Origin of the sequence: Streptomyces sp. NPDC059875, from assembly GCF_042731085.1 — a bacterium.
Classification (GTDB): domain Bacteria; phylum Actinomycetota; class Actinomycetes; order Streptomycetales; family Streptomycetaceae; genus Streptomyces.
This window is the reverse complement of sequence record NZ_JBHWJZ010000007.1, coordinates 227506-283650: the sequence shown is the minus strand read 5'-3', so window position 1 is coordinate 283650 and position 56145 is coordinate 227506. Positions and strand designations below refer to the sequence as shown.

At 72.4% G+C, this 56145-nt stretch carries 48 protein-coding genes and 5 pseudogenes (1 of these 53 only partly in view); 28 read left to right on the top strand and 25 right to left on the bottom strand.

Going from position 1 to position 56145, the window contains the following annotated elements; genetic code table 11:
• Nucleotides 1-48: 48 nt before the first annotated feature.
• Nucleotides 49-144, top strand: a pseudogene (locus ACFV9D_RS11855) (IS5/IS1182 family transposase); the annotation flags it as partial.
• 1 nt (nt 145) lies between these two features.
• Here the strand turns inward: ACFV9D_RS11855 and ACFV9D_RS11850 are convergent.
• The 6 genes and pseudogenes from ACFV9D_RS11850 to ACFV9D_RS11825 all read right to left on the bottom strand — a co-directional run.
• Nucleotides 146-424 (bottom strand): annotated as a pseudogene (locus ACFV9D_RS11850) (LysE family translocator); the annotation flags it as partial.
• 133 nt (nt 425-557) lie between these two features.
• A complete protein-coding gene (locus tag ACFV9D_RS11845) occupies nt 558-2822 on the bottom strand; it encodes a tetratricopeptide repeat protein (protein ID WP_385144283.1) in 2265 nt (754 codons plus the stop codon).
• Nucleotides 2804-3700, bottom strand: a complete 897-nt coding sequence (locus ACFV9D_RS11840) for an oxygenase MpaB family protein (protein WP_385144281.1) — start codon at nt 3698-3700, stop codon at nt 2804-2806. Before ACFV9D_RS11840 ends, ACFV9D_RS11845 begins: the two co-directional genes overlap by 19 nt.
• Nucleotides 3701-3740: 40 nt before the next feature.
• Nucleotides 3741-4196 carry a hypothetical protein gene (locus tag ACFV9D_RS11835; RefSeq protein ID WP_385144280.1) on the bottom strand — a complete coding sequence of 152 codons (456 nt, stop codon included), beginning with the start codon at nt 4194-4196 and terminating at the stop codon, nt 3741-3743.
• A 58-nt stretch (nt 4197-4254) separates the two neighbouring features.
• Entirely contained in the window at nt 4255-5517 is a 1263-nt protein-coding gene (locus tag ACFV9D_RS11830) for a hypothetical protein (RefSeq protein ID WP_385144278.1), read from the bottom strand.
• 52 nt (nt 5518-5569) lie between these two features.
• Nucleotides 5570-6700, bottom strand: a complete 1131-nt coding sequence (locus tag ACFV9D_RS11825) for a GNAT family N-acetyltransferase (RefSeq protein WP_385144276.1) — start codon at nt 6698-6700, stop codon at nt 5570-5572.
• 116 nt (nt 6701-6816) lie between these two features.
• Between ACFV9D_RS11825 and ACFV9D_RS11820 the strand changes: the two genes are divergently transcribed.
• Both ACFV9D_RS11820 and ACFV9D_RS11815 read left to right on the top strand, forming a co-directional pair.
• Nucleotides 6817-7494: a dihydrofolate reductase family protein gene (locus ACFV9D_RS11820; protein ID WP_385144274.1), complete on the top strand. Its 678-nt coding sequence runs from the start codon at nt 6817-6819 to the stop codon at nt 7492-7494.
• Nucleotides 7495-7499: 5 nt separating this feature from the next.
• Nucleotides 7500-7709 (top strand): annotated as a pseudogene (locus tag ACFV9D_RS11815) (GNAT family N-acetyltransferase); the annotation flags it as partial.
• On the opposite strand, the gene ACFV9D_RS11810 reads toward ACFV9D_RS11815, so the two are convergent.
• Complete coding sequence (locus tag ACFV9D_RS11810; protein WP_385144272.1) at nt 7699-8877, bottom strand: acyl-CoA dehydrogenase family protein; 1179 nt, start codon at nt 8875-8877, stop codon at nt 7699-7701. The pseudogene ACFV9D_RS11815 and the gene ACFV9D_RS11810 sit on opposite strands and share 11 nt — an antisense overlap.
• A gap of 156 nt (nt 8878-9033) precedes the next feature.
• On the bottom strand, nt 9034-9234 hold the full coding sequence (locus ACFV9D_RS11805) for a hypothetical protein (protein WP_147981931.1): 201 nt from the start codon (nt 9232-9234) through the stop codon (nt 9034-9036).
• 341 nt (nt 9235-9575) lie between these two features.
• Between ACFV9D_RS11805 and ACFV9D_RS11800 the strand changes: the two are divergent.
• Nucleotides 9576-9737 (top strand): annotated as a pseudogene (locus ACFV9D_RS11800) (siderophore-interacting protein); the annotation flags it as partial.
• Between the two features lie 137 nt (nt 9738-9874).
• Here ACFV9D_RS11800 and ACFV9D_RS11795 read toward each other — a convergent pair.
• Nucleotides 9875-13306, bottom strand: coding sequence for a BTAD domain-containing putative transcriptional regulator (locus tag ACFV9D_RS11795; RefSeq protein ID WP_385144270.1), 3432 nt, complete (start codon nt 13304-13306; stop codon nt 9875-9877).
• Between the two features lie 87 nt (nt 13307-13393).
• Here ACFV9D_RS11795 and ACFV9D_RS11790 point away from each other — a divergent pair, with 87 nt between their 5' ends.
• Entirely contained in the window at nt 13394-15484 is a 2091-nt protein-coding gene (locus ACFV9D_RS11790) for a SpoIIE family protein phosphatase (protein ID WP_385144268.1), read from the top strand.
• Nucleotides 15485-15494: 10 nt separating this feature from the next.
• Nucleotides 15495-16517 carry a PHP domain-containing protein gene (locus ACFV9D_RS11785; RefSeq protein ID WP_385144266.1) on the top strand — a complete coding sequence of 341 codons (1023 nt, stop codon included), beginning with the start codon at nt 15495-15497 and terminating at the stop codon, nt 16515-16517.
• A gap of 22 nt (nt 16518-16539) precedes the next feature.
• On the opposite strand, the gene ACFV9D_RS11780 is transcribed toward ACFV9D_RS11785, so the two are convergent.
• Together ACFV9D_RS11780 and ACFV9D_RS11775 are read right to left on the bottom strand one after the other, a co-directional pair.
• Entirely contained in the window at nt 16540-17931 is a 1392-nt protein-coding gene (locus tag ACFV9D_RS11780; protein ID WP_385144264.1) for an NADP-dependent succinic semialdehyde dehydrogenase, read from the bottom strand.
• Nucleotides 17932-18084: 153 nt separating this feature from the next.
• Nucleotides 18085-18765 carry a ThuA domain-containing protein gene (locus tag ACFV9D_RS11775; RefSeq protein ID WP_385144262.1) on the bottom strand — a complete coding sequence of 227 codons (681 nt, stop codon included), beginning with the start codon at nt 18763-18765 and terminating at the stop codon, nt 18085-18087.
• A 177-nt stretch (nt 18766-18942) separates the two neighbouring features.
• Here ACFV9D_RS11775 and ACFV9D_RS11770 point away from each other — a divergent pair, with 177 nt between their 5' ends.
• Complete coding sequence (locus tag ACFV9D_RS11770) at nt 18943-19749, top strand: class II aldolase/adducin family protein (protein ID WP_385144260.1); 807 nt, start codon at nt 18943-18945, stop codon at nt 19747-19749.
• Here the strand turns inward: ACFV9D_RS11770 and ACFV9D_RS11765 are convergent.
• Entirely contained in the window at nt 19718-20371 is a 654-nt protein-coding gene (locus tag ACFV9D_RS11765; RefSeq protein WP_385144258.1) for a TetR/AcrR family transcriptional regulator, read from the bottom strand. The two genes, ACFV9D_RS11770 and ACFV9D_RS11765, sit on opposite strands and share 32 nt — an antisense overlap.
• A 90-nt stretch (nt 20372-20461) precedes the next feature.
• Between ACFV9D_RS11765 and ACFV9D_RS11760 the strand changes: the two genes are divergently transcribed.
• Genes ACFV9D_RS11760 through ACFV9D_RS11750 form a run of 3 tightly spaced genes read left to right on the top strand, consistent with a single transcriptional unit; the run spans nt 20462 to nt 24685 of the window.
• Entirely contained in the window at nt 20462-22924 is a 2463-nt protein-coding gene (locus tag ACFV9D_RS11760; protein ID WP_385144256.1) for an FHA domain-containing protein, read from the top strand.
• A gap of 25 nt (nt 22925-22949) precedes the next feature.
• A complete protein-coding gene (locus ACFV9D_RS11755) occupies nt 22950-23693 on the top strand; it encodes a hypothetical protein (RefSeq protein WP_385144254.1) in 744 nt (247 codons plus the stop codon).
• 11 nt (nt 23694-23704) lie between these two features.
• Nucleotides 23705-24685, top strand: a complete 981-nt coding sequence (locus ACFV9D_RS11750) for a serine/threonine-protein kinase (protein ID WP_385144252.1) — start codon at nt 23705-23707, stop codon at nt 24683-24685.
• 102 nt (nt 24686-24787) lie between these two features.
• On the opposite strand, the gene ACFV9D_RS11745 is transcribed toward ACFV9D_RS11750, so the two are convergent.
• Complete coding sequence (locus ACFV9D_RS11745; protein WP_385144250.1) at nt 24788-26122, bottom strand: streptophobe family protein; 1335 nt, start codon at nt 26120-26122, stop codon at nt 24788-24790.
• A gap of 342 nt (nt 26123-26464) precedes the next feature.
• Between ACFV9D_RS11745 and ACFV9D_RS11740 the strand changes: the two genes are divergently transcribed.
• A complete protein-coding gene (locus tag ACFV9D_RS11740) occupies nt 26465-27427 on the top strand; it encodes a DUF6777 domain-containing protein (protein WP_385144248.1) in 963 nt (320 codons plus the stop codon).
• On the opposite strand, the gene ACFV9D_RS11735 is transcribed toward ACFV9D_RS11740, so the two are convergent.
• Nucleotides 27424-28017 (bottom strand): universal stress protein, encoded by a 594-nt coding sequence (locus ACFV9D_RS11735; protein ID WP_385144246.1) that lies wholly within the window; start codon nt 28015-28017, stop codon nt 27424-27426. The genes ACFV9D_RS11740 and ACFV9D_RS11735 overlap by 4 nt on opposite strands.
• Complete coding sequence (locus ACFV9D_RS11730; protein ID WP_385144244.1) at nt 28014-28277, bottom strand: hypothetical protein; 264 nt, start codon at nt 28275-28277, stop codon at nt 28014-28016. The genes ACFV9D_RS11735 and ACFV9D_RS11730 overlap by 4 nt, the downstream gene beginning before the upstream one ends.
• 125 nt (nt 28278-28402) lie before the next feature.
• Here ACFV9D_RS11730 and ACFV9D_RS11725 point away from each other — a divergent pair, with 125 nt between their 5' ends.
• Both ACFV9D_RS11725 and ACFV9D_RS11720 read left to right on the top strand, forming a co-directional pair.
• On the top strand, nt 28403-29884 hold the full coding sequence (locus ACFV9D_RS11725; protein ID WP_385144242.1) for a PLP-dependent aminotransferase family protein: 1482 nt from the start codon (nt 28403-28405) through the stop codon (nt 29882-29884).
• Between the two features lie 41 nt (nt 29885-29925).
• Nucleotides 29926-30465, top strand: coding sequence for an FBP domain-containing protein (locus ACFV9D_RS11720; RefSeq protein ID WP_385144240.1), 540 nt, complete (start codon nt 29926-29928; stop codon nt 30463-30465).
• Between the two features lie 8 nt (nt 30466-30473).
• Here ACFV9D_RS11720 and ACFV9D_RS11715 read toward each other — a convergent pair whose 3' ends face one another.
• A complete protein-coding gene (locus tag ACFV9D_RS11715) occupies nt 30474-31688 on the bottom strand; it encodes an acyl-CoA dehydrogenase family protein (protein ID WP_385144238.1) in 1215 nt (404 codons plus the stop codon).
• A gap of 148 nt (nt 31689-31836) precedes the next feature.
• Between ACFV9D_RS11715 and ACFV9D_RS11710 the strand changes: the two genes are divergently transcribed.
• The 5 genes and pseudogenes from ACFV9D_RS11710 to ACFV9D_RS11690 form a co-directional block, all read left to right on the top strand.
• The gene (locus ACFV9D_RS11710; RefSeq protein ID WP_385144236.1) at nt 31837-33012 is read left to right on the top strand and encodes a CaiB/BaiF CoA transferase family protein; all 1176 of its coding nucleotides are present in this window, start codon (nt 31837-31839) and stop codon (nt 33010-33012) included.
• A gap of 66 nt (nt 33013-33078) precedes the next feature.
• Nucleotides 33079-33744 carry a GntR family transcriptional regulator gene (locus ACFV9D_RS11705; RefSeq protein ID WP_385144234.1) on the top strand — a complete coding sequence of 222 codons (666 nt, stop codon included), beginning with the start codon at nt 33079-33081 and terminating at the stop codon, nt 33742-33744.
• Nucleotides 33745-33819: 75 nt separating this feature from the next.
• On the top strand, nt 33820-34377 hold the full coding sequence (locus ACFV9D_RS11700) for an exonuclease domain-containing protein (RefSeq protein WP_385144232.1): 558 nt from the start codon (nt 33820-33822) through the stop codon (nt 34375-34377).
• Nucleotides 34378-34470: 93 nt separating this feature from the next.
• Nucleotides 34471-35718, top strand: coding sequence for a glycoside hydrolase family 64 protein (locus tag ACFV9D_RS11695; RefSeq protein ID WP_385144230.1), 1248 nt, complete (start codon nt 34471-34473; stop codon nt 35716-35718).
• Between the two features lie 68 nt (nt 35719-35786).
• Nucleotides 35787-36383 (top strand): annotated as a pseudogene (locus tag ACFV9D_RS11690) (CBS domain-containing protein); the annotation flags it as partial.
• Between the two features lie 192 nt (nt 36384-36575).
• Here the strand turns inward: ACFV9D_RS11690 and ACFV9D_RS11685 are convergent.
• The 3 genes from ACFV9D_RS11685 to ACFV9D_RS11675 form a co-directional block, all read right to left on the bottom strand.
• Nucleotides 36576-36875 (bottom strand): DUF1876 domain-containing protein, encoded by a 300-nt coding sequence (locus ACFV9D_RS11685; RefSeq protein ID WP_362016706.1) that lies wholly within the window; start codon nt 36873-36875, stop codon nt 36576-36578.
• Nucleotides 36876-37076: 201 nt separating this feature from the next.
• Nucleotides 37077-38861 carry a bifunctional metallophosphatase/5'-nucleotidase gene (locus ACFV9D_RS11680; RefSeq protein ID WP_385144228.1) on the bottom strand — a complete coding sequence of 595 codons (1785 nt, stop codon included), beginning with the start codon at nt 38859-38861 and terminating at the stop codon, nt 37077-37079.
• A gap of 128 nt (nt 38862-38989) precedes the next feature.
• Nucleotides 38990-39925 (bottom strand): ion transporter, encoded by a 936-nt coding sequence (locus tag ACFV9D_RS11675; RefSeq protein WP_385144226.1) that lies wholly within the window; start codon nt 39923-39925, stop codon nt 38990-38992.
• Between the two features lie 238 nt (nt 39926-40163).
• On the opposite strand from ACFV9D_RS11675, the gene ACFV9D_RS11670 reads away from it, so the two are divergent.
• Nucleotides 40164-41873 carry a hypothetical protein gene (locus ACFV9D_RS11670; RefSeq protein ID WP_385144224.1) on the top strand — a complete coding sequence of 570 codons (1710 nt, stop codon included), beginning with the start codon at nt 40164-40166 and terminating at the stop codon, nt 41871-41873.
• A gap of 53 nt (nt 41874-41926) precedes the next feature.
• Here the strand turns inward: ACFV9D_RS11670 and ACFV9D_RS11665 are convergent, their stop codons facing one another.
• Genes ACFV9D_RS11665 through ACFV9D_RS11655 form a run of 3 tightly spaced genes read right to left on the bottom strand, consistent with a single transcriptional unit; the run spans nt 41927 to nt 43752 of the window.
• Nucleotides 41927-42748 (bottom strand): maleylpyruvate isomerase family mycothiol-dependent enzyme, encoded by an 822-nt coding sequence (locus tag ACFV9D_RS11665; protein WP_385144222.1) that lies wholly within the window; start codon nt 42746-42748, stop codon nt 41927-41929.
• Nucleotides 42749-42766: 18 nt separating this feature from the next.
• Nucleotides 42767-43339, bottom strand: coding sequence for a hypothetical protein (locus ACFV9D_RS11660; RefSeq protein ID WP_385144220.1), 573 nt, complete (start codon nt 43337-43339; stop codon nt 42767-42769).
• Complete coding sequence (locus ACFV9D_RS11655) at nt 43336-43752, bottom strand: PadR family transcriptional regulator (RefSeq protein WP_385144219.1); 417 nt, start codon at nt 43750-43752, stop codon at nt 43336-43338. The genes ACFV9D_RS11660 and ACFV9D_RS11655 overlap by 4 nt, the downstream gene beginning before the upstream one ends.
• A 134-nt stretch (nt 43753-43886) precedes the next feature.
• On the opposite strand from ACFV9D_RS11655, the gene ACFV9D_RS11650 reads away from it, so the two are divergent.
• The 3 genes from ACFV9D_RS11650 (at nt 43887) to ACFV9D_RS11640 (ending at nt 47830) form a co-directional block, all read left to right on the top strand.
• The gene (locus ACFV9D_RS11650) at nt 43887-44924 is read left to right on the top strand and encodes a permease (RefSeq protein WP_385144217.1); all 1038 of its coding nucleotides are present in this window, start codon (nt 43887-43889) and stop codon (nt 44922-44924) included.
• The gene (locus ACFV9D_RS11645) at nt 44921-45727 is read left to right on the top strand and encodes a TIGR03943 family putative permease subunit (protein WP_385144215.1); all 807 of its coding nucleotides are present in this window, start codon (nt 44921-44923) and stop codon (nt 45725-45727) included. The genes ACFV9D_RS11650 and ACFV9D_RS11645 overlap by 4 nt, the downstream gene beginning before the upstream one ends.
• A gap of 150 nt (nt 45728-45877) precedes the next feature.
• Nucleotides 45878-47830 carry a protein kinase gene (locus tag ACFV9D_RS11640; RefSeq protein WP_385144213.1) on the top strand — a complete coding sequence of 651 codons (1953 nt, stop codon included), beginning with the start codon at nt 45878-45880 and terminating at the stop codon, nt 47828-47830.
• A 12-nt stretch (nt 47831-47842) separates the two neighbouring features.
• Here the strand turns inward: ACFV9D_RS11640 and ACFV9D_RS11635 are convergent, their stop codons facing one another.
• Nucleotides 47843-48499, bottom strand: a complete 657-nt coding sequence (locus tag ACFV9D_RS11635) for a phosphatase PAP2 family protein (protein WP_385144351.1) — start codon at nt 48497-48499, stop codon at nt 47843-47845.
• A 38-nt stretch (nt 48500-48537) separates the two neighbouring features.
• Complete coding sequence (locus ACFV9D_RS11630; RefSeq protein ID WP_385144211.1) at nt 48538-49851, bottom strand: diacylglycerol/lipid kinase family protein; 1314 nt, start codon at nt 49849-49851, stop codon at nt 48538-48540.
• A gap of 174 nt (nt 49852-50025) precedes the next feature.
• On the opposite strand from ACFV9D_RS11630, the gene ACFV9D_RS11625 reads away from it, so the two are divergent.
• Nucleotides 50026-52302 carry an RICIN domain-containing protein gene (locus ACFV9D_RS11625; RefSeq protein WP_385144209.1) on the top strand — a complete coding sequence of 759 codons (2277 nt, stop codon included), beginning with the start codon at nt 50026-50028 and terminating at the stop codon, nt 52300-52302.
• Nucleotides 52303-52347: 45 nt separating this feature from the next.
• Here ACFV9D_RS11625 and ACFV9D_RS11620 read toward each other — a convergent pair whose 3' ends face one another.
• A complete protein-coding gene (locus ACFV9D_RS11620; RefSeq protein ID WP_385144207.1) occupies nt 52348-53241 on the bottom strand; it encodes a hypothetical protein in 894 nt (297 codons plus the stop codon).
• A 230-nt stretch (nt 53242-53471) separates the two neighbouring features.
• Here ACFV9D_RS11620 and ACFV9D_RS11615 point away from each other — a divergent pair, with 230 nt between their 5' ends.
• The 5 genes from ACFV9D_RS11615 to ACFV9D_RS11595 all read left to right on the top strand — a co-directional run.
• Nucleotides 53472-53627 carry a hydrophobic protein gene (locus ACFV9D_RS11615; RefSeq protein WP_385144205.1) on the top strand — a complete coding sequence of 52 codons (156 nt, stop codon included), beginning with the start codon at nt 53472-53474 and terminating at the stop codon, nt 53625-53627.
• A gap of 150 nt (nt 53628-53777) precedes the next feature.
• The gene (locus ACFV9D_RS11610; protein WP_385144203.1) at nt 53778-54677 is read left to right on the top strand and encodes an RNA polymerase sigma-70 factor; all 900 of its coding nucleotides are present in this window, start codon (nt 53778-53780) and stop codon (nt 54675-54677) included.
• Nucleotides 54678-54809: a hypothetical protein gene (locus tag ACFV9D_RS11605; RefSeq protein ID WP_385144201.1), complete on the top strand. Its 132-nt coding sequence runs from the start codon at nt 54678-54680 to the stop codon at nt 54807-54809. It begins immediately after the preceding gene.
• 46 nt (nt 54810-54855) lie between these two features.
• The gene (locus tag ACFV9D_RS11600; protein ID WP_385144349.1) at nt 54856-55518 is read left to right on the top strand and encodes a response regulator transcription factor; all 663 of its coding nucleotides are present in this window, start codon (nt 54856-54858) and stop codon (nt 55516-55518) included.
• 95 nt (nt 55519-55613) lie between these two features.
• A protein-coding gene (locus ACFV9D_RS11595) for an alpha/beta hydrolase (RefSeq protein ID WP_385144199.1) crosses the window boundary here: on the top strand, nt 55614-56145 show its 5' end (the start). The gene runs 1145 nt beyond the window's last position; only the first 532 of its 1677 coding nucleotides appear in the window; the start codon lies at nt 55614-55616; its stop codon lies beyond the right edge, outside the window.

Sequence of the window (56145 nt, the reverse complement as noted above, 5' to 3'; positions counted from 1 at the left end):
GCGGCGACGCCCACCGGGGCCACCAGGATTCAGCCCTGCCCAACTACCCGCGGTCGTTGGAAGAGCCACCGCACGGTGAGCTACGGCATTCTCTTCCGGCAGCGGACCGGCATACCGTGGCGGGATCTGCCGACACGGCCCGGCCCTAATCCTTGCGGCCTGTCGCAGCAACGGTCACGCCGAGGCCGATCATCGTGAGCCCACCAGCCCCACCGACCAAGGCGAGCCGCCGCGGTGAGCCGGCAAACCAGCCCCGCGCGGTGGCCGCGACCAACCCCCATACGCTGTCAGAAGCGACCGCGATGGCATTGAAGACCAGGCCGAGCAAGAGCATTTGAAGCATGACGTGCCCCTGGCCACGGTCGACGAACTGAGGCAGTACAGCAGCGAAGAACCCGATGGTCTTGGGGTTGGCCACACCGACCCATCCAATACGGCGACTCATCACGTCTGCAGCCCCTTCCTTGCATGGGCCCCCTGCCGATCCGAGAAGAAGCCGGCCTGCGACGTGCTCCCCGCCAGACGCAGCGGTCCAGCCATGACTCACCGGACACGCCCTAGGGGGCCGTTCGATCCGCTTCGTTGCGGCGGAGGGCGGCCACGCGGCGGTAGAGCTCGACGGCCTCGGCGTGACGGCCGAGCTGTTCCAGGCAGTGGGCCTCGTCGTGGCGGCTGGCCAGGGTGTCGGGGTGGTCGGCGCCGAGGAGCCGCTCGCGGGCGTCGGCGACCTCCTGGTAGGCCGCGAGCGCGTCCGACCAGCGGGCCAGCCAGCCGAGGCCGACGGCGATCTCGCGGCGGCTGACGAGGGTGTCGGGGTGGTCGGCGCCGAGGACCCGCTCGCGGATCTCGCACACCTCCCTGGCCTCCTCGACGGCCTCCTCCCAGCGGGAGAGCCGGCCGAGGTTGACGCCGAGGCCGTGGCGGGCGCGCAGGGTCTCGGGGTCGTCCGGGCCGTGCACGCGTGCGCGGGCGTCGACCAGGTCGCGGTAGAGCTCCAGGGCCTCGGCGCTCCGGCCGAGCCGACCCAGACAGATGCCGACCTCGTAGCGGGCCGCGAGGGTGTCGGGATGGTCGGGCCCGAAGACGGCTCCGCGCGCGGAGGCGACGTCCCGGTACGTCGCGAGCGCCTCCGCCCAGCGCCCCAACTGACCAAGCGTGTACGCCACTTCGTAGCGCGTCACCAGCGTGTCGGGGTGCTCGTCGCCGAGCAGCCGGGTGCGCGTCTCGGCCACCTCCCTGGCCATCCGGTACGACTCCTCCAGGCGTCCGAGCCGGCCCAGGTTGAACGCCAGGTTGTGGCGGCAGCGCAGGGTGTCGGGGTGGTCGCGGCCCATCGTGCGCTCGCGGGAGGCGAGCACCGCCGCGTACACCTGGTGCGCCTCGAAGTGCCGTCCGAGGCGGCCGAGTACGTACGCCGTCTCCTGGCGCGCGGCCAGGGTGTCGGCGTGGTCGGGTCCGAGCACGCGCTCGCGGGCCTCGGCGACCCGGGCGAACGCGCGCAGGGCGTCCGCCGGGCGGCCCAGTCTGCTGAGCGTGAAGCCGAGTTCGTACCGGCTGGCAAGGGTCTCGGGGTGGTCGGGTCCGAGGACCCGCTCACGATCCTGGGCGACGGAGCGGTGCACGTCCTCCGCCTCGTCCCAGCGGCCGAGGCGCCCCAGGCTGAGGCCGGCCTTGTGCCGACTGGCGAGCACGGCGAGGAGTTCGGGCGGCGGCGTGGCCCGCTCCACGCCCGTCACGCCCTCCGGGCGCTCATGCGACGCGCGCTCCACACGGTCGGCGGACCACGGGGGAACGACTCGGGCCGGGGTCGTCCACTCCCCCGTCAGCCCGGCGGCCGGGTCGTGCGCCGCGGTCCGCAGCGCGAGGGATCCCGCGGTGGCCCGGTGGCCGTGGGTCATCCGCCTGGCCCAGGAGGGGAGCCGGGGCAGGGTCGTGTCCGGCACCCGTACCGCCGCGGAGACCCGCTCCGGGGACGTACGGGCCGAGACGATCCGACGGCGCAGGTCGGTCGCGTCGGTGGGCCGTTCGTCCGGGGTCTTCGCGAGCAGATCGAGGACGATTCGCTCCAGGTAGGCGGGGAGTTCGGCGCGGTGCGTCCGCAGCGGCTCGGGCGGGGTGTCGCGATGGCCGACGAGGACGGCCCACGAGTCGTCGAGGTCGAAGGGCGGGGCTCCGGTGGCGATCTCGTACAGCACGCAGCCCAGCGAGTACAGGTCGCTGCGGTGGTCGATCTCGCCGCCGCTGATCTGCTCGGGGGACATGTAGTGCGGGGTGCCCATGGCGATGCCGGTGCCGGTGAGCTTGGAGGTGAAGCCGATGTCGGCGCCGAGGCGCGCTATCCCGAAGTCGCAGATCTTCACGGCGCCGTCGCCGAGCCGCATGATGTTGGCCGGCTTGAGGTCGCGGTGCACGATCCCCTGGCGGTGCGTGTAGGCGAGGGCGTCGGCGACCTGCTCGGCGATGTCGACGACGTCGTGCACCGGCAGCGGGTGCTGCTTGTTCTCCTCCAGGAGCTGACTGAGGTTGTGGCCCTCCAGGAGCTCCATGACGAGGAACAGAACCCCGTCGGACTCGCCGAAGTCGTGGACGACGGTGACGCCGCGGTGCTGGAGCGAGGCGGCGACGCGCGCCTCGCGCCGGAACCGTTCCCGCAGCACCGTCACGAAGTTCGCGTCCTGCTGCGGTCCCAGCGGCTTGAGGCATTTGACCGCGACGCGACGGCCGAGGGACTCGTCGGTGGCGCGCCACACCTCGCCCATGCCGCCGCGTCCGATCACGTCGTGCAGCCGGTACCGGCCCTGGATCAGCCTGGTTTCCGCCATCGCGTGCTGTCGCCCCCGTCGATTCGCTGCGCCCTCCCCGGCTCGTCCAGTATGGCCGCCTGGCTGCGGAGTTTGTACGGGGCGGGGCGCGCGTCGGGGCCGAGACGGGCCATCGCGTTCAAGATGTGACCTGGCGGCAGCCGCCAGCGCAGCCGCGCGGGGACGCAGCGCAGCAGATTGCCCGCCACGGTGAGCTGATACGTGACGGTGTCCGCCGGCGGTGCGGGGCGGCCGTAGAGCGCGTGGGCGTAGGGGGGCAACAAGTCGTACGCGAGTGCGGCCACGCGCCGCCAGACGATCTCGCGCGCCGGTCGCAGGGCGGGTTTGACCGGGGGACGGCGCAGGAAGGCGTCGACGGTGTGCGCGTCCTCGCCCGCGGCGAGCCGCGGGCGTATGGCGGCGAAGTACGCGGCGAGCTCGTCGACGGTGGCGGGCACCTCGCGCGGGTCGAGCCCGACGAGCCGGGCGGAGACGCGGTGTTCGTCGATGTAGCGATCCGCCTGGGCGTCGCTGAGGGGGATGCCGGACCGGCGGACCACGGAGAGGTACGAGTCGACTTCCGCGCAGTGCACCCAGAGCAGGAGCTCGGGGTCGTCGACCCCGAGCAGCCGGTGGATCTTCCGCACGCGGGCGCCGGCCGCCTCGGCGGCCTCGGTGGTGCCGTAGCTGATCGTGCCCACGAAGTTCGCCGTCCGCAGGAGCCGGCCCCAGGCGTCCTTCCTGAAGTCGCTGTTGATCATCACGCCGCGCACGGCGACGGGGTGCAGCGCCTGCAGATAGAGCGCGCGGACCCCGGCGATCCACATCACCGGGTCGCCGTGCAGCTGCCATGTGACGGAGTCGGGGCCGAAGAGCCCGGGGTCGGCGTCCTGCCTCATGCCGTTCAGGCTACGCGGACGCCGCCCCGGGAGGGCGGTGCTAGCGCCAGATCGTCTGGACGGAGTCGAACTGGACCCAGGTGATCGGGTTGCCCGTGTTGCCCCCGTAGATGCTCACGGATCCGGCGGTGTTGACCTCGAAGCGGCAGGAGTTGATGCCCTGGCTGTTGTTGCGCGGCGTGGTGGCACGCACGTACCAGGTGGGCCTCAGGCCGCCCGGAAGCGTGGCGATCTTGGCGTCGGCGGCGAGGTTGCAGGTGATCGCGCCGCGGGCCTGGAGGAAGGTGGTGCCGGCGATGGTGATGAGGCGGACCTGCGGGGTCGCCCCGGCCTGGGCGGTGACACCGGGCTCCAGGACGAGGTCCGTCCAGGCCTCGGCGACGACGCCGTCGGCCGCGGCGGCCGGGGTGGCGGCGATCAGGTTGCCGGCGGCCGCGGCGGCGGGGAGGGCGAGGGCGGCGCCGAGGATGCTGCGGCGGTTGTGGAACTTGGACATGGTGGATCGGCTCCTTGGCCAGATATGAGGAGAGGAAGGGAAGTAGGGGCGGTCCGGGTCAGCGCCAGACGGCGCTGAAGCTGTCCAGCTGGGCCCAGGTGATGGCGTTGGTCGAGCGTCCGCCGTAGAGCCGCAGTTCCCGGTCCGTGTCCGCCTCGACGCGGGCGACGCAGTAGCCGCCGCTGTTGTTCCGGGGCACGTTGGCCCGGGCGACCATGCTCGGGGTCAGGGCGTCGGGCAGCGTGGCGATGAGTGCGTCGGCGTCGAAGGTGCCCTTGACGCCTCCGCTGAGCTGGAGCGTGGTCGTGCCGCCGATGCTGATGAGCCGGCCCTTGGGGGCGTTGGCGTCGGCGGTGACTCCAGCGGCGAGGGTGAGGGTCCGCCAGTCGGTGAGGACCTTCACGCCGTCGACTTCGGGGGCCGCCGACAGCGCCATGATGGTGCACGTGCGCGGGCCGGGATCCTCGCACGCGAAGCCGAAGTGCAGGTGCGGCACACCGGAACGGACGGAGACGGTCATGCCCTCGGGCTCGCGGTACTCGAGGCCGGGACCGGCCGTGATGTGCTGCCGGTCCAGGACGGTTCCGGTGGCCCACTCGATCGCGGTGATGTACGTGTTGCCGGGCAGCGGGTTGGTCGCCGAGAGGTACTCGCCCTGGTACGTGTACAGCACGCCGCTGTGGGAGGCGTACCCCTGGAAGACGCCCGCGGGGAGCGCCGGGGTGAGCCGCTGGAGGGGCTCCCACACGCCGGCGGCGGCCTTGGCCAGCTCGTACCGCTCCCAGTGCATCGCTCCGCCCAGGGAGAAGCGCAGGACGACCTCGCCCGCGCTGTGGTCGATGGTCGGGGTGATGAAGCGGGCCGCCGGGTCGGGGCTGTACTGCGGCGCGTGCAGCGAGGAGCCGTGGTCCAGGACGGTGCCGGAACGGAACTCGAAGTTCGTCACCGCCGAGCCGTAGCCCTCGTTCTTGCTGTTCGGGAGCGACGCCGTCTCGGTCCAGAGCCGGACGACCCCGGCGCGGTTCTCCACGCCGAGGTTGACGCCGTGTCCGAAGCCGCGCAGGTACATGTACCCGGTGATCGCACCGGCCTCGGTGAGCCGGGTGACGCACAGGTCGCCCTGTGCGGTCCGCTGAGCCCAGTCGGGCGCCGTGGACTCGCCGGCGAGCTGGATCCCGCCCTGCATGATCTGGAGCACGAAAATGTCGCCGGACACCGGGTCGATGGCGAAGGACTGCATGACCGTGCTGTTCTTGAGCGGGCGCCGGTGGAGCAGTTTGCCCACCGGTCCCGCGATGTCTATCTGTCCTTCAACGCTCACGCTCAACGCCGCTTCTCCTTGTCGCTCTTCTAGATCGGGCGGCGCCAGTGTGTCAAAGGCCCTCGTGGCCGGTCTCCTCGGGCCCGTCGTTCCAGGTGAGGGACCGGATGAGCCAGTGGCCGGAGGGGGTGTCGGAGGGGGTGTCGGAGGCGGTGTCGGAGGCGGTGTCGGAGGCGGACTCGGTGGCCGAGAGCTCGATGTGCTGGCGCCCCCACCCCGCGAAGGGCACGCCGTCGCGGACGCCGTGCTTGCGGTAGAGCGAGGTGCGCAGCGCCCGCCCGGCGACGACCATGGTCGAGAAGGAGACCTCGAACTCCTGGAATTCCGTCAACTCCGGCCCGTTCAACAGTGCATGACGAGGCTTCAGGAACTCATCGACCCCCACGCGGTCGACGCCTCCGTCCTCCCGTACGCGCTCGATGACGGCGTCGGGCGCGAGAACGGCGCGGGCGGCGTCCAGGTCGACAGGCTCTCCGGCCCGGCGGGTGAACGCGGCGAGGAACGTGGCGACCGCCGTGTCGACGGCGCGCTCCTGGGCCGAGGGCGGCGGGGTCCGACGCCACTCGTCCGCCAGCACCGCGAACACCGAGTCGCTGCACCAGGCACCCTTGAGGAAGACCCCGTCGCGGACCACGGCCTCGTGGCGCATGCCGACGCGCCGCATGAGGGCGGCGGACGCGACGTTGCGCACGTCGCAGATCCCGATCACGCGGTGCCAGCCGAAGTGGTCGAAGGCGATGCCGAGCCCCGCCGTGACCGCCTCGGTGGCGATCCCGGTGCCGTGCACGTCCGGGTGGAAGGCGAACCCGACCTGGCCGGTGGCCGGTTCGTCGGGTTCCCGCCGGAGCAACACCTCGCCGACGACCCGGCCCGCCTCGTTCTCCACGGCCAGCCCGAGCCAGTCGCCGGGCGTGGCGAGCGCCTCCCCGGAGATCAGGCGGTCCAGGGTCTGCCCGGTCATCTCCCTGGTGTGCGGCTCGTGCGGCAGGTACAGGGCGACCTCGGGCAACGAGCGGTGGGCGTGGATCGCTTCGAGGTCGTCCCTGCGCACGGGTCGCAGCCTCAGCCGCTTCGTACGGACCGGGTACTCCGGATGCGTCGGCGCACCGAGGTCTGTCGGGTCGGCCGAGTCGAGCGGATCCGTCTGGTCGGTCGGGTCGATCTCGCCGGTCGGGTCGGACATCGAATCTCCGTTCGCGTTGGTCCGGCACAGTCTGGCGCGCCGCGCCCGTCGAAGCGACCGTGTTCCTCTCGCACGCATCGCCGAGCCCGACCCGCCCACGGAGGCACACCGCCGGCGTGCGCGCCGGGTGCTTCACTGTCGTCAGCTCTGAGGTCGAGGACGACACCCCGCAGACGACGAAGGAGACCAACCCGATGGGCAAGATCATCACCGGCGCCACGATGTCCCTCGACGGCTACATCGCCGGACCGGAGGAAAGCGGCTTCGACCTGCTGTTCCAGTGGTACGGCAACGGCGATGTCGAGATCCCGTCGGCCAGCCCCGACGTGCCGCCGATCCGCATCTCCGCTGCGAGCGCGGAGCTGATCAAGCCGGAGTGGGAGAACATCGGCGCGCTGGTGGTCGGCCGGTACCTGTACGACATGACGAACGCCTGGGGCGGGCGCCACCCGATGGACGTGACCACGGTGGTGCTCACCCACCGACGCCCGGACGACCGTCCTGAGGACGACGAGAACTTCGTCTTCGTCACCGATGGCATCGAGGCGGCGGTGGCCAAGGCGAGGGAGCTGGCCGGAGACAGGAACGTCGCGGTCAACGGTGGACAGATGGCCCGGCAGTGCCTCGAGGCCGGACTGCTCGACGAGGTCGGCGTCGAGCTGGTCCCGGTGGTCCTGGGCGGCGGGAAGACGCTGTTCGGCGAACTCGCCGACACTCCGGTGCAGTTCGAGGGACCCACAGCGGTGGTCGCGGGCACCGGCGTCACCCACCTGCGGTACCGGGTCAAGAAGTAGCCAACGCCGGGCAGGCCGTCGGGCTTGTGCTCCGGGTGATGACGGACGAACTCGGATTGCACCGCGCCGAGGCGTCCACCAACCTGGAGAATCTGCCGTCGCAGCGGGTGCTGCGCCGCAACGGGTTCAGCCCGTACGGCGTCGCCCACTCCTCGATCCTTCTCGACGGGAGCTGGCGGGACGGGCTGATGTGGGAGCGGATCCTCAGCGCCTGACTCGGGGCATGCCGAGACCGATCCAGGAGATGATCTCGCGCTGGATCTCGTTGTTGCCGCCGCCGAAGGTGAAGATGACGGCGGAGCGGTAGCCCCGTTCGAGTTCGCCGTGGAGCACCGTCCCCGCGGACCCCTCCTTCAGGGCCCCGGCCGCGCCGACGACCTCCATGAGCCAGGCGTAGGCGTCGCGGCGCGCCTCGGAGCCGTAGACCTTGACGGCGGAGGCGTCCTGCGGGGTGAGGGTGCCGTGCTGGACGGCGTTCACCATCTGCCAGTTGAGGAGTTTCATCGCGTCGAGCCGGGTGTGCGTACGGGCGAGGCTGCGGCGCACCCAGCCGAGGTCGATCACGCGGCGGCCGTCGGCGAGCTTGGTGTCGGCGGCCCAGCGCTGGACGTCGTGCAGGGCGCGTATCGCCATGGTGCCGTGGGCGGCCAGCGTCACGCGCTCGTGGTTGAGCTGGTTGGTGATCAGCCGCCAGCCCTTGTTCTCCTCGCCGACGCGGTGGGAGACGGGGACGCGGACGTTCTCGTAGTAGCTGGCGGTGGTGTCGTGCGAGGCGAGGGTGTTGATGAGCGTGCAGGAGTAGCCGGGGTCGCTCGTCGGGACGAGCAGCATGGTGATGCCCTTGTGGGCGGGGGCGTCCGGGTCGGTACGGACGGCGAGCCAGACCCAGTCGGCCGTGTCGCCGTTGGTCGTCCAGATCTTCTGCCCGTTCACGACGTACGCGTCGCCGTCCCTGACCGCGCGGGTCTTGAGAGCGGCGAGATCGGTGCCGGCGTCGGGCTCGCTGTAGCCGATGGCGAAGTCGATCTCGCCGGAGAGGATCTTCGGCAGGAAGTACGCCTTCTGCTCGTCGGTGCCGAACTGCATGATCGTGGGACCGACGGTGTTCAGGGCCATCAGCGGCAGCGGGACACCGGCCTGGGCGGCCTCGTCGAAGAAGATGAACTGCTCCATCGGGCTCAGCCCGCGCCCGCCGTACTCGGTGGGCCACCCCACCCCGAGCCAGCCGTCGGTGCCGAGCCTGCGGACGGTCTCGCGGTAGAACCGCTTCTGGGCGGTGGGGTCGGCGTAACGGGCGTGGACGTCGTCCGGGACGAGTTCGGCGAAGTACGCACGCAGCTCCGCGCGCAAGCGGTGCTGGGCGGGCGTGTACTCGAGGTGCATGGGGCCTCCCGTGGCAGCGTCCTGGGTACCGTGCGCGCGACGGCGGCCACGGTAGAACGTGTTCCACAAATGCGGAAGCCCCGCGACGGACGGTCTGCGGGGTCCTCGAACGCCGCCCCGCTCCCTGGGGCCCGGGGCGGCGTTCGAGGCCAGGGTTCAGGGCAGGAGCTCGTCCAGGGAGGCACGTCCCTTCTCCGCCATACGGCGCTCCGCCCACGCGAGGCTCTTCGGATTCACGTCACGCCCGGAGGCGAGGACCAGGTCCTCCGCCGTGTATTCGCCCTCCGACCCGGCATGCAAGAGGCGGTCGGGCGTCGGGCTCTCCCCCGGAGATGTCTTGTCGGACTCAGCGTTCATGCCGCCTCCTACTGGTTCTTCCGATACGGGCCATTCTCGTGTCCGGTCCCCGGTCCCGCATCCGGGCCGGGCGCGCGGTGCTGGTCCGAGGTGCCGGGCGCGCGGTGCTGGTCCGAGGTGCCGGGCCGCGCTGCCGGGCCGCGGTGCCAGGCCGTGGTGTCGGGCAGCTGAGTCGGTTCCGTGTCGGCCGCGTGTCGGCGGGGGCGGGGAGGGTGGGTGGCCGAGCCACGACACACGGGAGCCCCCGATGCCCAAGCCCCAGCCTCAGCTGATTCCTCTCCGCCGTATCCGGGTCGTCGCGGTCCGGACGGTCACCCCGCGCATGGTCAGGGTCACCTTCGGTGGGGACTCCCTCGCGGACCTCGAGCTCACCGGGCCCGACCAGCAGGGTGAAGCTCTACTTCCCCCGGCCCGGCCAGGCAGAGCCCGTGCTGCCCGCCCCGGATGCGGACGGTGACGTGATGCGCTGGTACACGGCGTACGGCGCCGTTCCGGAGGCCGAGCGTCCGTGGATGCGCAGCTACACCATCCGGGCCCACCATCCGGCCGCGGCCACCGTGGATGCTGAGGGCCGGCGGGCCTACCGCCCCGACGCCGAGAGGCGCCGGCCGCACGGGGCCCGAACGCCCAAGGTCTGGCCTCAGGCCACACCGCCCCGGACGAGGGCCGCGGCCTCCTTCACCGAGAGGGTGCGGCCCTCCTCGTACCGGCGGGCGTACGTCGACGGGTCCAGGGTCGCGCGCAGGGCCTCTTCCGCACGGGTCCGCGCCGACGCCTCGGTCTGGCCCGTGAACGGGCGGAAGCCGGCTCCTTCCGCGTGGCCGCGGTGGGCGTCGTACGCGCCCAGGAGCCGGGCTCCGTCCTCGGCAGCGAGGGGCGTGCCGAGGCCGCCCCTGGCCCAGGCCGCCGTCACGAACTGGCCGACGACGAGGTACGGCGCCACGAGGTACGCCAGGGTCTCGACGTCCCGCACGGCGCCGGCCAGGTGCCGGGCGGCCTCGTCGTACGCCCCGTCGAGACAGTCGAGCCAGCCCCGCAGCCCGCCGGTCAGACCGGCGAAGAGGTCGGGCGTGTCGCCTCCGAACTCGCCCTCAATACGCTGGAGTTGTTCCCGCGCGAGGTCCGTACGCCCGGTGTGTCCGTAGTGCTGGGCGAGCAGCAGCCGGGCCGTGCTGACGGGCTCACCGGTCGGCTCCCCGGTCTCCTCGGCGGCGTCGACCAGCAGGCGTTCGGCCTCCTCCCGTTCCGCCGGGTCGGCGTCCGGAAGGCGTAGCCGCACGGCGGCGAGGCGGGCCGTGAAGACGGGGACCTGAGAGCGGGCGCCGAGGCGGGCGGAGGCCTGCGCTGCGCGCTCGAAGTCGGCGGCGGCATCGGCGAGGCGTCCGGCCCGCTCGTACGCCTCGCCGCGCGCGGCGAGGGATTCGGCGATGGCCCAGGAGTCCTGGGTCCGCTCGAAGTGCGCAAGCGCCCGCTCGGCGTCGTCGAGGTGGTCGCCGAGGAGCTTGGCCCGCAGGAGGTGGGCGAAGGCGAGCTCCCAGTGGGCGCCCTGCGCACGGCAGGCGGCGACGATGGCCTCCAGCGTGTCGCCGAGGCCGGGGAACTCGCCGGTCATCAAGCGGGCGAAGTACCACATCGAGCCCGGCTGCCGGCAGTTCTGCGGCATTCCGGGGCGGTAGGCGGTGACGATCGCGTCCAGCCGGGCGCGGGTCTCGGGCCGCTCCAGAGCGGTCGCGCCCTCGCCGCCCTCGGAAGCGAGGACCAGCAACCGGCAACCGCGCCGGGCCTCCCACAGCTGTTCCTCGCTCCACGGCGGCGGCGTGTCGGTGCACCGCTCGGCGAGCGGGACGGCGCGCCGCACGGGCGGCGCGAACGGGTCGGGGCCGAGGGCGGCCGCCGCAAGGGACCAGACGCGGGCGTCGGACTGCCGGGCGCGGAGCTGCCAGAACCAACTCATGGACAGGACGAGGCAGAGCGCCTCCTGCTCCTCGCCGCGGTCGGCGGCGGTGCGCAAGGCCGCCGTCACGTTGTCGTGCTCGCTCTCGAGACGGCGCAACCAGGCGTCCTGGCCGGGCCCGCGGAGTGCGGGATCCCCGGTGCGGGCGAGTTCCCGGTAGTGGACGAGGTGGCGCCGTTCGGCGTCGATGCGGTCCCCGGCTTCGTCGAGACGCGCGGCGGCGTACTCGGCGACGGTCTCGAGGAGCCGGTACCGCATGTCCCCGTCGTCGGCGGGCACGGCGACGACGAGCGACTTGTCGACGAGCGCGCCGAGGAGACCGAGAACGTGAGCGGGAGACACGGCCGCCACCCCGACCCGCCGCGCATCGGCCGCGCCCGGTCCGTCGGCCGGGCCCGGGAGGGTCGTGGCGTCGGATCCCGCGGTCCCGCCCGGTCCGGCCGCCGCACCCGGTCCGGTCGCCGCGCCCGCTCCCGCCGTCGAGACGGATCCCGCCGTCGCGCAGACCGCCTCAGCCGCCTCCAGGTCGCAGCCGCCCGAGAAGACCGACAGGCGGCGCAGCACGGTCCGTTCGCTCTCGTCCAGGAGGTCCCAGGACCAGTCCACCACCGCGCGCAGGGTCTGCTGCCGCGGCAGCACGGTCCTGGCCCCGGAGGTCAGCAACGGGAAGCGGTCGTCGAGCCGGGCCGCGATCTGGCGCGGGGCGAGGAGCCGCAGGCGCGCCGCCGCCAGCTCGATCGCCAGCGGCAGGCCGTCGAGGCGGCGGCAGATCTCCGCGCACGCCTCCGGGTCGTCCGCCGGGTCGAACCCGGTCCGCGCCGCCGCCCCGCGCTCGGCCAGCAGACGCAGCGCGCCGTCCGGCGGCAGCGGTTCCACCGGACGTACGAACTCTCCTGGGACCCCGAGCGGCTCGCGGCTGGTGGCGAGCACGGTGACACCCGGGCAGCGGACCAGCAGCTGCTCCACGAGCTCCGCCGCCGCGCCCACCACGTGCTCGCAGTTGTCGAGGACCAGCAGCAGGCGACGCGCCGCGCAGTGCTCCACGAGTCGGGTGAGCGCGTCGCGCGCGCTCGGCTCGACGACCGAGGTCCCGCTCCAGAGCTGCGTCTCCCGGGCGCCGAGTGCGGTGAGGACGGCGGAGGGCACGTCGGACTCCGCGCGTACGGCGGCGAGTTCGGCGACCCGTACGCCTTCGTGCCAGTGCGGCGCACCGCGTTCGGCGGCCTCCAGCGCGAGGCGGGTCTTGCCGACCCCGCCGGTCCCGAGCAGGGTGACCAGCCGCCGCTCCCGCAACTCGACGACGAGAGCGTCCAGTTCGGACTCCCTTCCGACGAAGGAAGTGAGCCGGGCGGGGACGCGGGGAGGCCGCGGGACTTCCGGGCGGGTATCGCCCGCCAGCAACTCGGCGTGGAGCTGCTTCAGTTCCGGTCCGGGATCCGTGCCCAGACGGTCCGTGAGGGCGGTGCGGACCTCGCCGTACACCTGCAGCGCCTCGGCCGGTCGGCCCGCCGCCCGCAGGGCACGGATGCGGAGTGCCTGGAGCGGCTCGTCCAGCGGCTGCTCGGCGGCCAGGGCCGCCAGCGGGTGCAGCGCACTCGCCGCCCGACCGAGGGCCACGTCGGCGGCGAGCCGGTCCCGACGCGCCTGCGCGTGGCGTCGGTCCAGCCGTACGACGAGAGGGTCGGCGTCCCGGCCCGGCAGGTCGGCGAGCGCGGGCCCGTGCCAGAGCCCGAGCGCCTCGTCGAGGAGCCGGGCCGCTCGTGCCGGGTCCCCCGCCGCGAGCGCGCCGGACCCTTCGGAGGCCAGCCGCTCGAACACATGGAGGTCGACGTCCTCGTGCCCGGCGGCGAGCCGGTACCCGCCGACCGTCGAGGCGACGGCGTCCCTGCCCAGAACCCGACGCAGTCGCCCGATCAGCGCCTGCAGCGCCGCGCTGGGTTCCTCGGGCGGGCCGTCCGCCCAGATCCGGTCGATCAGCTCGCTCACCCCGACGGCGCGCCCGCCCTCGATGGCCAGCGCGGTCAGCAGGGCGCGGAGCCGGGCGCCGCTGGGCACGGCCTCGCGGCCGTCGGCCCGGAGGGCACGGCTCGGGCCGAGGACGCGGTAGCGCGGGATCACCGGCCCATTCTGCCCGGCGCGGGAAAACTCCGGCACGCCGCGTCGCCGCCATGGCGTCGAAGGGGTGCGGGTTCGACAATGGTGAGGATGACCGATGACGACCGGGGCACGCGCAGTGGCGAGATCGGGCCCAACGAGCGGCTCGCCATGAATCGGACCGGCAGCTTCGACTGGGACCTCGACACGGGCACGATCGACGTCGACGAGGCCGGGCTGCTGGTCTTCGGGCTGGAATCGGGCGGGTTCGACGGGCGCCCCGTCTCCCTCGTCCGTCGCCTCGACCCGGAAGAGCGGAGCCGGCTCGACACGGTGGTCCGTACGGCGATCACCGGGGGCAACACGTCGTACACCGCTCACTTCCGGATCGAGCGGGAGGACGGTACACCCCAGTGGACGCACGTTCAGGCGCGGATTCTGCGCTCGGCGGACGGCAGGGCCCACCGGATCGTCGGGATCGTCCGTGACACCACCGCCGAGGTCACGCACTCCGCCTTCGTGCTGGAGCTGGAGAAGCGCCGCGAGGTACAGACCAGCATCGTGGAGCGGACGACGCACGCGCTGTCGCGGGCGGTGACGGTCGACGACGTGACGGCCGCGATGACGGGCCCCGGCGGGCTCGCGCGGCTCGGCGCGGACGGTCTCGCGCTCGCCCTGGTGGAGAGCGGCTCGCTGAACATCATCGCGCTGAGCGGGGAGTCCCTGGACGCCCTGAACGACTTCCGTTCGCGGCGGCTGGACCGGGGCCTGCCGCTGGCCGAGACGGTACTGAGCGGGCGGCCCCGGTTCGTGTCCGCGTTCCCCACGATCGGGCGGGACTTCCCGGAGCTGGCCCCGTACGTCGAGCGGCTGAAGTTCAAGTCCGCCTGCTATCTGCCCCTGGTCGCCCAGGCCCGCTCGCTCGGCGGGATGGCGCTGTTCTACCGGCGCCGTTCGTCATTCAGCGCCGACGAGCGCAACCTGCTGCTCGGACTCGCCGCGATCGTCGCGCAGTCCCTCCAGCGCGCGATCCTCTTCGACGAGGAACGGGAACTGGCCACGGGGCTGCAGGAGACGATGCTCCCCCGCCGGATCCCCGCGATCTCCGGCGGCGAGATCGCCGTCCGCTACCACGCGGCGTGGAGCGGCCGGCAGGTCGGTGGCGACTGGTACGACGTGATCTCGCTGCCCCGCAGCCGGGTCGGCGTCGTGGTCGGCGATGTCCAGGGCCACGACACCCACGCCGCCGCGATCATGGGCCAGTTGAGGATCGCGCTGCGGGCGTACGCGGGTGAGGGCCACGCTCCGTCGACCGTACTGGCCCGGGCGTCCCGCTTCCTCGCCGAGCTCGACACGAACCGCTTCGCGACCTGCACCTACGCCCAAGTGGACCTGGGCACCGGCACCGTGCGCGCGGTGCGCGCCGGTCATCTGGGGCCGCTGATCCGGCACACGGACGGCCGGGTGGGGCAGCCGAAGCTCCGCGGCGGGCTTCCGCTGGGTCTGGCGACCGTGTTCGGGGACGAGGAGTTCCCGGAGACGCGGCTCGACCTCGTGCCGGGCGAGACGCTGGTGCTGTGTACGGACGGTCTGGTCGAGCAGCCTGGCTCGGACATCGAGGCCGGTCTGGACGCCCTGTCGGAGGCGATGAGCAGTGGCCCGCCGCAGGCGGAGGCGCTCGCGGACCATCTGTCGGAGCAGCTGTGGGAGCGGTGGGGCGCGGGTGACGACGTGGCGCTGCTGGTGCTGCGGCGCAGTCCGGACCCGGGTACTCCGCGGGCGCCGCGCATCCACCAGTACATCCACCAGGCCGATCCGCAGGGGCTCTCGGACGCGCGGGCCGCGGTGGGCCAGGCGCTGCGGGACTGGAACATGTCCGAACTGGCCGATGACGCCGAGCTGTTGACGGGCGAGCTGCTGGTGAACGTGTTGCTGCACACCGAGGGCGGCGCGGTGCTCACGCTGGAGGTGCTGCCGGAGCCGGTGCGGCGGGTGCGGCTCTCGGTGCAGGACCGGTCGAGCGCGTGGCCCCGCAGGCGTACACCGGGCGAGGCGGCGACCTCGGGACGTGGGCTGCTGCTCCTCGACGCGCTGGCGTCGCGGTGGGGTGTGGAGCCGCGCGGCGAGGGCAAGGCGGTGTGGTGCGAGATCGGCCCGGCGCAGCCCGTGCCGGCCGCTGTCGAACCACCCGGCCGAGGGTGAGGTGGCCCGGATGGACCCCGTGGCGGCGCTGGACCGGATCGCCTTCCTCCTCGAACGCTCGCAGGCACCGACGTACCGGGTACGGGCGTTCCGTACCGCGTCCGCTGCCGTCACGGCCATGGCGGACGGCGAGGCGGAGCGGCGGGCTGCGGCCGGCACCCTCGAGTCGGTCAAGGGCATCGGGCCGAAGACGGCGGCGGTGATCCAGGAAGCCCTTGAGGGGCGGGTGCCGGAGTATCTGGCGCGTCTGGAGGCCGAGATCCCCGTGCCGGAGGTCAGCGGTGGCGAGACGCTACGGGCGGCGTTGCGCGGCGACTGTCATCTGCATTCCGAGTGGTCGGACGGCGGGAGCACGATCGAGGACATGGGCCGCACGGCGACGCGGATCGGGCACGAGTGGGCCGTCCTGACCGACCACTCACCGAGCCTGAAGGTCGCCCGCGGGCTGTCGCCGGACCGGCTGCGCGAGCAACTGGACGTGGTGGCACGGCTGAACGAGGAGTGGGCGCCGTTCCGGCTGCTGACCGGGATCGAGTGCGACATCCTGGAGGACGGTTCGCTGGACCAGGAGCCGGAGCTGCTCGACCGTCTCGATGTGGTGGTCGGCTCGGTGCACTCGAAGCTGCGGATGGACGCGCCGGCGATGACCCGGAGGATGGAGAAGGCGGTACGCAATCCGCTGATGGACATCCTCGGGCACTGCACGGGGCGGTTGGTGAGTGGCGGGCGGCTGCGGCCGGAGTCGACCTTCGACGCGGACCGGGTCTTCGCCGCGTGCGCCGAGTCGGGGACGGCGGTGGAGATCAACAGCCGCCCGGAGCGGCTCGATCCACCGCGGCGGCTGCTGCTGCGGGCGGTGGCGGCCGGGGTGTGGTTCGCGGTGGACACGGACGCGCACGCGCCGGGACAGTTGGAGTGGCAGATCTTCGGCTGTGCGCGGGCGGAGGAGTGCGGGGTGCCGACGGAGCGGGTGATCAACACGTGGTCGGCCGAGGAGCTGTTGGCGTGGACGCGGGGGACGCGCGGCCGGTAGGGCGAGCCCCCCGAGCGAGGGGTCAGGCGCGCTGCCAGACCGTCGTCGCGTTGCAGAACTCGCGGATGCCGTGGCCGGAGAGTTCGCGGCCGTAGCCGGAGCGCTTCACACCGCCGAAGGGGAGCGCCGGGTGGGAGGCGGTCATGCCGTTGACGAAGACGCCGCCGGCCTCCAAGTCCCGTACGAAGAAGGCGATGTCCTCGTCGCTGCGGGTCCAGACGTTCGAACTGAGTCCGAAGGGCGAGTCGTTGGCGACCGCCACGGCCTCTTCGATGTCGGACACCGGGTAGACGGTGGCGACCGGGCCGAACGCCTCCTCCTGGTGGATGCGCATCTCGGGCGTGATGCCGGTCAGCACGGTCGGCTTGTAGAACCAGCCACGGGACCTGTTCTCGGGGCGGGCTCCGCCGCACAGGACGGTGGCACCCTTGCGCACGGCGTCGTCGACCAGCTCTTCGAGGTCGGCGCGGCCCTGTTCGGTGGCGAGCGGGCCGATGTCGGTCGACTCGTCGAGGGGGTCACCGACGGTCAGGGCGTTCATGGCGGCGGTGAAGCGTTCGGAGAAGTCGTCGTAGACGTCGGCGTGGACGATGAACCGCTTGGCGGCGATGCAGGACTGGCCGTTGTTCTGGACGCGTGCGGTGACGGCGGTCTTGACCGCCCGCGGCAGGTCGGCGGAGGGCATGACGATGTACGGGTCGCTGCCGCCGAGTTCCAGGACCGTCTTCTTGACCTCGTCGCCCGCGATGGCGGCGACCGAGCGCCCGGCGGGCTCGCTGCCGGTCAGCGTGGCGGCGGCGATCCGGCGGTCGCGCAGGACGGCCTCGACGGCTCCGGAGCCGATGAGAAGGGTCTGGAAGCAGCCTTCGGGGAAGCCGGCGCGGCGGAAGAGGTCGCCGAGGTAGAGGGCGGTCCTGGGTACGTTGGAGGCGTGCTTGAGGAGCCCGGTGTTGCCGGCCATGAGGGCGGGCGCGGCGAACCGGACGACCTGCCAGAGCGGGAAGTTCCAGGGCATGACGGCGAGGATCGGGCCGAGGGGCCGGTAGTGGACCCGTGCGGTGTCGGCGCCGGAGTCGTGGACGTCCGCGTCGGCGGGGTGCTCGTCGGCGAGCAGGGCTTCGGCGTGATCGGCGTACCAGCGCATGGCCTTGGCGCACTTCGCGGCCTCCGCGCGTGCGGCGGCGATCGGCTTGCCCATCTCGGTGGTCATCGTGCGGGCGATGTCCTCGGCGTCCTCGTCGAGGAGGTCGGCGGCACGCCGCATGAGGCGGGCACGTTCGGCGAAGGAGGTGGTGCGGTACTGCCGGTAGGTCTCGTGGGCGGCGGCGATCCGCCGCTCGACCTCGTCGTGCCCGTGGGCGTCGTAGGTCCGCAGCGTCTCACCGGTAGCGGGGTTCACGGTGGCGATACCCATGTCGTCTCCTCCTGGCCGTCCGCCCCAAAGGCACCCTCCCGCGCGGCGTCCCGCACCGCAATCGGGGAGGGGGCGCCGGGGTGACGGCGCGCGCCCCCAGGGGGCGCGGCGGCCGGGCCCGTCAGTATCTCGGGGTCGGGTGGGGTACGGAGGTCAGGCGCCCGAGACCCAGCGCAGCGCCCCTGTCAGGTGCGCCCGGAACGTCTCGTCCCGGTACGCCTCCTCCGCATGGCCCAGCGCCGTGAAGAAGACGCGCCCCCGCCCCGCCTCGCGCCCCCGCCCGGCCTCGCGGCACCACACCAACGGATGGTCCGCCCCCAGGGTCCCGCCCCGGTACGTCGATTCGTCCGCGCGGGCCAGCACGTGCACCCCCGCGGCCCGGGGGTTCGACGTGAAGTTGTACCACTCGTCCGTCCACTTCCACCGCCCCGGCAGCGGAGCCGTCCCGGGGTGGTCGTGGGCGTCCACGCACACCACTCCCGGCTGGATCTCGGGGTGGCCGTCGAAGCGGGTGCCGAGGAGGTCCCCGTAGAAGGGCCAGTCCGGCTCCGCGTTGGCCGCCGCGTGGATCGCGAGGAAGCCCCCGCCGCCACGGACGTACGCCTCGAAGGCGGCCCGTCCGGACGGGGTCAGGACCGTGCCGGTCGTCGACAGGAAGACCACCGCCGCGCACCGTCCCAGCCTCTCGGGCGTGAACACCGTCGGGTCCTGGGTCGCCTCGGCCGCGAACCCCACGGCCCCCGCCACCTCCACGAGCGCCGCGGCGCCGGCCGGAATCGAGTCGTGGCGGTAGCCCGCGGTGCGGGTGTAGATCAGGACGTCCGATTGCGGCACGAGGTCAGCTCCCTGGGGCAAGCGCCCGTGGTAAGCGCTTTCCGTCCGACCGTAGCCACCGATGTCCCCGCGCCGCAAGGCCGTTCCGCCTGGGAGTCCTGCACGATCCATTGGCGCATCGGATACATCTCTGTATGTTTTGGCGCGCACCCCGTCACGCCGTCGTGAGGAGTACCCATGAGCACGCTCCCGCCCGCCCTGGCCGCCGCCGTCGGACCCATGCCCGAGGGCGTCACCCTTCCCCTACCGCCCACGTTCGACACCGTCGAGGAGGAGCGCCGGTACCGCAAGGAGCAACTCGCCGCCGGGTTCCGGCTCTTCGGGAGGTTCGGCTTCTCCGAGGGGGTCGCCGGGCACATCACCGTCCGCGATCCGGAGAACCCGGAGGCCTTCTGGGTCAACCCCTTCGGGATGAGCTTCAGCCAGATCAAGGCCTCCGATCTGATCCTCGTGGATCAGGACGGCACCCTGCTCTCCGGCAACCGCCCCGTGAACCGCGCCGCCTTCGTCATCCACTCGCGGGTTCACGCGGCCCGCCCCGACGCGGTCGCCGCCGCGCACTCGCACTCGCTGCACGGCAAGGCGTTCTCCAGCCTCGGCATCCCGCTGGATCCGATCACCCAGGACGCCTGCGCCTTCTTCGAGGACCACGGGATGTACGACGACTACCGGGGCGTGGTCAACGAGCTGGACGAGGGCGAGCGGGTCGCGAAGGCGCTGGGCGACCACAAGGCCGTGATCCTCAAGAACCACGGGCTGCTCACGGTCGGGCACTCGGTGGCCGAGGCCGTCTGGTGGTTCATCACCATGGAACGCTCCTGCCAGGCCCAGTTGTTGGCGATGGCCGCGGGTACGCCGCAGCTCATCGACCGCGAGACGGCGCTGATCACCCGCGGGCAGGTCGGCACCCACCTCGCCGGCTGGTTCCAGGCCCGCCCGCTGTGGGATCAGATCACGGCGTCGGACCCGGACCTGTTCGACTGACCGGAGCCTCCGGCCCGATCTCCCGCGTCGATGCCGCCAGCAGCGGGACGAGGAACTCCCGTTCGAGACTGCCCGGCGGAAGCTCCGCCGGTTCGACATAGCTCTGCGCGAGTCCGCCCTCGCGCAGGGCGATCATCACCCGGGCGAACCGGTCGGCGTCCACGGTCAGTTCCCGTCCCGCCCGGCGCAGTACGGCCGTCAGCCCGCGGGCGATCTCGGCCCGCAGCCGGGCGTCGTGCCGGGCGAGCACCCATGCCGCCTGCGGGTCGCGGATGGCGTGCAGGGTGAACTCGGTGGTGACGAGGTACCAGTCCCGCTCGTCCGGCTCGATGCGGGAGGCGAGCTCGGCCAGCCGCTCCAGGGTGTACTCCTCGGCGGGCAGGGCGTCGATCGCGTCCGCCAGCCGGCGCACGATCCGCTCGCTGTGCTCGTCGAAGAGCGCGAGGAAGAGCTCTTCCTTACTGGCGAAGTTCGAGTAGTAGGCGCCCCGGGTGTAGCCGGCGCGCTCGCAGATCTGCTCGATCGAGGTGGCGTGGAAACCGTGCTCCGCGAATGTCTCCAGGGCGGCCTTCAACAGGGCGGCCCGGGTCCGCGGCCGGCGCTTGGTGACACCTTTCGGCACGGGTGGGCCCTCCTTCGTCCACGATCGGGGAGCCCACGATACCGGCGCCTCTCGCAGGCACGGATCACTCCCGGACGATAAAATTCACGCATGGGAGAGCGGCCCGTCGCACCCGCCGCACCCGAGCTCGTCCTCGAGATCGACGGGGACGCGACCGTGATGAGTCCGAGCCGGGTCTATCGCATCGGGCGCGACCCCACCAGCGACATCGTCCTCGCGGACGACCGGACGTCCTGGCACCACGCGGTCCTGCGGGCCGTCGGCGGGCGCTGGACGTTGGAGGACGAGGGCAGCACGAACGGCACCTTCGCGGACAGCCACCGCGTGGCTCTGCGCGAGGTCGGCCCGGGTACGGTCATACGGTTCGGGCATCCCGGGGACGGCCCGTGCGCCGTGCTCTCCGGCCCGTCGCCGGCGCCCCCGCGGGAGCCCGGACCCGCGGCCCCGGCCCCACCGCCCGTACCGGCGCCCGAGCCGCCGACCCCCGCACCTCCCCCCGTACCCGCCCCTGAGCCGCCGGCCCCCGCGCCGCCGCGGACCCCGCCGCGGCCCTCCTCCGTCGCCCATCCGGCCGCCACCGGCACCTTCCGGCAGCCGACGTCCGTGCGCCCGCTGCCCACCCGGACGATCCGCATCGGACGCGGGCCGGACAACGATCTCGTCGTCGACGACCTGGTGGTCTCCCGGCGCCACGCCGAACTCCTGGCGCACGCCGACGGCACGTACTGGATCCGGGACCTCGGCAGTCACAACGGCACCTTCCTCAACGGCCGTCCCGTCGCCCACGCGCGCGTGACACCGGACGACATCGTCGGTATCGGGCACTCCGCGTTCTGCCTCATCGGCGGGCAGCTCGTCGAGTTCACCGACACCGGCGAGGTCTCCCTCGACGTGCAGGATCTGGCGGTCACCGTCGACCACGGCCGCAAGACCCTCCTCGACGACGTCTCCTTCCCCGTCGGGCAGAAGTGTCTGCTCGCCGTCGTCGGACCGTCCGGCGCCGGCAAGTCCACCCTGCTCGGCGCGCTCACGGGTCAGCGCCCCGCAGACCGCGGCACGGTGCTGTACGACGGCCGGGACCTCTACCAGGACTACGCGGAGCTGCGCCAGCGCATCGGGCTGGTCCCGCAGGACGACATCCTGCACCTCCAGCTGACCGTGCGGCGGGCCCTCGGATACGCCGCCGAGCTGCGCTTCCCCGAGGACACGGCGGCGGCCGAGCGCCGGTCCCGGGTGGACGAGGTCATCGGCGAACTGGGCCTCCGCGAACGGGCGGAGCAGCCCATCCACAGTCTCTCCGGCGGTCAGCGCAAGCGGGTCAGCGTGGCCCTGGAGCTGCTCACCAAGCCGTCGCTGCTCTTCCTTGACGAGCCGACATCCGGCCTCGACCCGGGCATGGACCGCTCGGTGATGCACATGCTGCGCGGGCTCGCCGACGACGGCCGTACGGTCATCGTCGTCACCCACAGCGTGCTGAGCCTGGACGTCTGCGACCGGCTGCTCGTGCTCGCCCCCGGCGGCCGGGTCGCCTACTACGGTCCGCCCGACGACACGCTGGACTTCTTCGGGTTCGCCCAGTGGCCGGAGGCGTTCGAGGCCTTCGAGAACGAGCGCGGTCGCGACTGGGCCGGCCAGTACCGCTCCTCCCGCTTCCACCGGCAGTACATCGCCGACGCGATGGACCGGGCGAGCCTGCCCCCCTCCGGCGCGGCGCCGGAACCCGGACCTCCGCCGAAGGCGCAGAGCTGGGGATCCCAGCTCCGTACGCTGGTGCGTCGCTACAGCGCCGCCCTGGCCGCCGACCGGACCTTCCTCGCCATCATGATCGCTCTGCCGTTCGTGATGGGGGCGATGGCCCGGGCCCTGTCGGAGGGGAGCCTCAACCCCGAGTCGACGCTGAACGTGCTGCTCATCCTCTGTGTCGGCGGTGTCCTGACGGGGGCCGCCAACGCGGTGCGCGAGCTGGTCAAGGAGCGCACCATCTACCGGCGGGAGAGAGCCGTCGGCCTGTCGCGTTCCGCGTACCTCATGTCGAAGGTCGTGGTGCTCGGTCTGATCACCGTCGTCCAGGCGGTCGTCCTGACGCTGGTCGCACTGATCGGAGTGCCGCTGAACGTGCCGGACGGCAAGGGGGTGCTCCTCCCGCCGCTCGTGGAGCTCACGCTCGCGGTCGCACTGCTGTCCTTCACGGCGATGATGCTCGGACTGTTCGTCTCTGCCCTGGTGCGCAAGGAGGAGGTGACCATGCCGCTGCTGGTCCTCCTCGCCATCGTCCAGGTGGTGTTCTGCGGGGCGCTGCTCACGGTCCACGGAACGCCGGTCCTCGAACAGCTGGCGTGGCTGGTGCCGTCGCGGTGGGCGTTCGCGGCGATGGGTGCGACCGTCGACATCGGGACGATCGCGCCGAGCGAGAAGACGACGGATCCGCTCATGGACCACACCCTGGAAGCGTGGCTGTTCGACATGGGGATGCTGCTGGTGCTCTGTCTCGTCCTCGGCTTCGTCGTCGCACGGCTGCTGCGCCGGCACGAGCCGGTGATCATGCGGAAGTGAGCAGGAGCAGAGAGGCAGACCGCCCATGGGTATCCCGGTCACTCCCCCGGTTCCGGACTTCGTACCGGACTTCCGGCCGACGCATGTCGTGCCGCGCGACGGCCTGCCCGCCTGGGAGGCCCCCGATCCGGGCCTGCCCACCGTGCCGCTCGACGCGTTCCTGCCGGTGGAGCTCGTACAGCGGGTCGGCGACTGGGGGCAGATCCTCTGCTCGAACGGCTGGGCCGCCTGGGTCGACGCCCGGCTGCTCGTCTCCGTACCCGTGGACCCGCCGGAGGCCCGTCAGCCGCTCGCCAGGACCGCCGACCCACGGCCGCTGATCGCCCGGGCGGAGGAGTCCCTGGGCCGTTTCCGGCGGGCCGCCGAGGAGCTGGCGGCGGGTCGGGCGGACCGGGACACGTTCCGGCGGCGCACGTTCGGGCTGCGCGTCGGGATGGTGGTCGACGGCGAGTCGCTGTGGCTGTACGACGGTGAGCACGAGCGCTGGGTGTACTGCGACGGGACCGGGCTCAGTACGTACGCGGCCTCGCTCGGGCCGTCGGCGGCCGCCGCCGTGCCGGCGGGCGAGGGGGGCGCAGCCGGGCACGAGCCGACGCGGGTGGTGGCCGGGCTCGACGAGGGCGACGAGGATGCGGAGGGCGAGGAGGACGGCGCGGACAGCGCCGACCGGGCGGGCGGGACGGGCAGGGCGGATGGACAGCGGGTCCAGCCGACCGGTCCGCCGCCCACCCAGGTCGTGGACGTGACGAACCTGCCGGGTGAGGACTGATGGCCGGCGCCATGCGGGACACGGATCTCCCCGTCGGCCGGGAGTCGGGGCTCGTCGGCAAACAGGTCGCGAGCTACGTGGTGGAGGCCGAGATCGGGCGCGGCGGGATGGCGGTCGTGTACCGGGCGCGCGACCAGCGCCTCGGCCGCACGGTGGCCTTGAAGCTCCTCGCCCCCGAACTGGCCCGCAACGACACCTTCCGCAAGCGGTTCGCGCACGAGTCGCGGGTGGCGGCGGCGATCGACCATCCGCACATCGTGCCGGTCTTCGAGGCGGGCGAGACGGAGGGTGTGCTGTACATCGCGATGCGGTACGTCCCCGGGCAGGACCTGCGGGCGCTCCTGGACCGTGAGGGCGCGCTGCCCGCGGTGAAGGCGGGGCGGATCGCCATCCAGGTGGCGTCCGCACTGGACGCGGCGCACGCGCACGATCTGGTGCACCGGGATGTGAAGCCGGGCAACATCCTCGTCGCCGAGGGGACGGACCGCGACCATCCGGAGCATGTGTACCTCACGGACTTCGGGCTCACGAAGAAGTCGTTGTCGCTGACGGGCCTGACGACCGTGGGGCAGTTCGTGGGCACGCTCGACTACGTGGCGCCCGAGCAGATCTCGGGGAAGCCGGTGGACGGCCGGTGCGATGTGTACAGCCTGGCGTGCGTGGTCTACGAGACGCTCGCCGGTGTGCCGCCCTTCCGTCGTGACGACGACATGGCGCTGCTCTGGGCTCATCAGTACGATCCGCCGCCCCCGCTCTCCTCGGAGCGACCGGAGCTGCCGGCGGCCGGGGACGACGTGCTCGCGAAGGCGCTGGCCAAGACGCCGGAGGAGCGGTACGGGACGTGCCTGGAGTTCGTCACCGAGCTGCGGGCGGCGCTGGAACGGGGCGGTACCGGACCGGGAGACCAGGACGGACAGGGCCGACCGCGGCCGCCGTCCGCCCCGCCCCCGCCGCCGGCGTGGGCACGGCCGGTGTTCCGGGAGCCGTCCTGACGTCGGGCCGAGGTCCGGGAGCCGTCCTGACGTCGGGCCGAGGTCAGTTCGACGTCGTCGGGGTCGTCGATGTCGGCAGGATCAGCGGGTACGGTCCAGGTCTCAGCGGGTGGGGGTGTCCGCCTCGCCGGTCTCCACCTCGCCGCGGCGGTGGACGCGGGAGGCGAGCAGACCGCCGAGGAAACCCGCCACGAGTCCCCAGAGCAGGGCGAAGCCGGCCGTCTTCCAGACGTGGGGCCGCAGCACGACCTGGCCGCCGAGTGACTCCAGCTCGCCGATGCCCAGGATCGAGAGCCCGAACCGCGCCTCGACGAGCGTGACGGGGGCGACGACCAGCATCGTCAGGGCGAAGGCGATCCCGAGGTGCAGCGCGTGCTGCCAGAGCCTGGTCCGGGCGGGCGAGCGGACGGCCGCGAGGAAGGCCACGGCCAGCACCAGCACGGCGGCCACCGGCAGCAGCCACCAGGCCCGGGAGTCGTACGAGGTGAGGGAGGACAGGTCGACGGTGGAGAGACCCGTGGTGTCCGTGCGGAGCACCGAGTCGAGGATCTGGGGCATGGGCAGCCCGAACGGCCCCTCGACCGTGCCTTCCCAGGAGCCTCCGATGCCGACGCCGAGGGCCAGCCAGCTGACGTTGGGCAGGCCGAGCAGGATCACGGCGAAGGTCTCGGCGGCGTGGCCCCTGGTGGCCGCCACCACGATCCCGATGACCAGGCCGATCGCGACGTACGCGAGCACCAGGAGCAGCATCGCGAAGGCCGGCGGGCGGACGGCTTCCTGGTAGCGGACGAGCCGGGGCGGCAGCGGCGTTCGGCGGGAGACCAGCAGGGCGATGAGGAGGACGCCGAGGATCCACAGGAGTCCGAAGCCGAGGGTGGCTCCCAGGTCGGTGCGGAAGCCGACGGTGGGGTCCGCCGCCTCGAGGAGTTCACCGAAGAGGTCGGACATCGGGTCCTGGCTCTCGCCGCCGCCGATCGAGATCGGGAAGTCGTGCCGGGCGAGGGCGGAGAGGCAGGCCAGGGCGATCAGCCACAGCACGACGGTACGGGCGACCCGGGCGAGGAGATCGCGGGTCCTGGCGACGGCGTGGTGGCGCAGCGGACGCAGAAAGCAGAACCCGGTGACCAGTGCGCCCACGAGGGTGACGGTGAGGGGCATGGCGGTGAGTTCGGCGTTCGTGCCGGCGAGCGCGCCGGCGTCGCCGGCGAGGTCGATCTGTCCGCCCGCGGCCATGACGACGACCGCGCCGACGACGTTCGCGAAGCCCCCGGGCAGGTCGGCGGCGCCGGCGGCCCAGAGGCCGAGTGCGGCGACGACGGCCATCGCGAGGAGACCGGCGAGCACGGCGACCAGGGCCTCGCCCCAGTGGCGGGCGAGCTGCTGGGCGCCGTGCGCCGGTCGGGAGGTGGTGGGGAGCTGACTGCTCACGCTGTCCACGCTAGTACCGGAGGGTGTCGTGCGCTTGCGGGCGGCACGGGCTCGGCGCACACAATGGGCCCGGAACGGAAGAAAGGGAAAAACGTGACTTCCCACCCGCCGTCCGGCCGCCCCTCGGTTCCCCCAACAGGTCCGCCTTCGGGTCCCCTCTCGGGTCCGAGCACCAGTCCCGGGGCCGCCGGCCCGCCTCCGCCCCCCGATCGGCCGCATGACGGCTCGGGGGGCGGTTCAGGCGGTTCCGGTGGCGGAGGTGACGGCGGGGGAGGTGGTGCGGGCGGCGGCGAAGGCGGCGGAGCCTGGTGGCGTTCCGCCCCCAAGGTCGCCTCGATCACTGCCATCCTGGTGGCCGCCATCGCGCTCGTCGTCGTCCTCACCCGCCCCGACGGCAACGGCGGCGGCAGTGCTGCGGGCGGCGGCGAGGTGTTCCTGCAGAACGCCTCCGCCACAGGGCCCGATCCGTTCACCAAGTCCACGGCTCGCGCCACCGGCGCCTCCCCGTCGGCCGTACCGCTGCCCAGCCCGACCAAGACGACGGACGCCAACTCCACGCGCAGCGTCAACGGTTCCGCGGCGGGCCTGTACGGCGGTACGCGCAACGTGGCCAGCTGCGACGTCGAGCAGCAGATCCGCTATCTCGCGGCCGCGCCGGCCAAGAACGCGGCCTTCGCCTCGGTCCTCGAGATCCCCACCGGCGAAGTCCCGGGCTATCTGCGCTCCCTGACTCCCTTGCAGCTGCGGGTCGACACCCGCGTGACCAATCACGGCTTCCGGGACGGCTCCCCGACCTCGTACCAGGCGGTGCTCCAGGCCGGCACGGCGGTGATGGTCGACGACCGAGGCGTGCCCCGGGTGCGCTGCGCCTGCGGCAATCCGCTGACGGAACCGGTCGCCCAGAAGGCACCGAAGACGACCGGTACTGCCTGGTCGGGCTATCAGCCCACCCAGGTGGTCGTCGTAGCGCCCTCGGTGACCGTGGTGAACGTCTTCGTCGTCTACGACCCCGAGGACGACGGCTGGTTCGCGCGCGAGCCGGGCGACCATCAGGGACAGCAGGACAAGCCGGCCCCGCCTCCGACGGCGCCCCCGTCACCGTCCGTCTCGGACTTGGTGACCGACTCCCCGGCGACGTCGCCGTCCTCGGAGTCCCCGTCCTCGCCGGCCCCGGTGTCCCCCGATTCACCGAGCCCGCCGTCGGAGCCGCCGTCGGAGCCGGCGACGGACGGGACGACCGCGGACGACGCGACCGGCGGGCCCACCGACGGGTCGTCTCCGCAGGCCGGGCCGGAGGCGCATCCCGCCCTCTAGCCGACCATGCCCCGCGGCCGGTGCCGACCGTCGTGGGTCGCTCCCGACCCCGACCCCGGCCCCGCACCGGCGGCGTACGGTGCGGGGTTGTCCGGTACGGGGTTGTCGGCACTGCGCCGCAACGCCCGCGCCTCACCCGGCAGCAGCACGGGCCCCGGGACGGTCAGCACCGGGCAGCGTGACCGGTGCAGTACGGAGCGCAGCACCGCCCTGGGGCGCATGCGCCCGAGTCGTCCCCGGCCGGAGGACCTGCCGAGGACCAGCAGATCGTCCGGCCGGTCGGCTGCCCCGCACAGCGCCGCGGCCGGGGCGTCCCTGACGACGCGTCGCACGGTCCGGAGATCGGCGGGTACGGCTCCGAGGGCCTCCTCGAAGGCCCGGTCGAGGCGCAGCCGGGCCGCCTCGCCCCACATCCGCTCCCATGCCCGGTCGGGCGTGCGGGCGAAGAGCGCCTCGCCTTCGGGCGGCTCCCAGGCCAGCACCGCGAGCAGTTCGGCCCCCTCGCGCCGGGCGAGCGCGGCGGCGTGGCGCAGAGCGGCCAGCGAGGCGAGCGAGCCGCTCACACCGACGACGATCCGGCGGCCGTTCACGCCGGCTCGCAGGGGCTGCTCACCGGGGCGGTCGGCAGCGAGCCGCGCGGCGCGCCCTCCCGGCGGCCGGTCTCCAGGCGGCCCGTTGCACGCGGCCCGCCCTCCCGGCGACGGGGCTCCGCGCGGCCGGTCTCCCGGCGACGGGCCGCCGCGGCGCCGAGCCTGCGGATCCATGCGCCGATCGGCAGGGGCTCCGCCACCCGCTCCTCGGCACGCCGCTGCCACATCCTCTCGTCACGGTCGGTGAGGTATCCGGACATCGCTCGTCTCCTCTCTCCAGCCCTCTCGCTCCGTCCGTCCCTTTCGGGACGGGGCTACCAGGCCACTGAGAAGGAGTCTGTAGTCTTATTGGCCTGGACAGCAGAGCCAATGGGGAGTGATTGGCATGGCAGAGGGTCGAGTGGTCCGCACTGTGGTCCACACCGCGGACCGCACACTGACGGGCCGCCAGCTGGCAGCGCTGCTCACCCGGCCGCCGGAGGGCAGGTTCGGCTACCGGGAGCTGGCCCGGGCCATCCGGGAGACCCTCCTCGACGGGCGGGTCGCGCTGCGGATGCGGCTGCCGGCCGAGCGGGAACTCGCCACGGTGCTGACGGTGAGCCGTACGACGGTCACCGGCGCCTACGACCTGCTGCGGGAGAGCGGGTACGCGCACAGCCGCCGGGGCGCGGGCACCTGGACGGCGCTGCCGGACAGTCAGGCGCCCATCAGTCTGGCCACGTTCCACGGCCACTCCGACGCCGCGATCGACCTCGCGCTCGCCGCGCCGGAGGCCCCGGTCGACGAACTCGCCGAGGCGCTCGCCGTGGCCTCGGCCGAGCTGCCGCGCTATGCGCGGACCCAGGGGTACCACCCCTTCGGGCTGCCGGAACTGCGCACGGCCATCGCCGACCGCTACACGCGGCGCGGGCTGCCCACGCGCCCCGAGCAGATCCTCGTCACGACCGGGGCACAGCAGGCCGTGTCCTTGGCCCTGGCGCTGCTCGGCGGCCCCGGCGACCGGGCGCTCGCCGAGAACCCCTCGTACACCAACGCCCTGGACGCCATGCGCGGTCGGCGGCTGCGCATCACCCCCGTACCGGTCACCGAATCCGGCTGGGACAGCGGGCTGATCGAAGCGGCGCTGCGCCAGACAGCGCCCCGACTCGCCTATCTGATCCCCGACTTCCACAATCCGACCGGCCATCTGATGCCGGACGCGCAGCGCCGGGAGGTGGCGCGCTCCGCGCATGCCACCGGTACGTGGCTCGTCGTCGACGAGACGCTCGCGGACATCGCCCTGGACGTGCCGGTCCCGCGACCGTTCGCGGCGGTCGCGGGGCCGGGGCACGGCGAGCAGATCATCAGCGTCGGTTCGCTCAGCAAGGGCTGCTGGGGCGGGCTGCGGGTCGGCTGGGCCCGGGCGTCGGCACGGGTGATCACCGAGCTGGCGCGGGTCCGCATCACCGCCGACCTCGCGGGTTCGGTCCTGGATCAGCTGGTCGCCGCCGAGCTGATCGACCGTCTGGACACCATCCTGCCGCGCCGCGCGGAGGAGCTGCGGCTGCGCCGCGAGGCCCTGGCGACGGCGCTGGCGCGCCATGTCCCGGAGTGGCACTGGACCATGCCGCCCGGCGGGCTGTGCCTGTGGATCGACCTCGGCCGTCCGATCGCCTCCGCGCTGGCGGGGCGGGCGCTCCGGCACGGGGTACGGGTCGAGGGCGGCGCCCGGTTCGGGGTGGACCCGGGCACCCACGAGCACCGGCTGCGCATCCCCTTCGCGCTCCCGGCGGACGTCTACGACACGGCGGCCGAACGCCTGGCGGCGGCCTTGTCGGGCGCTCCGGCGCGGATCTCGGACCCGGATCTGCCGGACTGGGTGGCCTGAGGAGGCGGCGCTCCGCTGCGGCGGGCCGGGGCGAAATCCGGATGCCCCGCCCGCGTGGTGCGTGTACGGTCCACCGAGTGGAACCTCTCACCGACCAACAGATCCGCTCGTCGTTCGTGAACTGCACGAAGGGCGAGGCAAGCCGGCTCAAGCTGCCGCTGGACTTCGCCGAACTCCCGTGGCAGGACCTCGACTTCCTCGGCTGGGTCGACCCGGGCGCACCGCTGCGCGCCCATCTCGTCGTCCCCCGGGAGGAGGGCCCGCTCGGCATCACCCTGCGGGTGCCCGCGACGAGCCGTACCAGCGCGGTGAAGTCCAGCCTCTGCCAGGTCTGCCTGACGGGCCACGCCTCCTCGGGCGTGACCCTGCTCGCGGCGCCGCTCGCCGGCAGCCGGGGCCGCGAAGGGAACACGGTCGGCATCTACATCTGCGCCGACCTGGCCTGCTCCCTCTACATCCGCGGCAAGCGCCAGCCCAAACTGCGGGCGGGGCGACACGAGGAATCCCTGAGCGTCGACGAGCGCATCCTCCGGACGACCACCAACCTCGACGCCTTCCTCGCCAAGGTGACGGCGGGCTAGGACATGGATCAGCGGAAGGCCTGCTCGCCCGTCAGCGCCTTGCCGATGACCAGGGAGTGGACCTCGCTGGTGCCCTCGTAGGTCAGTACCGACTCCAGGTTGTTGGCGTGGCGCATCACCGGGTACTCCAGGGTGATGCCGTTCGCGCCCAGGATGGTGCGGCATTCGCGGGCGATGGCGATGGCCTCCCGTACGTTGTTCAGCTTGCCCAGGCTGACCTGCTCGGGTGTGAGGGTGCCCGCGTCCTTGAGGCGGCCCAGGTGGAGGGCGAGGAGCATGCCCTTGCCGAGTTCCAGGGACATGTCCGCGAGCTTCGCCTGCGTCAGCTGGTAGGAGGCGAGTGACCGTTCGAAGACGATGCGGTCGCCGGCGTACGAGATCGCCGTCTCGAGGCAGTCGCGGGCGGCGCCGAGGGCGCCGAAGACGATTCCGAACCGGGCCTCGTTGAGGCAGCCGAGCGGGCCGGACAGGCCGCGTGCCGCCGGGAGCATCGCGTCCGCCGGCAGTCGTACGTCCTCCAGGACCAGCTCGCTGGTCACGCTCGCCCGCAGCGACAGCTTCTGCTTGATCTCGGGGGCGCTGAAGCCGGGGGTGCCGGCGGGTACCAGGAAGCCGCGGACTCCCTCGTCGGTCCTTGCCCAGACGACCGCGACATCGGCGACCGAGCCGTTCGTGATCCACATCTTGGTGCCGTTGAGCACCCAGTCGCCGCCGTCCCGCTTGGCGCGGGTGCGCATGGATCCGGGATCCGAGCCCGCGTCCGGCTCGGTGAGGCCGAAGCATCCGATGTACTCGCCGGCCGCCATGCCGGGAAGCCACTGCTGCTTCTGCTCCTCCGAGCCGTACTTCCAGATCGCGTACATGGCGAGCGAGCCCTGGACGGAGACCAGGCTGCGCAGGCCCGAGTCGACGGCCTCCAGCTCCAGGCAGGCCAGACCGTAGGCGACGGCGTTGGTGCCCGCGCAGCCGTAGCCCTCCAGGTGCATGCCGAGGACACCGATGCCGCCCAGCTTCCGCGCGAGCTCGCGGGCGGGGATCTCCCCCTGCTCGAACCAGCCGGCCACGTGGGGGCGCAGCTCACGGTCCGCCATGGCCCGGACGGTCCGGCGGATCTCCCGCTCCTCGTCGGTCAGCAGACCGTCGATCCCGAAGAGATCGAAGGGGTGGACGGGGGACGACTTCGACGCGTTCGGCGACTGGGGCGACTGCGGCGACGGCTTCACGGACGGCCTCCTTGCTGGTGCGGCTACTCGGCGTGCCGAAGCGTAGCGGGAGATCGGATTTTGGATCCAGTATTGAATATCTGATCTCCGGTGCGTACGTTCCCCCTGGATCCGATCACCGGGCGGAGGAGAGCGGAGGACAGCGGCTATGCACGCAGATCACGAGGGGACGGCCGGTCCGGGCGCCCTGTCCGGGATCGTCGTCGCCGACTTCGGCCGGGTGCTGGCCGGCCCGTACATGACGATGCTCCTGGCCGACCTCGGCGCCGACGTGATCAAGATCGAGCGGCCCGGTTCCGGGGACGACACGCGCGCGTGGGGCCCTCCCTTCGCGGACGGCGAGGCGACCTACTTCCTCGGGGTGAACCGGAACAAGCGCTCCGTCGCCCTCGATCTGACGGACCCGGCGGACCGCGAGACGGCGCGGGCGATCGTCGACCGTGCCGACGTCCTGGTGGAGAACTTCCGGCCCGGCACGATGGAGAAGCTCGGTCTCGGGTACGAGGACGTCCGGGGCTCGAACCCCGGGCTCGTCTACTGCTCCGTGACCGGTTTCGGCGCGGCCGAGGGCGCCCACCTGCCCGGCTACGACCTTCTCGTCCAGGCCATGGGCGGGCTGATGAGCGTCACCGGCGAGCCCGGCGGCCAGGGCACGAAGGCGGGTGTGGCGCTGGTCGACGTGATCACCGGACTCCACGCGGGCCTCGGCGTCCTCGCCGCCCTGCGCCACCGGGAACGTACCGGCGAGGGCCAGCGGGTCGAGGTCTCGTTGCTCACCTCGCTGCTGTCCGCGCTCACCAACCAGTCGGCCGCTTACCTCGGCGCGGGAGTGGTCCCCGGCGCCATGGGCAACCGGCACCCGAGCATCGCCCCGTACGAGGTGTTCGAGGCCGAGGACCGGCCGCTCGTCCTCGCCGTGGGCAACGACCGCCAGTTCCGGACGCTGTGCGCACGGCTCGGGCTCGCCGGTCTCGCCGACGACGCCCGTTTCGCCACCAACACCGCCCGCGTCGCCCACCGCGAGGAACTGCTGCGGGCCCTCGCCGGTCCGCTCGCCGAGCGGACCGCGGACAGCTGGTTCGAGGAGCTCACCGCCGTCGGCGTGCCCTGCGGGCCGATCAACGATCTGGCCGCCGCCTTCGACCTGGCCGACCGTCTCGGCCTGGAGCCCCGCGTCCCCACCGAGGCCGCCGGCCCGGGCCAGGTCGCCCATCCGATCGCGTTCGGCGCCACGCCGCCCGTGTACCGGGCCGCCCCTCCGCGCCTGGGCGAGCACACCGAGTCCCTGCTCGGCGAGCTGGGGCTGCGCCCCCGTACTCCGTAGGAAAATGTACGGATCCGGCGTCGCGCGACCGCGCGCCGGTCACGGAACGAAGGAAGGTCACTGGCGATGAGCAGCGCGGTGCAGAAGCGGCGGCCGCCGACCGCCCAGCAGTTCGTCCTCGAGGAGCTGCGGCGCGCCATCACCACCGGGGAGCTGCGGCCCGGCGACCAGATCCGTCAGGACGCGCTCGCCGCCCGGCTCGACGTCAGCCGGGTTCCGCTGCGTGAGGCCCTGAAGACCCTGGAGGCCGAGGGCCTCGTCGTGCACCACGTCCACCGGGGGTACTTCGTCGCCGAGCTGTCCCTCGCGGATCTGGAGGAGATCTACCGGATCCGGGAGCTGCTCGAGACGGAGGCGGTCCGCCTGGCCGTCGTCCGCGGCGAGGACGGACTGGTCGCCACGCTGGAGCGGATCCAGCGCGACGTGGAACGGGCGGCCGATGCCGGGGACGTGACGGAGATGGCCGCGGCCAACCGCCGTTTCCACTTCACCCTGATCGAGGCGTCCGGGATGCCCCGGCTGGTCCGGCTCATCGGCACGCTGTGGGACGCCACCGACGCCTACCGCTCGCTCTACTACACCGAGGTACCGAACCGGGAGCTGGCCGTGCGCGAGCACCGGGCGGTCATCTCGGCGGTGCGCCACGGCGACGAGAAGGCCGCGGTGCGCGAGCTGAGTGCGCACCGGGCGCACGCGGTCGCGGCGTTGCGGGAGGTCCTGGACCTGGAGTGAGCCGGCCCGGAGGCCGGTCGCCGGGGCGGAAAAACCGGATGCCCGGCCCGGGACCGATTCCCTAGCCTCGACGGCATGGATCACAGACGCCTGCTGAACATCGTCGACGTCGAGGCGACCTGCTGGGAGGGGAAGCGGCCGCCGGGGGCGGTGAGCGAGATCATCGAGATCGGCCTCACCGTCGTCGATCTGGACGCGGGTGAGCGCGTCTCCCGGCACCGTGTGCTGGTCAAACCCGCACGTTCGAGGGTGAGTTCGTTCTGCACGGAGCTGACCGGTCTCACGCAGGCGGAGGTGGACACCGGTCTGGACTTCGCCGCCGCCTGCCGACTACTCGCCGTCGAGCACGCCACCGGGGTCCACCCGTGGGCCAGTTGGGGCGACTACGACCGCAATCAGTTCACGCACCAGTGCCGGGTGACGGGCACGCCGTACCCCTTCGGACATCGCCACACCAACGCCAAGGCCGTCTTCACCGAGGCGAACGGCCTGCCCAAGCGTCCGGGCATGGCCCGCGCGTTGGAGCTCGCGGGGCTGCCGTTGGAGGGCCGGCACCACCGGGGCGAGGACGACGCCTGGAACATCGCGGCGCTCGTCCTCCAGTTGAACGCGCGCGGCGCCTGGCCCGCGTAACTCGTTCAGAAGGTTGACAGGGTCATCACATCCTCACCATTCTGAGAGCGCTCTCAGCTTCCTCACGCCCCCCACCCCGAGGAGCCCTCCCCCATGCCTTCCCGCCATCGACGCAGGCTCGCTCTGCTCGCCCCGGTCACCGCCGCCGCCCTCATCGGCACCGCCGTCGCCGTCGCGGGCCCCTCCCCCGCGGTCCGGGCGGCCACCACCCCGTCGGCCGCCCCGGCCGCCGCTCCCGCCGCCGTCCCCGCCACGATCCCGCTCACGTTCAGGAACAACTCGGGCCGCGGCGAGCAGGTGTACGTCTACAACCTCGGCACCGAACTCTCCACCGGCCGCCAGGGCTGGGCGGACGCCAACGGCACCTTCCACCCCTGGCCCGCGGGGGGCTCCGTGCCCGTCCCCGCGCCCGACGCCGCCATCGTCGGCCCCGCGAACGGCGGGTCCATGACGATCCGTCTGCCGAAGTTCTCCGGGCGGATCTACTTCAGCTACGGCCAGAAGCTCGTCTTCAAGCTCGCGACCGGCGGTCTCGTGCAGCCCGCCGTACAGAACCCCAGCGACCCCAACCGGAACATCCTCTTCAACTGGTCCGAGTACACGCTCAACGACTCGGGCCTGTGGATCAACTCCACCCAGGTCGACATGGTCTCGGCCCCGTACGCCGTCGGCGTCAAGCGTCCCGACGGCAGCGTCGCCACCACGGGCCGGCTCAAGCCCGGTGGCTACAAAGGCTTCTTCGACGCGCTCCGCGGCCAGCCGGGCGGCTGGTCGGGCCTCGTCCAGACCCGGAGCGACGGGACGGTGCTGCGTGCCCTCGCGCCGGGCCACGGCATCGAGGCCGGCGCGCTCCCGGCAGGCGTCATGGACGACTACATCAACCGTGTGTGGTCGAAGTACGCCGGCTCGACACTGACCGTGACCCCGTTCGCGAACCAGCCGTCGGTGAAGTACTACGGCCGGGTCTCCGGCGACGTCATGAACTTCACGAACAGCGCGGGGGCCGTCGTCACGTCCTTCCAGAAGCCCGACTCGGACAGCGTCTTCGGCTGCTACAAGCGCCTCGACGCGCCGAACGATCAGGTCCGGGGCCCCATCTCCCGTACCCTCTGCGCCGGCTTCAACCGCTCCACCCTGCTCACCAACCCCAACCAGCCGGACACCTCGTCGGCCGGCTTCTACCAGGACACGGTGACCAACCACTACTCGCGCAAGATCCACGCCCAGATGGCGGACGGCAAGGCGTACGGTTTCGCCTTCGACGACGTCGGCGCACACGAGTCGCTGGTGCACGACGGCGATCCGCGACAGGCGTACGTCACCCTCGACCCGTTCGACTGACCCCGCACCGTCCCCGGCTCCGCGTGAGGGATCATGGACGAAGGAGCGGAGAAGGGACGGAACCGACCATGCGGAACCGCAGTGTGGCCGACCTGATGACGCCGACCGCGGTGGCCGTGCAGCCGGGGACGTCGTTCAAGGAGATCGCGCGACTGCTCGACGAGTACGGCATCACCGCCGTGCCCGTGGTCGACGAGGACAACCGGCCGGTCGGGGTGGTGTCCGAGGCGGATCTGCTGCGACGCCACACCGCCAAGGGCGGGCCGAGCACCGCGGGGGCCATGATGTCCAGCCCCGTGGTGGTGGCCCGCCCTTCGTGGACGGCGGTCGAAGCGGCCCGGCTCATGGAGCGGCACCGGGTGAAGCGGCTGCCGGTGGTGGACGCGAACGGGCAGCTCATCGGTGTGCTCAGCCGGAGCGATCTGCTCCAGCTGTTCCTGCGGCGCGACCGGGCGATCCAGGAGGAGATCCTGGAGGACGTGGTCACCCGGATCCTCGGGCTCTCCCCCGCCGCGCTCCACATCGACGTCGACGAGGGCCGGGTGACGCTCAGCGGCACGCTGGAGCGCCGGAGCCTCGCGCCGGTCTTCGTCCGGCTCTGCGAGAGCGTGGACGGCGTCGTGGAGGTCGTGGACCGCCTGTCGTACGAGGACGAGGACCAGGACCAGGACGAGGCCACGGGCGAAGAGGGGGACAGGGGCGGGGACCGGGACGACCAAGGGGACACCGACGCGCACCGCGTCGGGGCCACCGGCACGTACGCCGGCCAGGACACCGGCGAGGCTCCGCCCCGGCCGTGACACCGGACCGGGCCCGTCGGCGGTAGGCCGACGGGCCCGGTGCGGATGGCGATCCCGTTACGAGACCGCCTCCGGCCATCCGTATCCGGGACCAGTGTGCTGGGGTACGGTCCCCGCGCCCACCGCCTCCATCTCGCGGTTGGCCTCTCGCATCAACTGGCCGGCCAGGTCCTTCATGGCCCGGCTGGCGGCGAGCTCGTCGCCGATCGCCGGAACATCCACGTCCGACGGGTTGCACCGTGCGCTGCCGTGGCCGGTGAGGGTCGACGTGCCGGTGTTCAGATGCGCCTCGGCCTTGGTCCTGCCGTCCTCTTCGACCAGTTCCAGGCCGACCGTCCACTCGAGGGTCCGTGTCATGGTCTGCCTCCTCGCGCCGTCGGGACGCGTGGGACCGCAGCGCGTCCCTTCTTCTCCTTCCAGGATCCCGCTCCGCGCGCGTGAGCGCGCGGCGACGGAGAGGCCGACAGCCTCACCCACCGCTGTCGGCCTCGTACCCGTCGTACGCGTTCGTAGGCGTCGTACGCGCGTCGCACCCGTCGTACGCGCGTCGTCCGTGCGTCAGCCCTTGACGCGGACGCGGTTCAGGGGCGCCGGGGAGATCTTCTTGTGGGCCCTGAGGTAGTCCACGAAGCTCTCGTGGTCGGCTCCGTCGCGGACGGGGGCGGTGTAGCCGGCGAAGGCGCTGTAGCCGTCGGCGCCGATGACCGTGTACGCGAGCGCGGCGACCCGGTAGGTCCGCTCGGGGTCCAGCGGTCGGCCGTTGATCAGTACGTCGCGGGGCGAGACGCGGTCGCCGACCGGACGCGCCGGGTCGTAGCGGTACGAGACATTGCGTGAGACCGCGAGCGGGGCGGACTTCACCGTGCCGTTGGGCTGCTTCTGCCACTGCTGCTCGAGGATCGCGTCCAGCTGACGCCCCTTCACGCTCACGGTGAGGACCGGGTTCCCGTAGCCGTAGACGTTCCAGGACTCGCCGTACAGGATGCGGCCGTCGGCGTCGGCGGGGTGGCTGCCCTTCGCGTACGGCAGGTCGCCGCGGACGGCGGTGCTGCCCTGTGCGGGCTGCGCGGCGATCAGTGCCAGGTCGGCCCGCCCGTCGGGCGTACGGTTGGCGTTCCAGTACTGGACGTCGGCGTACAGGTCGGCGGCGGTGCTCTCCCCCGCGGCGTTCGGCGTACGGGTGAAGGAGCCGGTCTGGGTCGCGAGCGGCTGGGCGAAGCGCTCGGCGCCGCGCGCGGCCCAGTGGTCGACGATCTTCTGGACCTCTCGGTCCGGCGCCACGTCGCGGGTCACCGCGTGGTTGACCGACCGGGTGCGGTCCCTGAGGACCTCACCGGTCTTCGGGTCGAGGGACAGGTTGATCTCGCTGATCAGCGCGCCGTGGTTGCCGGCTTCGACGACCGGGCGCGGCTTGCCGGCCGGGTCGGGCACCATGCAGTTGAAGCGCGAGTGCCAGTCTCCCGTGACGACCGCGTCGATCTCGGGCGTGACCTTCTTCGCGAGCTCGATCACCGGCCCGTAGGCGGAGTCGCACACGTCGTAGCCGGAGGTCGCCGCGGACTTCGGCGAACCGCCCTCGTGCACGTTGAGGACGATGGCCTCGACGCCACGACGCCGGAGCTCCTTGGCGTACCGGTCGATCGTCTGCGCCTGGTCGAGTGCCCGCAGTCCCGGCTGGTAGGACGTCGAGCCGGTGACGGTGGCTTCCACCGTGGTGGAGATGAAGCCGACCGGGACGCGCTTGCCGTCGGCGCCGCGGAACCACTCGATGCGGTACGGGTCCACGACCGTGCGACCGGTCCGCTTGGAGACGATGTTGCCGGACAGGAAGTCGAAGTCCGCGCCGTGGAACCGGCGTCCCGTGGAGTCGGTGAAGCAGCTGTCCACCCCGACCGTGCCGAAGCAGCGGCCGTCCTCCATGTGATTCACGAGGAATTCCGGGGACACGTCCAGCTCGTGGTTGCCCACGGCCGAGAAGCGCAGGCCCAGCTTGTTGAGAACCTCGATGGTCGGCTCGTCCTGGTGTGCATCGACTTCGAAGGGCCAGCCGGAGAAGTTGTCACCGGTGGAGAAGAAGACGGAGTTGGGGTGCCCGGACCGCAACCGGGTGAGGTGGGTGGCGAGATAGGCGGCGCCACCGACGGTGACCGAGGTACCGCCGCCCGCGGGTATGCGTCCGCCCTGCCCGGGGGTGGGCGGCTGCAGGTAGCCGTGGAAGTCGGTGATGCTGAGGAGTTGGACATCGATGGGGTCGTCTGCGGCGGCCGGTGTGACGGAGAGCGCGCCGCCGACGAGGGTGGCGCTCGCGGCGATGACGCCGATCCGGCGAAGGACGTTTCTCAAGGCGATGACTCCTTCGGAGTGGGACGAGCAAACCCATCTCAACTCCTGCTGGTGTCATGGCCATGAACGTCGTACAGCGCTCCAAGGCATGGTGAATGACGGGCTCCATCGCAGCCCGGCCAGGCACGTCACGTCCGCAATCTGGCCTCGTCGACAGGGGGTCCGTCCACGCGCGCGTGAACGCGCGGCGACGGCACGGGCGGTAGCGCCGACTCGACGTCGTCCAGGGCGCGCCGGGCCGCCTCGATCCGCTCGCGCAGCCGCGCCTCGTCGGACACGTCCTTGCCGACGAAGGCGCCGGTGGCCGTCCCTTCCGCCTCCGCCTTCTCGATCTCGCGGGCCTCCTCCAGTGAGTTGATGACGACGCCGATCAGCACGTTGACGAGGACGAAGGAGGCGATGAGGACATAGGAGACGTAGTAGAGAAAGCTCCACCGGGAGATCTCCAGCCCCGCGTGGACCGCGTCACCGAGCCCGTCGAGCGTCATCAGGAGGAAGAGGGTGAGGACGGCCCGGCCGATGGATCCGAAGTGCTGGGGGTCGTGCGCGGCGAAGAAGACCCAGCCGACCATCGCGTACACGTACAGCAGCAGCGCGCCGACCAACAGGAAGCTGACGGTGCCGGGCAGGCTGCGGCCGACGGCGACGAGGACGATCCACAGCTGGGGCAGGAACCGGGCCGCGCGCAGCACGCGGGCGAGCCTCAGCAGGCGCAGGATCGTGGAGTTCTCGCGCGCCGCGGGGACGAACGCGGCCAGAACCACGACGAGGTCGAAGACGTTCCACGGGTCGCGGAGGAAGTCCCCGGGCCGGACGGCGTGGACGCCGGCGCGCAGGACCATCTCGGTCGCGAAGGCCGCCAGGAAGAGGTGCTCGACCACCTGCAGTTCGGCGTGGAACCGGGCGGTGACGCCCGCGTACGTCTCCACCCCGAGCACCGCGGCGTTGCCGAGGATGAGAAGGAAGACCGCGGTGGCGAACCAGCGGGCCTCGGTGATCTCACGACACCGTTCCGCCACCCGGACGCGGTGGCTGCGGCCCGCCACGGCGGACTGATCGGGCATGTCGGCGCTCCTCGATTCGTTGAACCCTGGTCATGTGTTCCAACGGCGGGGACGCTCAAGGGTTCTGGGTGCGCTCATGACCGGCGGAGGGCCCGATCCGACCGTACGTGGAGGTCCGGTGACCTTCGTTCAAACGTTTGGTGACGGCCCCGTCCCGACTTGTTAGCGTGAGGGCCGGTGCGACTGATGTGTCGTCAGTGGCGCTGTGATCTGCATGTTTCCCATGAAAGGCCCTCATATGAGACTACGGTCCCGCCCCGCGCGCCTGGCCGCCGGAGCCGTACTGGCCGCGGCGATGCTGTCCGGATTCCTCCCGGCGGCGGGCGCGTCCGCCGCTCCCGAGGCGGCGCCGGCCGCGGTGACGGCCGGCGACCCCGTGGAGGGAATGCCGGACGACGGCTTCGTCGACGAGTCCGACGGCGAGCAGGACGACTTCGCCGGGACGGCCGCTCCGGCGGGAGCGCAGACGCTCGGAGCCGGAACGGAAGGGCTCCGGACGCAGGGCCTTTCCGCGGCCGCCGAGGCTGCCGCGGCCCCGATACCGGGCCGCGCGGGCGACTTCCAGCTGAAGGCCGGCTCCTCCCTCACGGGTCTGGTGAACCAGCTCGACGCGTCGCTGCCGAAGCAGGGCCTCACCGAGCTGATGGAGCAGGCGAACCGGGACGCCGGCTGGGAGGGCGCCTGTGGCGCCACCGGCATCTACGGCCCCGATCTGCCGGCCAACCACCGCATCTGCTGGCAGAACGACGACGCCACGTCCTCGGAGTGGATCCCGCAGGCCATCACGGGCATATCGGACGCGCAGGAGGACGAGGACTGGGGCACGTCCAACGCCGAGCCGATCGTCGTCGGTTCGTACGACGGCGAGAACCCGGGCCGGAGCAATTACGCGGCGCAGCGCGACAACTGCGTCCAGGACTCCGCATCGGACGCCTGCAACGAGAAGGGCATCCGGGTCAGCTTCTTCAACCAGGCGACCCAGAAGTACCGCCATGTGCTGCTGGTCTGGCCGTACATGAACTCCAAGAACCACATCTCCTTCGACGCGCTGCACGCGCGCGAGGGCACCTGCACCACGACGGTGACCAGTGCCTGCAAGGCGCAGAACGGCATCCACGCCGGCGGCATGGTCTGGTACGGCAACTACCTGTACGTCGCCGACACCGCCAACGGCATGCGGGTCTTCGATCTCCGCAAGATCATGGACCTCAACCCGGACAACAACGCCGACGTCAACGACCCCACCCCCGACGGTCTGGTCAGCGACGTCGTGGACAAGAAGCGGATCGGCCGTCAGAGCAACGTCTGGTACAGCTACGGCTACCGGTACGTCATGCCCCAGGTCGCCACGCTGAACTTCACGGCGGCGAAGACCACCGGGGACACCAGCGGCAACCAGTGCTACGCGACGGCGCGGCCGAAGGCCTCGTACATCTCCCTGGACCGGACCGACACGGACCATCTGATCCTCGGTGAGTACTGCAACACCAACAACGGCGGCAGCAGCCCGGGCCGGGTCGGTACGTACCCGATGACGGCGCTGACGGCCGCGGTCGAGGGGGCTGCCGGTACGGTCGCGAACGCGGATCTCGCGTACGGTCTGCCGACCGGCCCGACCCTCGGCAGCGAGGCCCTGTGGCACAAGATCCAGGGCGTCACCCGGTACGAGGGCAAGTGGTACTTCCACCGCAGCAACGGCTACGACAACGGGCGTCTGCTCCAGGCCACGGAGGGAACCGTCGACGGTACGAGCCAGCTCGTCGGCAACCCGAAGGTGCTGCAGTCCTCGTTCGGGCCGGAGGACCTGTACCTGGCGCACGGGCGCGGTGACGGCTTCGCCCCGCAGCTGTGGTCGCTGAGCGAGCACGCCCCGAGCAAGTGCTCGGCGTGCAAGCGCGAGATGTACAGCTACAACATGAGCGCGGTGATCAGCGGGTTCGGCTCGTAGAGCACGCGCGCGGCGAACGGCACCCCAGGGCTGCGCCCTGGGGTGCCTCGCTGTCAGGGGGCGGTGAAGAGGCGGGGAAAGCGGGGTCCGAGCCAGGGCTTGCGTCCCCAGCTGAGCGCCCGGCCGCGGGCGATGACGCCCCACGGGTCGATCCGGCCGAGGCCGAGCAGCAGGAAGGCGACCGGCTCGGTGAGGACGGTGCAGTCCGGCCGTTCCGAGGGCTCGGCCGTGACCCGCACCTCGTCCCCCTTGACGCTCACGCCGAAGCGGGCGCCGCCCCACAGGCGCACCGTGAAGCGGGCGGTGAGACCTGCGACGGCCGCGGGATCGACGACCCGGGGCATGGCCGTGATCATGAACGGCAGGGTCAGCTCGACCCGGGCCCGGTCGATCATGTGGGGCCTGCCCAGAGCGAGGGCGAGGTCGTAACCGTGCCCCAGCATGTGGGTGAGCAGGTACGAGCCCAGGACGGCGGGCCCCATCGGGCCCAGGGGCGTGAGGAGGACGTCCTCGGGGGCACGTTCCTCGATCGTCGCGAGAAAGGCGTCCGCCTGGTCGCAGATCATCCCGGCGAGGGGCGCGGCCGCCCGCTCGCCGAAGGCGGCGAGGGCCTGTTCGTTGGCCGCGGCCAGGCTCTGCGTGGTCCCGTCGCCATAGGTGCGCGTGCGGCCCGCGGCGATGTCGGCCATCAGCTCGTTGGCCTGCGCCAGGTGGGCGGCGGCCTCCCCGACGGTCCAGGTCGACCGGGGCACGGGCAGCCCCGTGTCGGGGGCGTCGCGCAGCACCCCGGCGATGTCCGCGGCGGTCGCGCGTATCGCCTCGCCGAGCCCCTCGGGCAGCACGCCCCGCGACCGCCCGTCCGGCACCGTCACCATGCTCGTCTCCCCCTCGGCTCAGGACTCCCGCGGCCGCGTGGCGCGCCGTTCGGCGACAAGGTACGCGATCCCCGGCAGCATCAGCAGGGCGGTGCCCCACCAGGGGAGGGCGAAGAGCGGCTCGTCACCGGCCAGCTTCTCGGTGAGGGCCAGGACCGGCAGTCCGACGACGAGCGCCACGATCCAGCCCTTGCCGAAGCCGAGGGAACCGCGGCGCAGTTCGAGAAGCACGGTGACGACGCCGATGCTGAGCCAGAAGGCGAGCCGACCCGCGGTGACGTCCACGGTCGCCGTCCGGTGGAGCAGGTGCGAGAACAGCAGCAGCATGCCCGCGACGAAGGGGATCAATGCCGCCATCCGCAGCGCGCGCCGGTGGAGCGGCATCCGCGCCCTGGCCCAGGAGGCGGCGAAGGCCTTGACGTCCCGGCCGACGACGTCCTGCGGAGTACGGCCGGCCGCCGCGGCGTCGTCCAGGTGGGCGGTGAGTTCGGCGAGCATCTCGCGGACGGATGCGTCGTCGATGCCCCGGTACTCCCAATTGCTGCGGCAGACCGCGAGTACGCGCTCGTTCGTCATGGTGTCGCTCGTCATCGTGTCGTTTCCCCCGTGGGTGGTGCGGTCTCGGCCGTTCCGGCCGTTCCGTTCGTCTCGGTCGTCTCGGCCAGAATCCCGCCGGCCTGCGTGGCGAACTCCTGCCACACCGCCCTGCCGTGATCCAGTTCCGCCCGGCCGGCCCCGGACAGCCGGTAGTACTTGCGCGGCGCCCCGCCGCTGGACGACGGGGCACGGAACGACTCGACGAGCCCCGCGCGCTCCATTCGGGCCAGGAGCGGATAGATGCTCCCCTCGCTCACCAGCTCGAGGCCGCTCTCGGTGAGCGCCTCCACGAACTCGTAGCCGTACCGGGGCCGTTCGGCGATCAGCGAGAGCAGACACAGGTCGAGCACACCGCGCAGGAGCTGACTGCGCCGTTGGTCGACGCCCGTCGACAGCTCCTTTGTCATGCGGTGCATGGTAGTCGCGAACTGTCTTGCATCACAAGGCACTCCACAGCTAGATGAAGATGATTATCAAACGCTATTGTGTGCCGCGAACAACGGGACACAGGGTCCAGAGGACACGAGGACGGGAGACCACGATGGCCGAGGGGCCACCCATCGCCGCCAGACCCCTGGACGTCGGTACGGACATCGGCGCGTCCTCGGGGGAACGGCAGCGCAAGCAAGCGGCGTCCACCACACCACTGTTCGTGGCGGCGGCCGTCGCGCTGCTCCTCTTCCTCCCGGTGACGCTGCCGTGGGCCGACCCGGCCGCCCTCGGGTCCTGGCGCACGCTCCTCGTCGCCATCGTGGTGCAGGGCATCCCGTTCCTGCTCCTCGGTACGGTCGTCTCGGCGGCGATCGGCGCGTTCGTCCCGGCACGTGTCTTCGCCCGGGCCCTGCCCAGGAATCCGGTGCTCGCCGTACCGGTGGCGAGCGCGGCCGGAGTCGTCCTGCCCGGGTGCGAGTGCGCGTCCGTGCCCGTCGCCGGCAGTCTGATGCGGCGCGGGGTCGCCCCGGCGGCAGCGCTCGCCTTCCTGCTGTCCGCGCCCGCCGTCAATCCGGTCGTCCTCGTCTCCACGGCCATCGCGTTCCCGGGCAGCCCGGAGATGGTCTTCGCCCGGCTCGCCGCGTCGCTGCTCACCTCCGTCGCCATGGGCTGGCTGTGGATCAGGGCAGGGCGCGAGGAGTGGCTGCGACTGCCCAAGGGACCCACGGGCCACGCCCCCGGGGCGAACCGGCTGACCGAATTCCGGCGCGGACTGCAGCACGACTTCCTGCACGCCGGAGGGTTCCTGGTGGTCGGTGGCATGGCCGCGGCGACCTTCAACGTGCTCGTACCGCCGTCGGTGCTCGACCTGTTCACGGACTCGCCCTGGCTGTCGATCCTGCTGCTGGCCCTGCTCGCCGTCGTGCTGTCGATCTGCTCCGAGGCCGACGCGTTCGTCGCCGCCTCCTTCACCGGCTTCTCGCGCACCGCCCAGCTCGCCTTCATCGTCGTCGGCCCGATGGTCGACATGAAGCTCATCGCGCTTCAGTCGGGCGCGTTCGGCCGGGCGTTCGCGATCCGCTTCTCCAGCGCCACGTTCGTCGTCGCCGTCCTGTGCTGCGTACTCATCGGAGGAGTGCTGCTGTGAGCAAGCCCGTCCAGCCTCTGCTGCTGCTCGTGACCGGCGCGGCGCTGCTGCGGATCACCCTCGGCAGCGACGTCTATCTGCGGTACGTGAAGGAGGGCCTCTGGTCGCTGCTGGTGCTGTCCGGCGTGCTGCTGGTCGTCCTCGGCATCGCCGGCCTCGTCTCGGCCGTGGCCGACCGGTTGCGCCAGCCCGTGATGCAACTGCGCCACGACGCGAACGGCAAGCCTTACTGGCACGATCCGCGGCGCGATCCTCACGACGAGGACAGCTCGTCACACGGTCACGAGCACGGGCACGGGCACGGCGCGCCGCGTGTCGCCTGGTTGCTCGCGGTGCCCGCCCTCAGCCTGCTGTTCTTCGCTCCCCCGGCGCTCGGCTCGTACACCGCGGCGCGCGACGGCGCGTCCGCCGCCGCCGAGGTGACGACCTACGACGAGCTGAAGGAGCAGCCGACCGTCTCCCTGCGGATGGCCGAGTTCATCGGCCGCACCGTCCACGACAACTGGAGCGTCCGGGGCCGCAAGGTGAAGGTCATGGGCTTCGTCGCGCCCGGGACCGAGCCGGGAACGTGGTACCTCAGCAGGCTCACCGTCAACTGCTGTGCCGCCGACGCCCGTCCGATGCGCATCGAGGTGCATGGCGCGTCCGCCCCGCCCACGGACTCCTGGGTGGAGGTCACCGGCCTCTGGCGCCCCTCCGACGTCGATCCGGACGACCCTCTGCCGCAACTCGACGCGGGCGAGGTCAAGCCCGTCCCGCCGCCCCGGAATCCGTACGCCGACGATGCCCCCGGCGGCGCCTGACCCTCCACCGGCCCGGCCCGGCTGTGCTCGGCTCGGCCCGGCACCGCGTCCGTCCGTACGGCTGCCCTCGGTCTCCACGTCTGTTCGAACACCGCTAGGGTTTCCGCCAGTCACTACGGCAGACAGCTGAGCACCACGGGAGTCGGGAACGTGCAGACCGGTACGGGGACGAGTTCGGAGACGTTCCAGCCACTCGGGGACGACGATCCGGGCACCGTCGGGGAGTACCGTCTGGTGGCGCGGCTCGGAGCCGGCGGGATGGGCCGCGTCTACCTCTCGTACACGCCCGGCGGGCGGCCCGTCGCCGTCAAGGTCATCCGCCCGGAGCTGGCCGACGACCCCGACTTCCGCGAGCGGTTCCGGCAGGAGGTCACCAACGCGCGTCGCGTGCAGGGCGTGTACACCGCGCCGGTTCTCGACAGCGACACCGAAAGCTCCACGCCCTGGCTCGCCACCGCCTACGTTCCCGGGCCCTCCCTCGCCGAGGCCGTCAAGAGGCACGGGCCGCTGCCCATGTCGACGGTGCTCCTGCTGACCGCGGGCGTGGCCGAGGCGCTCCAGGACATCCACCGTGCCGGGATCGTGCACCGCGACCTCAAGCCCTCGAACGTGCTGCTCGCCCTCGACGGGCCCCGTGTCATCGACTTCGGCGTGGCGCGTGCCGCGGACGCCACCGCCCTCACCCACAGCGGGTCCGCCATCGGCACGCCCGCCTTCATGGCGCCCGAGCAGGCCCTCGGCGGGGAGATCACCGGGGCGGCCGACGTGTTCGCGCTGGGCCAGATCGCGGCCTTTGCCGCGACCGGCGTGGGCGCCTTCGGCGACGGGCCGTCGCACGGGGTGCTGTACCGGATCGTGCACGAGGAGCCCCGGCTCGGTGAACTGCCGGACGAGATAACCGAGTTGGTGCAGGGGTGCCTGCGCAAGGTCGCCGCAGAGCGGCTCAGCCCTGCCGATGTCATCCGCCTGTGCGCCGCCGCCGACCCGGACCGTGGCCTGCGTCGCTCCGAGAGTTGGCTCCCGCCGTCGGTGGCCGGGCAGCTCGCCCGGCACGCCGTCCGCGAGCCCCAGCCGCGGCCGGCAGCGGACGACACGATGGCCCTGCGTCTCCCCGGGCAGGGCCCGGCGCCCCGCGCGGGCGCGCCGTCCGGCGCGGCCCCGGTTCCCGGTGGCGTAACCGCCGGCGTGTTCGGTCCGCCCGCCGTCGGCGTTCCGACGCCGGGCCCGACCGGCGACATCCGCGCCGGCGCGTTCGGCGGACCGGCGATCCCCGGCGGACCCTCCTCCCCCGGCGTCCCGCCCTCGCCGTACACCGCGCCGACCGGCCCCGGCCACCTGGGCCCCGGACCGCGCCGTACGAGGAAGCGGGGGCTCGTCACGGCCGGGGCGGTCGTCCTGACCGCGGCCACGGTCACCGGAGCGCTGTTCCTGTCCGGCGTCCTGCGCCCCGGCGAGCGCGCCGACGAGGCGAACGGACGGGCGGGGCAGGCGTCGAGCCCGACGACCGTGCAGAACCCGACCGGTACCGCCCGGCCTTCCGCGACGCCGTCGAAGAAGCCGGGGGCGAGCGCGTCGGCGTCCCCTTCCTCGTCCGCCACGCCCACCCGCACCGCCCCTCCCGCGTCCGGCGGACCGACGGCCTCGCGGACACCCTCCGCCTCCGCCAAGCCCTCGGCCTCGACGGCCCCCCAGCCGCCCTCCACCACGTACGGCGGCATTCGTATGACGGCCAAGCACGACCTGTTCCTGGCCGACCGCCCCGTCCGGTCCAGGGCCGACTCGGGGAGCTACGACGAGGACCTCACGTACGCCGTGTACTCCTCCGGCGCCGTCGTGGCCCCCGGCTCCACCAGCCGGAGCCAGCTGACCCGCCTGGCGCCCCGCGCCGCGGGGACGCTGGACTCGTGCCTCGCGCAGACCGGCAGCGAGAAGTACGTGTGGGTCAAGGACCTCGCCGTCGGCGACCGGCTGTGCCTCATCAGCGGCACCGGCCACGTCGGCCTCATCAGCTTCCGTGGCACGGCGCCCTCGCCGGACACGACGGACTACATCACCGTGGACGTCAAGGTCTGGCGCAACGCGGTGAGCCCGGTGGGTGGCTGACGGCACGGTCCCTCACGCGATGCCGAGCCGGGCCACCAGCCCGCCGCGGACGAGTGCCGTGCCGTCGGCGGGTCGGACCGCGGTCCAGGAGGCCCCGGCGGCCAGCACCGTGGCGGCGCTCGCGACGCCGAGGACCGCGCCCGCGGCCACGTCTCCCGGGTAGTGCACGCCGGTGTGGACGCGGGAGTAGCCGACGGCGCTCGCCAGGACGCCGAGCGGCACCGCGACCACGGGCAGGACGACTCCGACGGCGGTGGCGAACGCGACGGCCGAGGCGGTGTGTCCGGAGGGGAACGAGGCCGAGGCGGGCATCGGAACGTGCCGGGCCACGGCCACCCGGGCCGCCTCCCGGTCGGGGCGCCGCCGGCGGACCACGCGCTTGCCGACCAGATTGGCCGAGGCGGAGGCCACGGCGACGGCCCCGACGCCCGCGAGCGCCGCCCGCCGTGGCCGGCCGGGGAAGAGGGCGAGCGCGGCGGCGACGGTGAGCGAGATCTTGGAGTGGTCGGCCGCGGTGGACAGTCGCCGGAGCCCCGTGTCGAGCGTGGGCGTGGGGGTGGCGGCCACCGCCGCGTACACGGCGCCGTCGACGACGCGCAGGTCGTGGAGCGCGGCGGCGAGAGTCCGTCGCAGGGCCCGGGGCCCGCGCCGCCCGTTCGTACCGGGCACTGTGGCGGCGTCGGCGCTGTCGCTCTCCTGCGGGGGCCTCACCGGGCACGTCCCAGGGCGAGTGCGGTGATCCACTGCCAGTTCAGGGGCGAGCTCGGTGCCACGGTCCCGGGCCGGTGGCGGGGGACGAGGACGCGCAGGGCGCGCGGACGGACGGTGCAGACGACGGGCGTGGGCAGGGTCAGTGCCTCGCCGTCCACCGCGACGGGGATGGTGTCGCTGTCGGCCGCGATCTCCACCCTGCGGGCCGACAGGACGTTGAGCCCCTGCGAGCGACCTCCCCGTACGGCGAGGTCGGCCGCCTGGGCGGCGCCCTCCACCCGAAGGGCGATCACTCCGAGCTTCCCGCGGTCGAGCCGGGCGCGGAGGCCCACGGCCATCGGATCGGGTGCGGCATAGGGGTTGTTGCTGACCAGGACGGCCTGCTGTCCGGTGAGACGTTTCTCGCCGGCGGTCACGTCCAGGCGCCGGCCCTTCCCCCCGAGCAGGTCGGGCAGGTGGGTGAGGGCGGTTCCCGCCTTGGCGTCGCGGTACTCGGGACGCTGCACGATGTCCGCGTACACCCCGAACGACACGGTGTTGACGAAGGAGCGGCCGCTGACCGTGCCCAGGTCGATCCGGAGTTCCTCGCCGTCGGTCAGGGCGTCGAGACATCGCGCCGGGTCGGTCCGGTCGAGGCCGAGGTCCATGGCGAAGTGGTTGCGCGTGCCGGCGGAGATCACCAGGAAGGGCAGGTCGTGCTCGGCGGCCACCCCCGCGACCAGTGCCTGGGTGCCGTCACCGCCCGCCACCCCGAGCAGGTCGGCGCCGCCGGCGACGGCCTCGCGCGCCAGCGCCTCCACGTCGGTACCGCCCTGTGTGTCGAGCAGGTGCACCTGGGCGCCCAGCTGCTCGGCGCGCTCCACGAGCCCGAAGCGGCCGACCTTCCCGCCGCCCGACTTCGGGTTCATGATCAGGACGGGCCGCCGGGGACGCGGCCGGGTCTTGCCGCGCATCACGTACGACTTCCCGGTGGCGCGCAGGGCGGCCCGGGCGCAGATCACGGCCGCACCCCACAGTGCGAGGGCCACGAGCGCGTTGACCCACACGCCTTCCAGGATGTAGTGGATCAGCACACCCACGGGCGCGCCGACGGCGAGCAGCGCGCCGAGCAGCCGGATCGGTCCGCGGCGGGCGAGCAGCCACCACAGTCCCGCGGCGGAGACGACGACGCCGCCGAGCCCGGTCAGCAGGACCAGGACCCCTGACTCGCCCAGGGCCAGGAACAGCACGACGATCGCGGCCACGAGCGCCAGCAGCGCGCAGCGGGCCAGGAGCCGGGCCGTCCCCCTCGTACGTCCGGAACCACCCACCGGTACCACCTCCGGTCCCAGCCTCCCCCACTCGGCCCTCTCCGGCGCCCCGGACGGCGCCGTTCGGAGACGTTTCGCGCGCCAAAGTCCAAGACCCACCGCGGTTGCGTCCATGGGCACGACCGGGCGGGCGGTGCAGGCTGCGGTACCCCACGTGCAGGAGAAGGAGGACTCGTGTCAGGTCGAAGAGCAGGTCTGCTCGCGGTGGTTGCCGCCGCGGCTCTCACCGTGACCGGCGTCGGCACGCCGACGGCGTCCGGGGCTCCGGCGGCATCGGCGGCTGCTGCGACGCCGGCGGAATCGGCGGCTGTGACGCCCGCCGCCGACCACACCGTGACCGTCGGTGCCAAGGGTTCGTGGACGCATCCGGACGACACACCCGCCGCCTCCTACATCGACAAGGACGGCACCTTCTACTTCCAGCAGGCCCATGCGCTGTACGGCGCGACGCAGCCGCGCAAGTGGACGTTCTACACCGGTACGAACTTCGACACCGCCACCCGGTCCGCCGCGATCAGCGATGCCGTGAACCCCGCCTACGGCAACGACAGGAACAACGACACCACCTGGCGGTGCAACAACAGCCCTACGGGCCTCGAGTCCACCGATCCGCCCGCCGGATCGGGCTACTCCCAGAAGAACTTCTGCGATCTGGCGGGCGTGTGGGTCGACCCGGACACCGGCGACTGGTACGGCCTGGTGCACAACGAGTTCACCCCGCAGCCCTTCGGCGACGGCGTCCACTACGACGGCATCGACTACGCGGTCTCCAAGGACCAGGGCCGCACATGGACCATCAAGGGCCACGCCCTCACCTCTCCGTACAGCACCAAGAGGGGTGACACCGCCGCCTTCCCGCGGCAGACGTACCACTACGGCGACGGCGACCCCCGCCTGTTCGTGGACACCGCGTCCGGGTACTTCTACGTCTACTACGGCTCGCGGATCGTGGAGAAGGGCGGCGGCTGGAAGGCCTTCCACGGGCACGTGGCCCGTGCCCCCATCTCCGGCAAGATGGCGCCCGGTTCCTGGCGGAAGTGGTACGACGGCGCCTGGAGCGAGCCCGGCGTGGGCGGCCGCGAGAGCAACATGGTGCCGGTCGGCGCCTCCAGCACGACCGGCTACACACCCGTCACGGGTGAGTACGACCCGGCGAACGCCGGCACGGTGAGCGAGCAGGTCGCGGCCGGCACGATGCCGCCGACCTCGCCGCTGTTCGTCATGGACATCACGTACAACGCCTATCTGGGCCTGTACATCGGCGAGCCGCAGGCCGTCGACCAGAGCGGGAACGCACCGCAGCAGTTCTACGCCACCGACGACCTCTCGAAGCAGAAATGGCGGCTGATCGGCGACACCGGCGGCCACACCAACGCCTCCTGGTACCGCTGGTTCCTCGACGGGGTGAACAGGACGAGCTCCGCGATCGTGGGCAAGTCCTTCCGCTCCTACTGCTCCTTCGGGTGCCCGGGCGGTTCCTCCGGCGAGTACGTGAACATCACCATCGGTACGTCCGCACCGGCCGCTCCCGTCGACCCGAGCAGGACGTACCGCATCGCGTCCGGGGCGGGGCGCGTCCTCGCCCAGGCCGCGAGCGGCACCGCCACCACCTCGCTGCCCGCCGCCACCGGATCCGCCCGCGAGGCATGGGTCTTCACCGCCAACGGCGACGGCTCCTACCGCGTCGCGAACTCCGCCACCGGCGGGCTCCTGGGAGTGGACTCCGCCGTCACGGGCAGCCGTGCCTGGGGCGCCAGGCCCACCGTCACGGCGGCCGGACCGAGCGGTCCGACCGTCGGACAGCAGTGGTTCGTCGTCCCCGGCGCCACCGCCACCGGCACGGCCACCGGGGCCTACCGGCTGGTCAACCGCTACAGCGGCCTGGTGATCGGCATGTCCGCCGACTCCGGCCGGCCGGCCGAGACCACGCCCGCCCGCTTCTGGAGCGACACCACGGGCGGCGGTGTGGGCGGATCCCGTACCGCGGCGGAGCAGACCCTGACCCTCACCGCGGTGGGCACGGCGCCCGACACCCTCAACGGCGTCCGCACCCTCGTCACCGGGGGCAAGGCCCTCGACAATCCCGACCACAGCACCACACCGGGCACCCAGCTGATCACCTGGACCGCCCATGGCGGCGCGAACCAGAACTGGAGGTTCACCCAGCAGCCGGACGGCTCGTACGAGCTCGTGAACGCCGAGTCGGGGCTGTGCGCCGATGTCGACGGCGGCTCCACCGCCACCGGTGCCCGTGTCATCCAGTGGACCTGCACGGGCGGCGCCAACCAGCGGTGGAGGGTCACCCGCCTGCCGGGTGGCGCGGGTGACGCGTACACGGTCGCTTCGGTGAAGAGCGGCCTGCTGCTCGCCACGGCCTCGTCCTCGAACGGCGCCTTGGTCACCCAGCAACCCGACACGGGCTCCGCCCTGCAGCAGTGGACGATCACCTGACACGGTGCGTGGCCTGGCGTCGCCCCTGACGGAGCGTACGGATCGTCAATCGGCTGACTGTTCCCACGTGCTCCTGGCCCGGTCGGCGGCGCGGTGCGCATCGCGCGCCGCGCGGCCGGCTTCCTTCACCGCCGTCTCGGCCTCAGCCGCCGCGGCGTGAGCGGCGCGCTTCTCCTGTCTCGCGTCCCGCAGCTGCCGCTCGAGCTCGTCGACGCGGTCGTCCGCGGCGGCGACCTGGGCCTGCTCCTTACGTCGCGCTTCCTCGGCCTCGCCGAGCACCTCGTCGCGACGGCGGGCCTCCGCGGTGGCCTCCTCGGCGGCGGTACGGCGCTGCTCCCGCCGCTTTCGGCGTTGCTCCTCCGCCTTGCTCGGCCGCTTCTCCGCGGGCTCCGCGGACGTCGCGGGCTCCGCGGGCTTCGGTGGCTTCGCGGGCTTCGGGCGCTGGAGTGTCGCCTCCGGGGTGACCGCGCCGAAGCCGACCGTGGCCTCAGGTGCCTTGACGAGCGTGCCCGCCGCCCACTGCGCGGCGACATCGGAGCTCGCCAGGGCGGCGTGGAAGATCTGCTCGACATCGTGGAGGACGGCGTCGCTCACCGGCTGTCCCGCCTCCCGCGCCGACCCCGCCGCCTCCCGGGCGAGCGCGGCGATCACCTTGTGCCGCTGCCCGCTCGCTTCCCGCAGCTTCACCGGGTCGAGCGTGCGATGGGCCTCCCGAAGGGTCTCGCCGAGCGCGAGCAGGCGATCGACGTCCGCCTGCCGCTCCCGGACGAAGAGGTTCGACACCCACGCCGCCGTCGTCGGGCGCCGGAGGCCCGAGATCGCCTTCACCGCATCGGCGTCCCGTGCCCTGCGCGCTTCGGCGACGTACGCGTCACGGGCGGCGGTGAACTCTTCGGGCCGCAGCCCGTACAACTCCTCGATGACCTGCTCGACGTCCACGCCTCCCACTATCCGCCGGTCGGTGCCGATAACGGCGTAGGACGTGCCCGCCCGGTCCCGTCGGGCGCCCGGTGGCGGTCGCCGCGGCTGTCCGCGTGGGGCGCTGACAACGCCCTCCCTCCACCGGGTACTTCAGACGCATGCATGAGTCGCGACGTCCTGGGCAATCGCCGGAATGCCAAGGGCCTGCCCCGACAGGGGCCGCGCCCCGAGTCGGCGGAGGTGTCGTCATGGTCCCGCTTCTTCTCGTACTGCTGCTGATCCTCGTTCTCTTCGGCGCCGGATTCGCCCTCGAGGTGCTCTGGTACATCGCCATCGCCGTCCTGGTCCTCTGGATCCTGGGCTTCTTCATGCGCGGCGGGAGCGGACGCTGGTACCGCTGGTGAACGTGGACCGAGGTGACCGGAGACCGCCCCTGCGGGTGCGCGGCGTGCGCAGCCAGGTGCGAGGGCGGAGGCGGAGGGCACGCCTCAGGGCCCTGACGCCACAGCGCCCCGGTGCCTCGGCCGCCCTGTGGCCTCTGGGAGGCTGGGCGGATGACGTCAGGAACCGCCGAGGAGTTCACTTCCCTTCGCCCCAGGATGTTCGGCCTGGCCTACCGGATGCTCGGGTCCGCCGAGGAGGCGGAGGACGCCGTGCACGACGCGTATCTCCGGTGGAGCGGCGCCGACCGGGCGTCGATCGAGCACCCCGGGGCCTGGCTCGCCAAGGTCGTCACCAACCTCTGCGTCAACCGGCTCACCTCCGCCCGTGCGCGGCGTGAGCGGTACGTGGGGCCGTGGCTGCCGGAGCCGGTGTTCACGCAGGACGGTTCGCTCGGCCCCATGGAGTCCGCCGAGCGGCGCGACGCCGTGTCGACGGCGCTGCTGGTGCTGCTGGAGCGGCTCACACCGACGGAGCGCGCGGTCTACGTGCTGCGCGAGGCGTTCGGCTACAGCCATCGGGACATCGCCGGCGTGCTCGATCTGAGCGAGGCCAACTGCCGCCAGTCGTACCGCCGGGCCGTCCAGCGGGTGACGCGGGCCGAGGCCCGCTTCGTACCGGCGGCCGAGCGGCAGCACGAGCTCGTCGAGTCCTTCGTCAGGGCGGCGCGCGAGGGCGATCTGGCGGGCCTGGAGAGGCTGCTCGCCGAGGACGTCACCTGGTGGAGCGACGGCGGCGGCAAGGTCACCGCCGCCCGGCGGCCCCTCGTCGGCAGGGACACCGTCCTGCGCTTCCTGTCGGGCGCCATGGGACGACTCCCGGGCGGCGCGGTCCTCGCGGCCGCCGAGGTCAACGGGGCGCCGGCGCTCGTGGCGCACGCCGGGGGCCGGCTGGTCGCCATCGCCTCGTTCGAGCTGCGGGACGCCGTCGTCGTCCAGGTGCAGGTGGTGGTGAACCCGGACAAACTCGCCTTCGCCGAACGACAGTTCACCGCCTCACCCCCTGTGGTGTGAGTGAGCGCGGTCACACCGGCCGGCAAGGCGTACCGCGGGTTCCGCGCCGGCGGGCGCCTGGCGCCGGAGCGAGCCGTGGGCACGGTCACGTTCGACCACTTCCTGGGGGAGCGCTGTACGGCGCACCGGTGACGCCCCGGGTGGGTCACGCCGCCGGGCTAGGGTGTGCGGCGTGCGAGTGCTACTGGTCGAGGACGACGACAATCTGCGTTTCGGGGTCGCCGCCGCGTTGCGTGCCGCAGGACTCGCCGTCGACGAAGCGGCCGATCTGCCCCAGGCCGACGAGGCGCTGTTCGTCACCGCGTACGACTGCGCCGTCTTCGACCGGATGCTTCCGTCCGGGGACGCCGCCGCGTACGTGGAGGAGATGCGCCGCGGCGGCCGGGCGGTACCGGTGCTCTTCCTCACCGCCCGCGACTCGGTCGCCGACCGTGTCGAGGGCTTCGCGAGCGGTGGTGACGACTACCTGATCAAGCCGTTCGCCGTGCCGGAGCTGGTCGCCCGGGTACGCAGTCTCTGCCGGCGCTCCGCGATCGTCCGCCCGCCCGTGCACAAGGTCGGCGATCTGGAGATCGACACCGCCCGTCGACGTGTGCACCGCGCCGGTGTGCTGCTCACACTGACGAGCCGGGAGTTCGCGGTCCTGGAGATGCTGGCCGCGCGCTCCGATCAGGCGGTGTCCCGGGCGGAGTTGCTGGAGGGCTGCTGGGACGAGATGGCCGAGCCGCAGTCCAACGTCCTGGAGGTCCTCGTCTCCCAGCTCCGCCGCAAGCTGGGCGACCCGCCGCTGATCCACACCGTCCGGGGCGTCGGGTACCGCCTCGCGTCGGACCACCCGTGACGAGACCGGCCGGCTGACCCGCCCCCGCCGTCCTCATCAAATCCTCAGCATCGGCCCGTCATGCTCCCCAGCGAACCGAACATGGGAGCACCTCGTTGAACCGCGCTGTCCGTCACCATGCCCTGGCCCTCACCCTCGCCGTCGTCGGCGCCACCACGCTCGCCGCCTGCACCACGTCTGCGACATCCGGATCGGATCGGCCGCGGGCATCCGACCGGCCGAAGGCGGAGGCCGGCCGCATCGACCCCGCCACCCGGCCCGAGCTGAGGTCCTTCTACCAGCAGAAGCTGCGGTGGAGGGCGTGCGGTGACCACCAGTGCGCCGAACTGACCGTCCCCATGGACTACGCCCACCCGACGAACGGGAAGACCTTCGTCCTTCCGGTGGCCCGAGCGGTCACGGCGAAGCCCGCCGAGCGGATCGGCTCGATCATCGCCAACCCCGGCGGACCGGGGGCTTCCGGGGTGACGTCCCTCCTGGAGGAGGGCATGGCCGATTCCTTCACCGCCAAGGCGCGCGCCCGCTTCGACGTCGTCTCCTTCGACCCGCGTGGCGTGGGTGGCAGCTCGCCGGCGCTGACCTGCGGAGGAAGCGAGGAGGAGGCGGGTAAGCAGGACGGGGCGGAGA

Bases quoted from the DNA above. Each gene is read 5' to 3' on its own strand.
- ACFV9D_RS11845 (WP_385144283.1), bottom strand. From the start codon at position 2,822: ATGGCGGAAACCAGGCTGATCCAGGGCCGGTACCGGCTGCACGACGTG.
- ACFV9D_RS11840 (WP_385144281.1), bottom strand. From the start codon at position 3,700: ATGAGGCAGGACGCCGACCCCGGGCTCTTCGGCCCCGACTCCGTCACA.
- ACFV9D_RS11835 (WP_385144280.1), bottom strand. From the start codon at position 4,196: ATGTCCAAGTTCCACAACCGCCGCAGCATCCTCGGCGCCGCCCTCGCC.
- ACFV9D_RS11825 (WP_385144276.1), bottom strand. From the start codon at position 6,700: ATGTCCGACCCGACCGGCGAGATCGACCCGACCGACCAGACGGATCCG.
- ACFV9D_RS11810 (WP_385144272.1), bottom strand. From the start codon at position 8,877: ATGCACCTCGAGTACACGCCCGCCCAGCACCGCTTGCGCGCGGAGCTG.
- ACFV9D_RS11805 (WP_147981931.1), bottom strand. From the start codon at position 9,234: ATGAACGCTGAGTCCGACAAGACATCTCCGGGGGAGAGCCCGACGCCC.
- ACFV9D_RS11790 (WP_385144268.1), top strand. From the start codon at position 13,394: ATGACCGATGACGACCGGGGCACGCGCAGTGGCGAGATCGGGCCCAAC.
- ACFV9D_RS11785 (WP_385144266.1), top strand. From the start codon at position 15,495: ATGGACCCCGTGGCGGCGCTGGACCGGATCGCCTTCCTCCTCGAACGC.
- ACFV9D_RS11780 (WP_385144264.1), bottom strand. From the start codon at position 17,931: ATGGGTATCGCCACCGTGAACCCCGCTACCGGTGAGACGCTGCGGACC.
- ACFV9D_RS11770 (WP_385144260.1), top strand. From the start codon at position 18,943: ATGAGCACGCTCCCGCCCGCCCTGGCCGCCGCCGTCGGACCCATGCCC.
- ACFV9D_RS11760 (WP_385144256.1), top strand. From the start codon at position 20,462: ATGGGAGAGCGGCCCGTCGCACCCGCCGCACCCGAGCTCGTCCTCGAG.
- ACFV9D_RS11755 (WP_385144254.1), top strand. From the start codon at position 22,950: ATGGGTATCCCGGTCACTCCCCCGGTTCCGGACTTCGTACCGGACTTC.
- ACFV9D_RS11750 (WP_385144252.1), top strand. From the start codon at position 23,705: ATGCGGGACACGGATCTCCCCGTCGGCCGGGAGTCGGGGCTCGTCGGC.
- ACFV9D_RS11730 (WP_385144244.1), bottom strand. From the start codon at position 28,277: ATGTCCGGATACCTCACCGACCGTGACGAGAGGATGTGGCAGCGGCGT.
- ACFV9D_RS11725 (WP_385144242.1), top strand. From the start codon at position 28,403: ATGGCAGAGGGTCGAGTGGTCCGCACTGTGGTCCACACCGCGGACCGC.
- ACFV9D_RS11720 (WP_385144240.1), top strand. From the start codon at position 29,926: ATGCCCCGCCCGCGTGGTGCGTGTACGGTCCACCGAGTGGAACCTCTC.
- ACFV9D_RS11710 (WP_385144236.1), top strand. From the start codon at position 31,837: ATGCACGCAGATCACGAGGGGACGGCCGGTCCGGGCGCCCTGTCCGGG.
- ACFV9D_RS11705 (WP_385144234.1), top strand. From the start codon at position 33,079: ATGAGCAGCGCGGTGCAGAAGCGGCGGCCGCCGACCGCCCAGCAGTTC.
- ACFV9D_RS11700 (WP_385144232.1), top strand. From the start codon at position 33,820: ATGGATCACAGACGCCTGCTGAACATCGTCGACGTCGAGGCGACCTGC.
- ACFV9D_RS11695 (WP_385144230.1), top strand. From the start codon at position 34,471: ATGCCTTCCCGCCATCGACGCAGGCTCGCTCTGCTCGCCCCGGTCACC.
- ACFV9D_RS11685 (WP_362016706.1), bottom strand. From the start codon at position 36,875: ATGACACGGACCCTCGAGTGGACGGTCGGCCTGGAACTGGTCGAAGAG.
- ACFV9D_RS11675 (WP_385144226.1), bottom strand. From the start codon at position 39,925: ATGCCCGATCAGTCCGCCGTGGCGGGCCGCAGCCACCGCGTCCGGGTG.
- ACFV9D_RS11670 (WP_385144224.1), top strand. From the start codon at position 40,164: ATGAGACTACGGTCCCGCCCCGCGCGCCTGGCCGCCGGAGCCGTACTG.
- ACFV9D_RS11665 (WP_385144222.1), bottom strand. From the start codon at position 42,748: ATGGTGACGGTGCCGGACGGGCGGTCGCGGGGCGTGCTGCCCGAGGGG.
- ACFV9D_RS11660 (WP_385144220.1), bottom strand. From the start codon at position 43,339: ATGACGAGCGACACCATGACGAACGAGCGCGTACTCGCGGTCTGCCGC.
- ACFV9D_RS11655 (WP_385144219.1), bottom strand. From the start codon at position 43,752: ATGACAAAGGAGCTGTCGACGGGCGTCGACCAACGGCGCAGTCAGCTC.
- ACFV9D_RS11650 (WP_385144217.1), top strand. From the start codon at position 43,887: ATGGCCGAGGGGCCACCCATCGCCGCCAGACCCCTGGACGTCGGTACG.
- ACFV9D_RS11615 (WP_385144205.1), top strand. From the start codon at position 53,472: ATGGTCCCGCTTCTTCTCGTACTGCTGCTGATCCTCGTTCTCTTCGGC.
- ACFV9D_RS11610 (WP_385144203.1), top strand. From the start codon at position 53,778: ATGACGTCAGGAACCGCCGAGGAGTTCACTTCCCTTCGCCCCAGGATG.